This window comes from Lunatimonas sp. (genome assembly GCF_020832325.1).
In the GTDB taxonomy this organism is placed as follows: Bacteria; Bacteroidota; Bacteroidia; order Cytophagales; family Cyclobacteriaceae; genus Lunatimonas.
This window is the reverse complement of sequence record NZ_JAFIEU010000029.1, coordinates 57,672-115,342: the sequence shown is the minus strand read 5'-3', so window position 1 is coordinate 115,342 and position 57,671 is coordinate 57,672. Positions and strand designations below refer to the sequence as shown.

General features: G+C 48.7%; 43 protein-coding genes (2 of these 43 cut by a window edge). 31 read left to right on the top strand and 12 right to left on the bottom strand.

Annotated elements, in window-relative coordinates; all coding sequences use genetic code 11:
- Both JJU34_RS11325 and JJU34_RS11320 read right to left on the bottom strand, forming a co-directional pair.
- Positions 1 to 429: the beginning of a type II toxin-antitoxin system HipA family toxin gene (locus tag JJU34_RS11325; RefSeq protein WP_228692474.1), read on the bottom strand. Its footprint begins 798 nt before the window's first position; 429 of the gene's 1,227 nt are visible here — the first part of the coding sequence; its start codon is at positions 427 to 429; its stop codon lies off the left edge, out of view.
- Positions 426 to 734, bottom strand: coding sequence for a helix-turn-helix transcriptional regulator (locus tag JJU34_RS11320; RefSeq protein WP_228692473.1), 309 nt, complete (start codon positions 732 to 734; stop codon positions 426 to 428). The genes JJU34_RS11325 and JJU34_RS11320 overlap by 4 nt, the downstream gene beginning before the upstream one ends.
- 153 nt (positions 735 to 887) lie before the next feature.
- Here JJU34_RS11320 and JJU34_RS11315 point away from each other — a divergent pair, with 153 nt between their 5' ends.
- From JJU34_RS11315 to JJU34_RS11225, 19 genes are all read left to right on the top strand, one after another.
- On the top strand, positions 888 to 1,106 hold the full coding sequence (locus JJU34_RS11315) for a DUF418 domain-containing protein (protein WP_228692472.1): 219 nt from the start codon (positions 888 to 890) through the stop codon (positions 1,104 to 1,106).
- Between the two features lie 312 nt (positions 1,107 to 1,418).
- Entirely contained in the window at positions 1,419 to 4,490 is a 3,072-nt protein-coding gene (locus JJU34_RS11310; RefSeq protein WP_228692471.1) for a TonB-dependent receptor, read from the top strand.
- Positions 4,491 to 4,507: 17 nt separating this feature from the next.
- Positions 4,508 to 6,013, top strand: coding sequence for a RagB/SusD family nutrient uptake outer membrane protein (locus tag JJU34_RS11305; protein ID WP_228692470.1), 1,506 nt, complete (start codon positions 4,508 to 4,510; stop codon positions 6,011 to 6,013).
- Positions 6,014 to 6,232: 219 nt separating this feature from the next.
- Positions 6,233 to 9,328, top strand: a complete 3,096-nt coding sequence (locus JJU34_RS11300; RefSeq protein ID WP_228692469.1) for a TonB-dependent receptor — start codon at positions 6,233 to 6,235, stop codon at positions 9,326 to 9,328.
- A 27-nt stretch (positions 9,329 to 9,355) separates the two neighbouring features.
- Positions 9,356 to 10,861 (top strand): RagB/SusD family nutrient uptake outer membrane protein, encoded by a 1,506-nt coding sequence (locus JJU34_RS11295; protein ID WP_228692468.1) that lies wholly within the window; start codon positions 9,356 to 9,358, stop codon positions 10,859 to 10,861.
- 231 nt (positions 10,862 to 11,092) lie between these two features.
- Entirely contained in the window at positions 11,093 to 13,747 is a 2,655-nt protein-coding gene (locus tag JJU34_RS11290) for a c-type cytochrome (RefSeq protein ID WP_228692467.1), read from the top strand.
- Between the two features lie 186 nt (positions 13,748 to 13,933).
- Positions 13,934 to 14,659 carry a DUF1080 domain-containing protein gene (locus JJU34_RS11285; RefSeq protein WP_228692494.1) on the top strand — a complete coding sequence of 242 codons (726 nt, stop codon included), beginning with the start codon at positions 13,934 to 13,936 and terminating at the stop codon, positions 14,657 to 14,659.
- A gap of 236 nt (positions 14,660 to 14,895) precedes the next feature.
- Positions 14,896 to 15,978, top strand: a complete 1,083-nt coding sequence (locus tag JJU34_RS11280) for an aldose 1-epimerase family protein (protein WP_228692466.1) — start codon at positions 14,896 to 14,898, stop codon at positions 15,976 to 15,978.
- A 30-nt stretch (positions 15,979 to 16,008) separates the two neighbouring features.
- The gene (locus JJU34_RS11275; protein WP_228692465.1) at positions 16,009 to 17,214 is read left to right on the top strand and encodes a hypothetical protein; all 1,206 of its coding nucleotides are present in this window, start codon (positions 16,009 to 16,011) and stop codon (positions 17,212 to 17,214) included.
- A 118-nt stretch (positions 17,215 to 17,332) separates the two neighbouring features.
- Positions 17,333 to 18,364, top strand: coding sequence for a TIM barrel protein (locus JJU34_RS11270; RefSeq protein ID WP_228692464.1), 1,032 nt, complete (start codon positions 17,333 to 17,335; stop codon positions 18,362 to 18,364).
- Between the two features lie 48 nt (positions 18,365 to 18,412).
- The gene (locus JJU34_RS11265) at positions 18,413 to 19,576 is read left to right on the top strand and encodes a Gfo/Idh/MocA family oxidoreductase (protein WP_228692463.1); all 1,164 of its coding nucleotides are present in this window, start codon (positions 18,413 to 18,415) and stop codon (positions 19,574 to 19,576) included.
- A 573-nt stretch (positions 19,577 to 20,149) separates the two neighbouring features.
- Positions 20,150 to 21,046 (top strand): EboA domain-containing protein, encoded by an 897-nt coding sequence (locus tag JJU34_RS11260; protein ID WP_228692462.1) that lies wholly within the window; start codon positions 20,150 to 20,152, stop codon positions 21,044 to 21,046.
- An 87-nt stretch (positions 21,047 to 21,133) separates the two neighbouring features.
- Positions 21,134 to 22,045, top strand: a complete 912-nt coding sequence (locus tag JJU34_RS11255; protein WP_228692461.1) for a TatD family hydrolase — start codon at positions 21,134 to 21,136, stop codon at positions 22,043 to 22,045.
- Positions 22,046 to 22,051: 6 nt separating this feature from the next.
- Complete coding sequence (gene eboC / locus JJU34_RS11250; protein ID WP_228692460.1) at positions 22,052 to 22,954, top strand: UbiA-like protein EboC; 903 nt, start codon at positions 22,052 to 22,054, stop codon at positions 22,952 to 22,954.
- A 69-nt stretch (positions 22,955 to 23,023) separates the two neighbouring features.
- Complete coding sequence (locus JJU34_RS11245) at positions 23,024 to 24,178, top strand: 3-dehydroquinate synthase (protein WP_228692459.1); 1,155 nt, start codon at positions 23,024 to 23,026, stop codon at positions 24,176 to 24,178.
- A gap of 35 nt (positions 24,179 to 24,213) precedes the next feature.
- The gene (gene eboE / locus JJU34_RS11240; protein WP_228692458.1) at positions 24,214 to 25,425 is read left to right on the top strand and encodes a metabolite traffic protein EboE; all 1,212 of its coding nucleotides are present in this window, start codon (positions 24,214 to 24,216) and stop codon (positions 25,423 to 25,425) included.
- The gene (locus JJU34_RS11235; protein WP_228692457.1) at positions 25,422 to 26,798 is read left to right on the top strand and encodes a nucleotide pyrophosphatase/phosphodiesterase family protein; all 1,377 of its coding nucleotides are present in this window, start codon (positions 25,422 to 25,424) and stop codon (positions 26,796 to 26,798) included. Before eboE ends, JJU34_RS11235 begins: the two co-directional genes overlap by 4 nt.
- Before the next feature lie 246 nt (positions 26,799 to 27,044).
- Positions 27,045 to 27,431, top strand: coding sequence for a transmembrane 220 family protein (locus JJU34_RS11230; RefSeq protein ID WP_228692456.1), 387 nt, complete (start codon positions 27,045 to 27,047; stop codon positions 27,429 to 27,431).
- Positions 27,428 to 28,426: an adenosine kinase gene (locus JJU34_RS11225; protein WP_228692455.1), complete on the top strand. Its 999-nt coding sequence runs from the start codon at positions 27,428 to 27,430 to the stop codon at positions 28,424 to 28,426. The genes JJU34_RS11230 and JJU34_RS11225 overlap by 4 nt, the downstream gene beginning before the upstream one ends.
- Before the next feature lie 50 nt (positions 28,427 to 28,476).
- On the opposite strand, the gene JJU34_RS11220 is transcribed toward JJU34_RS11225, so the two are convergent.
- The 7 genes from JJU34_RS11220 to JJU34_RS21715 all read right to left on the bottom strand — a co-directional run bounded on the left by JJU34_RS11220 (position 28,477) and on the right by JJU34_RS21715 (position 34,097).
- Complete coding sequence (locus tag JJU34_RS11220) at positions 28,477 to 28,953, bottom strand: hypothetical protein (protein ID WP_228692454.1); 477 nt, start codon at positions 28,951 to 28,953, stop codon at positions 28,477 to 28,479.
- Positions 28,938 to 29,627: a tRNA (5-methylaminomethyl-2-thiouridine)(34)-methyltransferase MnmD gene (gene mnmD / locus JJU34_RS11215; protein ID WP_228692453.1), complete on the bottom strand. Its 690-nt coding sequence runs from the start codon at positions 29,625 to 29,627 to the stop codon at positions 28,938 to 28,940. The genes JJU34_RS11220 and mnmD overlap by 16 nt, the downstream gene beginning before the upstream one ends.
- Position 29,628: 1 nt before the next feature.
- Positions 29,629 to 30,114 carry a 2-C-methyl-D-erythritol 2,4-cyclodiphosphate synthase gene (ispF, locus tag JJU34_RS11210; protein ID WP_228692452.1) on the bottom strand — a complete coding sequence of 162 codons (486 nt, stop codon included), beginning with the start codon at positions 30,112 to 30,114 and terminating at the stop codon, positions 29,629 to 29,631.
- A gap of 33 nt (positions 30,115 to 30,147) precedes the next feature.
- Entirely contained in the window at positions 30,148 to 31,428 is a 1,281-nt protein-coding gene (locus tag JJU34_RS11205; protein WP_228692451.1) for a pitrilysin family protein, read from the bottom strand.
- A gap of 49 nt (positions 31,429 to 31,477) precedes the next feature.
- On the bottom strand, positions 31,478 to 31,675 hold the full coding sequence (locus JJU34_RS11200) for a heavy metal transport/detoxification protein (RefSeq protein ID WP_228692450.1): 198 nt from the start codon (positions 31,673 to 31,675) through the stop codon (positions 31,478 to 31,480).
- 13 nt (positions 31,676 to 31,688) lie between these two features.
- Entirely contained in the window at positions 31,689 to 33,887 is a 2,199-nt protein-coding gene (locus JJU34_RS11195; protein ID WP_228692449.1) for a heavy metal translocating P-type ATPase, read from the bottom strand.
- A gap of 75 nt (positions 33,888 to 33,962) precedes the next feature.
- Positions 33,963 to 34,097 carry a hypothetical protein gene (locus JJU34_RS21715; protein ID WP_301005361.1) on the bottom strand — a complete coding sequence of 45 codons (135 nt, stop codon included), beginning with the start codon at positions 34,095 to 34,097 and terminating at the stop codon, positions 33,963 to 33,965.
- Positions 34,098 to 34,126: 29 nt separating this feature from the next.
- Between JJU34_RS21715 and bshC the strand changes: the two genes are divergently transcribed.
- The 3 genes from bshC to JJU34_RS11180 are packed head-to-tail and all read left to right on the top strand — an operon-like array spanning position 34,127 to position 36,775.
- Positions 34,127 to 35,692, top strand: a complete 1,566-nt coding sequence (bshC, locus tag JJU34_RS11190; RefSeq protein ID WP_228692448.1) for a bacillithiol biosynthesis cysteine-adding enzyme BshC — start codon at positions 34,127 to 34,129, stop codon at positions 35,690 to 35,692.
- Positions 35,685 to 36,266 carry a 5-formyltetrahydrofolate cyclo-ligase gene (locus tag JJU34_RS11185; RefSeq protein WP_228692447.1) on the top strand — a complete coding sequence of 194 codons (582 nt, stop codon included), beginning with the start codon at positions 35,685 to 35,687 and terminating at the stop codon, positions 36,264 to 36,266. Before bshC ends, JJU34_RS11185 begins: the two co-directional genes overlap by 8 nt.
- A gap of 23 nt (positions 36,267 to 36,289) precedes the next feature.
- A complete protein-coding gene (locus JJU34_RS11180) occupies positions 36,290 to 36,775 on the top strand; it encodes a hypothetical protein (protein ID WP_228692446.1) in 486 nt (161 codons plus the stop codon).
- Positions 36,776 to 36,843: 68 nt separating this feature from the next.
- Here the strand turns inward: JJU34_RS11180 and JJU34_RS11175 are convergent, their stop codons facing one another.
- Positions 36,844 to 37,992, bottom strand: coding sequence for a PQQ-dependent sugar dehydrogenase (locus JJU34_RS11175; RefSeq protein WP_228692445.1), 1,149 nt, complete (start codon positions 37,990 to 37,992; stop codon positions 36,844 to 36,846).
- 484 nt (positions 37,993 to 38,476) lie between these two features.
- Here JJU34_RS11175 and JJU34_RS11170 point away from each other — a divergent pair, with 484 nt between their 5' ends.
- The 5 genes from JJU34_RS11170 (at position 38,477) to JJU34_RS11150 (ending at position 45,721) form a co-directional block, all read left to right on the top strand.
- A complete protein-coding gene (locus JJU34_RS11170) occupies positions 38,477 to 38,905 on the top strand; it encodes a hypothetical protein (protein WP_228692444.1) in 429 nt (142 codons plus the stop codon).
- Positions 38,906 to 38,927: 22 nt separating this feature from the next.
- Positions 38,928 to 40,430: an LruC domain-containing protein gene (locus JJU34_RS11165; RefSeq protein ID WP_228692443.1), complete on the top strand. Its 1,503-nt coding sequence runs from the start codon at positions 38,928 to 38,930 to the stop codon at positions 40,428 to 40,430.
- A 339-nt stretch (positions 40,431 to 40,769) separates the two neighbouring features.
- Positions 40,770 to 42,293 carry a gliding motility-associated C-terminal domain-containing protein gene (locus JJU34_RS21825; RefSeq protein WP_228692442.1) on the top strand — a complete coding sequence of 508 codons (1,524 nt, stop codon included), beginning with the start codon at positions 40,770 to 40,772 and terminating at the stop codon, positions 42,291 to 42,293.
- Between the two features lie 81 nt (positions 42,294 to 42,374).
- The gene (locus tag JJU34_RS11155) at positions 42,375 to 43,355 is read left to right on the top strand and encodes a type IX secretion system membrane protein PorP/SprF (protein WP_228692441.1); all 981 of its coding nucleotides are present in this window, start codon (positions 42,375 to 42,377) and stop codon (positions 43,353 to 43,355) included.
- Between the two features lie 2 nt (positions 43,356 to 43,357).
- Positions 43,358 to 45,721: an OmpA family protein gene (locus tag JJU34_RS11150; RefSeq protein ID WP_228692440.1), complete on the top strand. Its 2,364-nt coding sequence runs from the start codon at positions 43,358 to 43,360 to the stop codon at positions 45,719 to 45,721.
- A gap of 177 nt (positions 45,722 to 45,898) precedes the next feature.
- Here the strand turns inward: JJU34_RS11150 and JJU34_RS11145 are convergent, their stop codons facing one another.
- Positions 45,899 to 47,170, bottom strand: a complete 1,272-nt coding sequence (locus tag JJU34_RS11145; RefSeq protein ID WP_228692439.1) for a peptidoglycan DD-metalloendopeptidase family protein — start codon at positions 47,168 to 47,170, stop codon at positions 45,899 to 45,901.
- 183 nt (positions 47,171 to 47,353) lie between these two features.
- Between JJU34_RS11145 and aspS the strand changes: the two genes are divergently transcribed.
- Entirely contained in the window at positions 47,354 to 49,111 is a 1,758-nt protein-coding gene (gene aspS / locus JJU34_RS11140; RefSeq protein ID WP_228692438.1) for an aspartate--tRNA ligase, read from the top strand.
- A gap of 79 nt (positions 49,112 to 49,190) precedes the next feature.
- Here the strand turns inward: aspS and JJU34_RS11135 are convergent, their stop codons facing one another.
- A complete protein-coding gene (locus JJU34_RS11135; RefSeq protein ID WP_228692437.1) occupies positions 49,191 to 49,883 on the bottom strand; it encodes a lysoplasmalogenase in 693 nt (230 codons plus the stop codon).
- A 370-nt stretch (positions 49,884 to 50,253) separates the two neighbouring features.
- Between JJU34_RS11135 and JJU34_RS11130 the strand changes: the two genes are divergently transcribed.
- From JJU34_RS11130 to JJU34_RS11120, 3 genes are all read left to right on the top strand, one after another.
- On the top strand, positions 50,254 to 53,487 hold the full coding sequence (locus JJU34_RS11130; RefSeq protein WP_228692436.1) for a TonB-dependent receptor: 3,234 nt from the start codon (positions 50,254 to 50,256) through the stop codon (positions 53,485 to 53,487).
- A 314-nt stretch (positions 53,488 to 53,801) separates the two neighbouring features.
- On the top strand, positions 53,802 to 54,896 hold the full coding sequence (locus JJU34_RS11125; RefSeq protein ID WP_228692435.1) for an efflux RND transporter periplasmic adaptor subunit: 1,095 nt from the start codon (positions 53,802 to 53,804) through the stop codon (positions 54,894 to 54,896).
- 6 nt (positions 54,897 to 54,902) lie between these two features.
- On the top strand, positions 54,903 to 57,671 hold the 5' portion of the coding sequence (locus tag JJU34_RS11120) for an efflux RND transporter permease subunit (RefSeq protein ID WP_228692434.1). It continues 294 nt past the right edge of the window; the window shows 2,769 of its 3,063 coding nt (coding positions 1-2,769); it begins with the start codon at positions 54,903 to 54,905; its stop codon lies beyond the right edge, outside the window.

Sequence of the window (57,671 nt, the reverse complement as noted above, 5' to 3'; positions counted from 1 at the left end):
AACTTCTTCAGTTTGATTGGCCAAAAGATCCAGATCAATGATATGAGCATCTACCGGTTCACTTTGATCCGGTTCATATACCAACGCTCCCAATCCCCAGAGACCTACATAGGTGAGGCGGTCCAAACTGGAAACAGCTGACGGATGGATACCATTCGCTCGTAGTTTTCGATCAAACAAAAGCCGTCCCCATCCGTCCGGTAAAGAATCCGCAAAAACACCAGCCAAACCCTCAAACGGACGAAGTGGCAATTCTATGACACCGCGTTGCCGCGGTAATTTTAGGGGTGAAATTTCAATTGCCTTTTGCAGAAATTCTTCAGAAAACTCAAAGTATATCCGATGGTCACGAATTGCCAACCGTCCAACAGACTGTATTCCAGATCCAAAATCCAAACCGACCTTTACCGATGAAATTCCGATCTTCATTTTTTACTTCCTCTCTTTCGTGGTTTTTCAGAGTTCTTTGCTAAGACCTCTTCTATGGAATTGAAATTAGTTTTCGAGGCCTTTAAAGCAGTCAGCATATCTTCCAATCCTCCAAGTACCCACATCAATTTAAGGAAGGATTCGAGTGAAATGCTTCCCTTTTGCTCAAACTTCCGAAGCGTGGCAACGGGTACCCCCGAACGGTCAGCCAAGCCTTCTTGAGTTAAATTCTGTGCCAATCGTTTTTCTCGCACGATGGTAGTCAGGATTTGCTGGGCTCTTGCGGGAGAAACAAGTGATATCATGATGGTAATAAAGGTAATATTTATTAAAAGTTAATACAATAATAGTAATTAAATTTGATATTTGTAACGCTCCTCCTAAGACTGAGTTTCTGCCGCCAAAGCAGCGTTCCAATCTAACTATTCAAAATCGTTCTAGTAAGCTTTGCAGGGAGGATGGCATTGACCAACTACCTCATGCAGAAAATTGTAGGTATTTTTCTATTTATCTTTTTAGGGCTCGGCCTTTTCGGTACCCTAGCACCCTCTCGGTTGCTTTTGTTGGGGGTAGTGGTTTTTGGGTTGCAGGTATATGCCTCAAGGGGATACCTAAAAGTATACAAGCAGGGTCCCATGGAGAGTCTATGGAGTAAATTGATCTACCATCACGTCTAGGTTTATTCACAAGTGCCGTGATGATTACCAAGAACCTTTTTTTCTCCTAGTTGACTATCGGCACCTTTGAAAGAAGGATGGGGTATTCCTTCTATGGTCGGGCACCCATTTTTCTACCATCGTCGGATTTGGTTAACTAAAGCTAGAAAAAGTGTTGTTTTTACAGTTTAGTTTTCTTTTGCACTAATTTAAAACAATAGAAAATTTTAAGAAAGCAGGACAGTGCAGGATAGTTCTTTTTTTTAAATTCAGTTATTTTAATATGTTTTGTCAATCAATACAATATCCAAATCAACTCAAACTTTAAGTCGTATGAAAAAAATTTATGATCGATGGATCAGGGGGAAGCTTAGTGTTTTTCTCTGCGCTTTAATGATGATACCGGGATTTCTCCATGCACAGCAGGGCGGAGTTATTTCCGGTAAGGTGGTATCCGCGGAGGATTCCGAGCCCTTGCCTGGGGTGTCTATTTTGGTGAAGGGTACCAACCGGGGTACGGTTACTGACATGGAAGGAGATTTCTCTATTCAGGCAAGTTCTGGTGAAGTGTTGACCGTAAGCTTTATCGGATTTCAAACCACCGAAATCCCGGTGACCACCCAGACGAGGTATCAAATCTCTCTAAACGCTTCTTTGGGAGACTTGGGAGAAGTGGTGGTTGTGGGATACGGATCTCAGCGGAGGGCTGATATTACTTCGGCAGTGTCTGTGATCAACATGGAAAACATCGGCGATGTACCCACCACAAACGTTTCCCGTTTGCTTCAGGGGCAGGCGGCCGGTGTGCAGGTAAGACAGCGTTCCGGCAGGCCCGGTGAGGAAATGGAAATCACTATCCGGGGTCTAGGTTCCCTGGGGGCGGGAAGTCAGCCCCTGTTTGTCGTCGATGGTTTTCCCATCGGCACCTCTCTTGGTCAAAACCTGAACCCCGCCGATATCGAGAGCATTACCGTATTGAAGGATGCCGCCTCTACGGCAATTTATGGTGCGCGAGGTTCCAATGGGGTAATACTCATCACCACCAAATCCGCCAAAGAAGGCAAGGTGGGGATAGACTTTGTAGTAAATCAGGGATTCACGAACGTACCGGACTCACGCAGGACTATCATGATGAATGGCCCCGAGTTTGCCCAATTTAAGAAAGAAAGCTTCCAAGACCGGGTGCGCTATTTTGAAGGAAGGGAACCCTCCTTGGAGGAGATTCCGTTGGAATTCCGTTTTCCGGAGCAGACCCAATACAGCACGGACTGGTTTCAGGAAATCATGAACCAAAACGCCAAATTTCAAAACTACAACGCTACCCTTACAGCAGGTAAAGGCGACATTCGCTCGTTGATCTCGGTAGGCTATGTCAATCAGGAGGGCGCCGTCATCAACACCAATTTTGACCGATTCAACGTGCGTGCAAATATCGATGGCAAGATAAACGATTGGTTGAGTATGGGTTGGAATATAGCCGCCTCGCATTCCCGGGAAAACTATGCCTCTACAGACGGAAGGGATGCGCTAATTGGAAGGGCCCTTTGGGCAGATCCTAGGTATCCGGTTTATAACGAGGATGGGTCTTTTAATTCATACATCGGCGGAACCAACGGTGTCTTTGGAACGGCAAACGTGGTACAGGAGCTGCATGAAATGGAGCGCACACTCAATACCAACAACGTGTTAACAAACGGGTATTTGGAGTTTTCCTTTTTGAAAGACTTTAAATTCCGGACATCTGTGAATGCTACGCTGATCGGAACAGAGCAAAAAGAGTTTCGTCCATCTACCCTTGCAGGTACCGGATTTAATCAACCACCTCCACGGGAGGCGAACCTGTTGCAGCGGGCAGACAATGTGCTGAACATTGCGGCGGATCAGTTGCTTTCTTACAGTAAGGTATTCGGACCGCACCGGGTTGAGGGTCTATTGGGATATTCCGCCCAAGAGGAAACCTTCAAGCGACTCCAAGGAAATGGCAACGAATTCCCCAACGACGTCAACCGCTACCTAAACTCGGCCATTCGTCAGACCTCCAGTTCTGGAGAAAACTCCTGGAGTCTCTTGGCCTATTTCGCCCGCGCCAACTATTCGTTAAACGACAAATACCTGTTTTCCGCATCTATTCGACGGGAAGGTAGTTCACGCTTTGGAGCTAACAACAAATGGGGTAATTTCCCGGCCTTTTCTGCCGGATGGAGGATCTCCGAAGAGGACTTTATGCCTCAGACCAACTGGATTACCGACCTGAAGGTTCGTGCCAGCTACGGTATCACCGGTAACAATGCCATCGGTAACTATTCCAGTTTGTCCAACATGGCGATTTCCAACTATGTATTCGGCGGCAATATTGCCAATGGGCAACGTTTGGCCAATTTTGCCAATGCTAACTTGGGCTGGGAGCAATCCGAGCAAACCGATATTGGAATAGACTTGGCGATGTTTGATAACCGGTTGATCTTTACGGCAGAGTACTACAACCGTCTCACCAATGACATGTTGTTATCGGTAGAGATGCCGATTGTATCTGGATTTGGCTCCTCCCTGGACAATGTGGGTAGTGTGAGAAACCGGGGCGTGGAATTGGCATTGGATTATAGAACGCGGGTAAACCAAGTGAATCTGAGAAGTAACCTGAACTTCACGCTGAACCGAAACAAGGTACTGGAGATTCGTGGGGACAACGATGAAATATGGACCGGAGGATTTTACAGCGTCTACAACGTCTCGAAGGCAGGACGCCCTATGGCCATGTTACACGGATTTAAAATGATGGGTATCTTCAATACCGAGGAGGAAATTTTGGCTTGGCCTGAACAGGACGGAGCCATCCCCGGTACCTATAAGTATTTTGATGCAAACGGAGATGGGGTCATTTCCTATGATCAGCAGGATATGATCGAAATTGGCAATCCACATCCGGACTATGTGATCAACTTGACACTTGGAGGAGACTATAAAAAGTTTGACTTTAATATCTTGTTTACAGGAGCATTTAATTACGATGTGATGCGGAATATCGAAGCCACTACCATGAATATGGACGGGGTATTCAATATCCTGCGTTCAGGAGTCAATCGGTGGCGGTCGCCTGAGAATCCAGGTGATGGAGTTGGTGCTACCACCAATACCTGGAAATGGCAGCGCGAATCCAACTCCCGCTACATCTACGATGCAACGCACGTTTGGCTGAGAAACGTAAGCCTTGGCTATGCAGTACCCAATAATCCAGTGATACCGAATGCGCGTTTGTTTGTAAGTGCGGAAAACCTGTTTCTGTTCACTTCCTATCCTGGGTCCAACCCAGAGGTAAACCAACGCGGAGGCATCAACATCGGTGTAGACGACGAGCGGTATCCAGTTCCGCGTACCTTTACGTTAGGTGCAACTATCAAATTTTAATGCAAACCCCAGTAATCATGAAAAATACAACAGTTTATTCCATAATGGCGGGGATTGTTTTGGCTTGCGCTTCCTGTAGCGACGAGTTTTTGAACAAAGCTGACCCCACGGTCTTGGTGGCCGATAATTTCTATAGCAACGAAAAGGAATTGGAACAGGCAGTAGCCGGTGTTTATGGCATGTTGCGTAACCATTTCAATAACGAGTGGCAGTTCAACGAATACATTTCCGATAATACCACGCTGCACTTCAACGTCGGTAATAGAGGGAATGGGCCTGCGTTGGAAGCCATTGAATTTTGGCAGTACAATGCCGCCACACCAAACGTGGCCACGCTTTATAACAACATCTACAGTGTCATGGTGAACGCCAATACGACCCTGCTTCGGCTTCCAGATGCCAATGCATCGGACGCTGTAAAAAGAAGAGCGGAAGGAGAGATGAAAATGATCCGTGCATACCTGTATTTTCAGTTGGTGCAGCATTTTGGCGATGTGATTATCGTGACCGAACCGGTAAGCACACCCTCGGAGGCCTTTGCCCTAGAGAGGCAACCGGTTGAATCGGTCTATCAGTTGATCTTTTCAGATCTGAACGATGCCATTGCGGCACTTCCGGTTAGCCATCCTTCCAATCAAACCGGTCGGGTAACTAGAGGAGCAGCGCTTTCGCTGCTAGGTAAGGTACACCTTACCCGAAAGGAATATCCGCAGGCAATTGCAGCGCTGAATCAGGTGACTACACTGGGGTACGAATTACTTCCAAACTATGCAGACATCTTTGTACCTGCAAATAAAAACCACAAGGAATCTATTTGGGATATTCAATACCAAGGTGACAACCTGTTTGGAGTACACAGTAGCTTTATCTATACCTTTGCGCCACGGGAATCTGGCGGGGCGGTTATCAATTTTCCCGGTCAGGAAGGTGGAGGATGGAACACCCCAACATTGGATATAATTGCGGCCTATGAACCGAATGATCTGCGAAAAGATGTTTCCTTAAAAGAAGGCTATACCAATCTACAAGGACAATGGGTGCCGGTTCCCTTTATCAACAAGTACAACCATCCCCACACCATTCGAGGTGTCACCAACGACAACTGGCCGGTGATACGGTATGCAGATGTGCTGCTCATGTTGGCGGAAGCGATCAACGAAGCCAGTGGACCTACCGGCGAGGCGTTTGGACACCTAAATGCGATTCGCGAGCGCGCAGGACTGGATCCCTTGAGCGGATTGAGTCAGGCTGCGTTCAGGGAAGCAGTGCTGAAGGAAAGAAGGATTGAACTAGCCTTTGAAAACCACCGTTGGCTGGATCTGAAGCGCACCATGACCACGCCGGAATTGGTGTCGTTCTTGAATGCGTATGGGCTGAGAGAGCGTGCCAATCCAACCACTTCTAGGGGAGGTATTCCCTTTTCCAACGATGATTTTGTATTTGAGGCGTATCAGGTTCTTTTCCCGATACCGGAGGTACAGATGCGGATCAATCCATCTACCCGACAGAATCCGGGTTATTAGAAAATATTTTAAATAGTTTACGTACCCAATTCTGTTTCAGCCAGAGAAGCCTCCAAAAGGAGATTTCTCTGGCTTTTATAATTTTTTCAAGCCAGAGGTTTTTATAAAAGCAGGATAGTACAGGATAGTTTATAGAAATATTCATTTTTAATTAGTAGCAAGTTTAGGAGTTAACTCTTACGCTTTCAATTAATTATTATCCAAAAAAACCAAATTATTATGAAGGTAAATCATTACTTGACGGGGGGCGGTAAAGCGCTGCTCCTGACCTTTGTATCCATGTTGCTCGCTTTGGGCAGCTGGGCACAATCCGCCATCTCGGGCGTAGTTAGGTCCGAGGGCGACAACGAGACCATACCGGGAGTATCCGTGTTGGTCAAAGGCACGACTAGGGGCAGTGTGACTGACCTAGACGGCAGATTTCAAGTCAACGCCTCCCCGGGAGAGGTTTTGACGGTAAGTTACATCGGGTATACCACCAAAGAAGTAACTGTTCAGTCCGGACAGACCAGCTACGACATCTCATTGGCCTCTTCCATGAGCGACCTCTCGGAAGTGGTGGTAGTGGGCTATGGTAGTCAGTTAAAGAAGGAGATTACCGGTGCTGTGCAGAGTGTATCGGGATCTGACCTGTTGGATATGCCGGTTTCACAAATTGGACAGAAGCTGCAAGGACGTCTGGCGGGTGTGCAGATCAACCAGACTACCGGTCGGCCCGGTAGGGGAATGACCATCCGAATTCGTGGGCAGCTTTCCGTTTCCGCGGGTAGTGAGCCTTTGTATGTAGTGGATGGATTTCCCATCACTGGTGACATTGGAGCAATCAACCCAGATGAAATCGAAGACATCACCATCCTGAAGGATGCTGCCTCTACGTCACTGTACGGATCTCGGGCAGCCAATGGGGTAGTCCTCATTACCACTAAGCGTGGCAAAGCAGGACAGACCAATGTGTCCCTGAACTATTACACCGGTCTCCAACAAGTGCCTCATTACAACCGATTGGAAATGATGGATGCCGTGGAATTCGCCCAGTTTAAGAAGGAATTCTTCGAAGATGCAGGCAGACCCGTACCGGCGATGTTTCAAAACCCATCCCAGTATGAAGGGCAAACCCAAGATTGGTACGATGCCTTGCTTCAAACTGCACCCATTTCAAACTATAACCTGACCATTACCTCCAACACCGACCGCGTAAATACCTCGGTGGTGGCAGGCTTCTTTGATCAAAAAGGGGTTGTGTTGAATACGGATTATAAGCGGTATTCCCTTCGATTAAATTCGGAATACAAAGTATCCGACAAGGTTCGGGTAGGCTTTAACCTGGCTCCTATGTACGTAAAAGACAATACCCCGCGAACAGACGGTGATCGAGGTACGGGTATCCTTTTCAACGCATTACATACCTGGCCCAACATGCCTATCTACGACGAAAACGGGGAATTGACTTACTATAACCGATTCCCAGCAGAGACCGGTAATATTTTTGCCTATCCGAATTACGTACGAGCTACACAGGAGATTACCAACGAGACCACCTTGACCAACGTATTGGCCAACGGTATGGTGCAGTATACCCCCATGAAGGGTTTGGTGATCAAATCCACCATCAATGCAGAGCTGAGAAATCAGGATTATTTCTGGTTCAACCCTTCCACCGCTACGGCAGGTATGAACGTGCCTATCCCGACGGTGGCCATGTCGATCCGTGAGGGTCTTCAGGACTTCTCTTGGCTGAACGAAAACTTGGTAACCTATTCCAAGAGTTTTAACGATCATAACTTCGAGCTATTAGGTGGTTATACCAACCAACATTTCCGTAGAGAAACTACGAGGGTGCAGGCCGATACCTACGCGGAAGATAGACTGCCCACCGTACAAGGCGCCATCAATATCAACCGAGGAGGTACTAACAATACCGTAAATGAATGGGCGTTGACATCTGTGCTTTCCCGATTGAACTACAACTACCAAGGAAAATACCTGTTTACGGCGGCTGTAAGGGCTGACGGATCTTCCAGATTCGGAACAGAAAACCGTTGGGGTGTATTTCCTTCCGTTTCTGCAGGTTGGGTCATGTCGGATGAAGGATTCTTAAACACCAGCGATAAGGTATCCTTTATGAAGGTTCGAGGTAGCTACGGTGTCACTGGTAATAACAACATCGGTAACTACACACACTACGCGCTGATCAACAATACCGTTAACCACGTCTTTAACAATAACGTGGCCCCCGGTGCTGCTGTGAGTTCCTTGGCAAACCCTTTCCTAGGCTGGGAGACCACCCATCAGGTAGACCTTGGATTGGATTTGGGATTGTTTGATGACAGGATTACCTTGATGTACGACTACTTCAACAAATCAACCACTAACCTGTTGTACGCTGTTCAGATTCCACAGGAGTCCGGTTTTGGTAGCTTCAACGATAACATCGGAGAACTTAGATTCTGGGGTCATGAAATTGCTTTAAACACGCGGAATACCGAAGGTAGGCTGAAGTGGACCACCAATGCGAACATCTCCTTTGTGAGAAATCGTGTAGAGGCACTTGCTGACGGGATCGACCGCATCTACGGTACCTTCCACATTACCCAAGTAGGACAACCCTTCGGTATGTTCTATGGCTTGGTGAAAGAGGGATTTTACATGAACGAAGAGGATCTAGCCAACTCTCCCCAAGTACCGGGTCGATCTACGGTAGGTTCCATCAAATTTAAGGATGTCAACGGTGACGGCATCATCACTTACGGGGGTAGTAACGACGACCGTCAGATCATAGGTAACCCATTTCCTAAATTCACCTACGGCATCGTGAATAACTTCCAGTTCGGCAAGTGGGATGCAAGTATCGTGGGATCTGGTTCATATGGAAATCAGCTTTGGATGAGACACCTTTACAGTACAGCTAACTTAGACGGGGTGTTTAACATGGTTCGAAGGGCTGCGGATCGTTTTCGTTCGCCTGAAAACCCAGGTGCAGGGATATTCGGTACCACCGTGGGTGGCGGTAACGTAACGGGAGTAGAGCGGGATTGGCATAGTAGCCATTTCGTATACGACGCTTCTTTCTTTAGCATCAAAAACCTGACAGTAGGATACAACTTAGGAGCTATCCAAAAATTTGTAAGCTCCGCGAGGATTTATGCTTCCGTGCAGAACCTGTACGTATTCACGAATTACTGGGGAGGTTCCAATCCAGAGGTAAGTATGCAGGGAAATGGCCAGGGTGACGGTGGTAACCTCTCCCAGGGGGTTGACCTTTCTGCCTATCCAGTTCCACGTACCATCACAATAGGAGCTAATTTGAACTTTTAATGTGGTACTACCTAAATTGAAACAATCATGAAAAAGATATCAATATTATTTGCACTAGTTGCAGTTATCCTTTCCAGTTGCGAGGATTTCCTGACCGTGGTGCCCGAGACTAACCTAAGTACGGCTACCTTCTTTCAGAGTGAAGCGGACTTTCAGCAAGCTGTGAATGCGGCTTATGCCCCCATGAGGTCCATCGTGAATGATCGGGCTTGGATGCTCTCTGAGATGCGTTCTGACAACACCATGTATGCCAGGAATATCATGTTCGGTGCTACCGAACAGCAGGAGGACATTTCCGATCATGCTATACCCGATGCACAAGGCATCAATGCCAATACGCACGTGCTGAACCATTGGCGCTTGGATTATCAAATCATTGCCAGGACCAATCAGATCCTGACAACGATTGACGACGTGGATTTCAATGCAAACTCCAAAGCCAATATCAAGGGGCAAGCTCTGTTTTTGCGGGCAATCGCCTACTACGATTTGGCTAGGTATTTTGGCAGTGTCCCCATTCACTTGGCGCCTGTTATGACGCGTGAAGAGGCTGGCCGTCCGCTGTCTCCGGAAGCCGACGTGTACGCTCAAATCATCAGCGATGTGCAGGCAGCCATACCCTTGCTTCCCAATCGTTCGCAGCAGGAGCTTGGCAGGGTGACTTCCGGTGCCGCCAGAATGTTGTTGGCAGATGTGTTTATCCGTCAGCAGCGCTGGGGTGAAGCAGAAACACTGCTGAAAGAAATCGTTAGTAGCGGTCAATACCAGTTGATCCCTGATTACGAGGATGTCTTTAGCGAGAGTACTGGAAACAAGAACAACATCGAGTCCATCTTTGAAGTACAGTTCTTGGAAGGCCCTCAGGGCTTGAACGGCAACTTCGTGTACCAGTTTATGCCAAGACCTATCCTTCCTGCTGAAATCGCGCCGTTGACTGGAACGTCGAATCCACAAAACTTGGATGGACAAGGGAACAACGTGCCAACTCCGGATATCATTGCAGCCTATGAGGCGGGTGACGAGCGAAAAGATGCATCTATCGGCTTTGTGACACTCAGTGGAAGTTTGAGGGCAAATAAATCATTCCCTTACATCAAAAAATACACCAAGCCCCACGCGCTGCATAACAACCACGGAATAAATTGGCCCATTTATCGCTATGCAGAGACGTTGTTGTTCCTCGCAGAAGCATTAAACGAGCAGGGAAAGACCACGGAGGCTGCCGAGTATTTGGACATGGTGAGAAATCGGGCCGGTTTGGGTAACACCACAGCGGCTTCACAGGGAGCCATGAGGGATGCCATCATGCAGGAAAGAAGGGTAGAGCTGGCCTTTGAAAACAAGCGTTGGCATGACCTGACCCGTACGGATACTTATAGGCAGGTAATCACGGATTTTGCCAACAGGGCAAAAGCCGATCCTGAAACCTATTACTATCCAGCGGGAAATACCTTCCGAAGCCACGCTTTTGGAAATATTACCAAGTTCTACACGCTGCCTGCGGCTGAATCGGAGATTACTCCGCACTTCTAATCCGATTCTTCGGAGATACAGGTAGTATTTCAAACCTTGAGCACCGGAATGGCAGCATCTAAACTGCCCTCCGGTGCTTACTTGGTTTCTTTTGGCAACAGGCCAAAATTTATAAATGGCACACTCATCCCACCATCGGTTTTTGTTTGCCGATAATATGCGATAACTTTCACTCTCGTTCCAAACTGCATGATAGAACTATACACGAGTAACAACAATAACAAATAACCAATGAATTATAAACAAGCATTTAAGCACTTTCCGTTGCTGCTACTTTCCGCCCTGCTAGTTGCCTGCGGTGGTCAGCAAGAAACGCGGGAACCCAACCCCAAGGTGGATAAGTTGAAATTTCCATCGGGGTTTGAAGTGGAGCACCTGTATAGTCCCGGCGAAAACGACCAAGGGTCTTGGGTGGGCATGACCTTTGACGATAAAGGAAGAATGATCACTTCCGATCAGTATGGCGCCATTTATAGACTGGAGGTTCCGGCCATCGGATCCGATTCCCTTACCCCCAAAGTGGAGAAGTTGAAGATCGGTCCAAACGGGGACGAGAAGTTGGGAATGGGCTTTGCCCAGGCTGTTACGTATGCGTTCAACAGCTTGTACGTGATGGTGAACCACAACCCCAACGATCAATTTGACAAAGCTACCGGGCTGTATCGCTTGAAAGATACCAATGGGGACGATCAGTTTGACGAAGTCATTGAAGTCCGGACCTTCACAGGAGGACAGGGAGAGCACGGACCGCATAGCATTGTGATTTCTCCCGATGGCAAATCCCTCTACATTGTAGTAGGAAACCACATCGATGTCCCCGAGATGGATCACTACCGTATTCCCCGCGTGTGGGAAGACGATAATCTCCTTCCAGAGATCAAAGATCCCCGAGGACACGCCAATAATCGAGGTGCACCCGGTGGATGGATTGCCAAGATCGATCCGGAAGGAAAACACTGGGAACTTATCAGCGTAGGTTTCCGAAATGAATTTGACATTGCTTTCAACGAAGTAGGAGACATCTTCACCTACGATTCCGATATGGAATGGGACTTTGGTATGCCTTGGTACCGACCCACCCGCATCAATCACGTGACTAGCGGCAGTGAATTTGGCTGGAGAACCGGCAACCAGAAATGGTCTCCTGATTATACAGACAACCTTCCTGCTATCCTGAATATCGGTCAGGGATCTCCTACCAATGTGGTTTCCGGGGCCAATTCCAAGTTTCCGGAAAAGTACCGCAGATCCATCTTTGCCTTTGATTGGAGCTTTGGGATTATTTATGCCATGCAGATGATTCCGGAGGGAGGAACCTATACGGTAAAAGCAGAAGAGTTTATCTCCGGGTCTCCCCTACCGCTTACGGATGGTATATTTGGTCCGGACGGAGCGTTTTATTTTGCAACGGGCGGACGTAGGCTGGAATCAGATCTTTACCGAGTCTATTACACGGGGGATCTAAGCAAGGAGCAAAAGCAAGTGCTGAAAGTGGAAGACCTTCCTGAGGAGCACAAAATCCGTCGAAAGCTAGAGGAATTTCATGTGGGAGGACCCAAGGCCGGCGCTATCGAGGCAGCTTGGCCGCATCTGAGCCATGCAGATCGCTTTGTGCAATATGCGGCACGGATCGCTGTGGAACATCAACCAGTAAGCCAATGGCAAGCAAAGGCTTTGGCCGAGGAGAACCCAAGGGCCTTGGCGCAGGCAATTATTGCACTGGCAAGGCACGGAAGCAAGTCCCAGTTAAACGGGATGCTGGAAGCACTGATGCGACCTGATTTCGGATCATTGAAAGAGGAGGATCAGATGAATTTAAGTCGTGCATTTGAAGTCGTATTGTTTCGTCACGGAATTCCAACTGGTGCCTTACGCAATCAAGTGATTACCTATTTGGATGATCACTTCCCCGGATCTACCAACCGGCTAAACCGGGTAATGGGCAAGGTACTGGTGAAGCTCGAGGCGCCGTCTGCCGTGCCGAAGTTACTGGCGCTATTGGAGACTGCCGAGGACGATCCCAATTATCAAAAGACCTTTACCGCCTCCTCGGATCTGATCATGAGGAACCCTCAGTATGGGCTGGACATCGCCGGCATGTTGGCTGCGGTACCCCCTGCACAACAAACCTATTATGCCACTATTCTGGGCGGTGCCAAAGCAGGTTGGAACGACCAGAATTACGAGAAGTATTTTACATGGATCGACAATGCCTTCCAGTACAAAGGAGGCCGAAGCTATGTAGGGTTTATAGATCGAGCCAGAAAAATGGCATTGGCTACAGTTCCCAAGGACAAGTTTGATCACTACAACAAAATGTCCGGTGCAGAAAGGTTGACAGGTACCGGAAACGACCTCCAAGTGGCAGCCGTGCAGCCTGAAGGCCCCGGACGTCGATGGACGGTTGAGGAAGCGGAACCATTGATGGAGCAGTTGGCAGGCAGAGATTTTGAAAAAGGCCATGCCATGTATCAGGCCACGCTCTGCCAATCCTGCCATGCGATGCGCGGCGAAGGCGGCGCAGTGGGTCCCGACCTGACGCAGTTGGGAACGCGCTTTTCGCCAAGGGATATCCTAGACGCAACCATCAACCCCAGCGCGGAAATATCCGATCAATACGAGGCGACTGTATTCGTGATGAACGACGAATCCACCGTGGTGGGCAGGTTGATTACGGAAGAAAACGGTGTCTACCACGTTTCTCAAAATCCATTTGCACCCAACGATCTCAGGGAAATACCCAAGAGCCAGGTGAAATCCACGAAGGTTTCAGAGGTTTCCGTCATGCTCCCCGGTCTGATCAACAGGCTGAACGAAGAGGAATTGAAGGACCTGATGGCCTACCTTATTTCCGGAGGTAATCCGGAGCACGAGGTATTCCAATAAACAACGATCGATCAGGTAAGTCTGCTTTTCGGAGTCTGGAGGGGGTATATGTTACCACCCTCGGTTCCGGAAAGTAGCCTTCCTGATTTTTTTGATTATTCCATGGCCTGTTCCTTCAATAGAGGATTGGCTCTTACCAAAACACCCAGTACCATGACAAAAAACATCTTACCTCTGTTGGCCTGTATGGCCCTTATAGTATTCAGTTGTAACGGGCAGCGTGCCGCGCAGTCCGGCAGCAAAGATAGATTTAAATCCATCTTTGACGGCAAGACCCTTTCCGGTTGGGAAGGAGATGCGACCTATTGGCGCGTTGAAAATGGGAGCATCGTCGGCGAGCTGACGGAAGATACCCCGCTAAAAGCAAATACCTTTTTGATCTGGGAAGGTGGGCAGCCTGCTGATTTTGAATTGAAGGGAGAATTCCGGATCTCCGAGCGGGGAAACTCCGGTATTCAATATCGAAGCGATAGGGTAGCGGATGTCCCCTTCGCGTTGAGAGGTTACCAAGCGGACATCGATGGTAGAAATGCCTACACCGGACAAAACTACGAAGAGCGTAAGCGTACCACACTGGCCTACCGTGGTCAAAAAACCAAGATCAATCCCCAGCCAGGTGGAGGAAATCCCCGCGATTATGTAGAACGGAACGCATGGAAGGGGCTCGAAGTAATCGAGGAGTTGGGTGACCGCGACGCGCTGAAGGAGAAGATCAAAGCAGAAGACTGGAATACCTTTCATTTGGTCATCAAAGGAAACCGTCTGCAGCACTACATCAACGGCGTGCTTATGAGTGACGTGACCGACGAGGATCCTGCTAACCGGGCAGACTCCGGGTATTTGGGCATTCAGGTGCATGTAGGCCCACCGATGAAGGTAGAGTTAAAAAATTTGTACCTGAAAGAGCTTTAGTCCATCAATAGCACCTGTCCCTGGGTAGCGGAATTTTGTGTTGGAATTTCCAAATTTATTAGACCGCCATTGTACCGTCAGGGACTCGTTTGTCAGAGAAATAATAGATTATTTGGCAGGTAGCACCAGATTTTAATTGTACAGGCTAACCACTTCCAGACTGCGTTTGAAGTACCCGACACAGCAGGATAGTGGTTAGCTTTTGATTGCGTATATTGGGAGTGGAAAAAAGTAACATGGACAACAATACAGAGGAGTTAAAGCACAGGATGCGCGGAAAGGTTGGAAACCGCTGTCAGGTGGGCGGAATAGAGCTTGCTGTTTTGGACAATGGTCCTGCAAGGGGCAGCCGGATTGCTTGGATAGATACTGGTGCCGGTCTCCGCTACAAAGTGCTTTTGGACAGGGGAATGGATATTGCTGAGGCATTTTACCAGCAGCATTCCTTGGCTTGGATGAGCCATTCGGGTCCGGTCAATCCCCAGCCCATGTCGGATCGGGGGATAGATTGGTTGCGCACCTTTGGTGGTGGTCTGATGACTACCTGTGGGTTGAGCCATGCCGGGGGGCCGGAAGAAGATACGTTCGGAAGCAGGGGACTTCATGGCCGGATCAGCAATACCCCAGCCGAGCTAATTCAGGTAGACCAACCTGACCCCCTGATAGGAAAAATGGACTTCTGTCTTGTGGGAGAGATCTTTGAAAGCCAAGTGTTTGGCCCCCACCTGCTGCTTCGCCGAAAAATCAGCGGAGCCTTGGGGAATCCCACCCTACGTGTGGAGGACGAAGTAGTCAACCGGGGAAATACACAGGCGCCTCACATGCTGTTGTACCACCTGAACTTGGGGTGGCCGCTGCTCGATGAAGGGGCAGAGATCGTGTGGTCGGGAAACTGGCACTCACGGGATCAAGATCCCAATAACCGAATCTTTAACTTGTTCAATAATTTCAAAGCCTGCCCAGCACCGCGGGCAGACCATGCGGGCAGCGGGGAGGACGTGGCCTTTATAGACGTGGCAGCGGACGACGCCGGGCGCTGTTTCACCGGGGTATATAACCCTCGTTTGGGCTTTGCGCTACAGATCGCATTTGAGAAAAAGCAGTTGCCCTGGCTGATCAATTGGCAGCATTGGGGTACCAATGAATACGTAATGGCCTTGGAGCCTGGGACCAACCCGCCCATAGGTCAGGCCAAAGCCCGGGAGGAGGGAACATTGATTTTCTTGGAGCCCGGAGAGTCACGCAGCTACCGATTGGATTTTGAAGTCCTGCATGAACCCACTGCCATCGAAACATTAACGAAGTGGAATTCTATCTAAAATAACTAACAATAAATCGATTTACTACCTATGAGTTTGGCAAAAAAAGCATTAGAAGAAGGCCAGGGTATTTTGAGACTGGCTCCTAACTGGGTTCCCCGTTCATTTTGCGTACCCGGAAGAAGGATCAAGCTGCATCCAGATGATTATTACATCTTGGGCGGCGAGCGCGGTGGCATTGACGAGCGTTGGTTTTCATCCACCACCCCCGCCGAAAACGGTCCGCTGACAGGCAAAGACGAAGGCTTGAGCAAAGTGGTAGTGGGTCCTGACGGCAAAGAGGAATTGATTCTGTTGAAGGATGTAATCGACGAGCTTCAAGGAGCCATCATTGGAGATCGTATCTGGAACGAGTACAAAAGCTGGCCCATGTACTCCAAGTTTTTTGACAACATGGGGCCTCTTCCCCACCACATACACCACAACGACGAGCATGCCGCCAAAGTAGGCCAAAAAGGCAAGCCCGAGGCCTATTACTTCCCGCCTCAGTTGAACAACCACGGGGGAGATTTCCCCTACACCTTCTTTGGCATTGCGCCAGGTACCACCAAAGAGCAGATCAAAGAATGCTTGATGAATTTTACAAAGGGCGATAATAAGATCACCAACTATTCCCAAGCCTTCAGGCTGCAGCCGGGAACCGGATGGGATGTGCCTCCGGGGATGCTTCACGCACCGGGCAGCTTGTGTACCTACGAGCCGCAGAAGGCTTCTGACGTGTTTGCCATGTACCAGTCGCTGGTAAACGAGGCGATTATACCCGAAGAACTGCTTTGGAAGGGTACGCCCAAAGACCGAATCGGTGACTACGATCAATTGATGGAGGTGATCGATTGGGAACTGAACGTTAACCCCAACCTGCTTGAGACGCGCTTTATGGAGCCTATTCCGGTGAAGCCGTTGGAGGAAATGGAAGCAGCTGGATACATTGACAAGTGGATTTGTTACCGTTCGGCTGATTTTTCCGCGAAGGAATTAACCGTCCTACCCGGACAGACGGTCGTTATCAAAGACAGCGCTGCCTATGGCTTTATCATGATGCAAGGGCATGGTACCATCGGTGTATGGGATATCGAAACCCCTGCGTTGATCCGTTACGGGCAGCTTACCCACGACGAGTATTTCGTGACGGAAAACGCCGCCATGGAAGGGGTGAAGATCACCAATCTCTCCAAGACAGACCCTATCGTGATGCTCAAGCATTTCGGGCCGAACAATCCGGATCTGAAATTGTAAACATCGACTGGAGAAAGGCGTTAAAATATGCGTATATTCTAGGATAAATGCATTATTTTTATCCGCCTTACTTCTACTAGTACATTAATCAGTTAGTTAATCTAAAACCATTTTAATTATGTCCCAAAATAATTTTCCAAAGTTACATAATGCTACTTGGCCTGGGATTGTAGGTAAAGGGCCTGATTCCGAGCCGGTAATTTCACTGGACGAGATGCTTCAATTCACCGCCAATGCAGAGGTAGACGGTGTCAAGTTTGACGGTGTGGATGTGGGGTTGTTTGAACCCCATGTAAACTTGGAAGGCGGAGATGACGAGGCCAAGAGGCTGGCAGACAAAGTCTCGGCTTTAGGCCTAAAGATTGGCAGTGTGGTAGCACCCATCTGGGGTGGCCCCATACTAGGCTCCGACGAAGATAGAGGTATTTACCTCGATATGGTGGAGAAGTCCTGCAAATTTGCCCAAAAGCTGAAAGACCTTGGAGTAAGAGAATACGGCATCGTGCGCGTGGACACTGCCAGCAGCCCAGAGCAATGGGCGAAGGATCCAAAAGGAAGTCAGAAAGTCATTGTAGAGACGCTAAAAGAAGCTGCCAATATCGCCGGCAACTACGGGGAGAGGCTGGCGGCCGAAGGCGAAATCTGCTGGGGCGGTATGCACTCTTGGAAAACCATGCTGGAGACGCTGGAATCGGTAAACAGCCCGAATCTGGGCTTTCAGGCCGATATGGCCCATACCCTGCTCTATACCATGGGATACAACTATCCCGAGCATAGAATCCTTCCCGAAGGCTATGACTGGAAGGATCGAGGCGTATTGAAGGCTGCGCTGAAAGAAATGACTGCAGCGCTGCGGCCATGGACGATTGATTTTCACGTAGCTCAAAATGACGGCACCGTGTTCGGTTCAGGATCTCACGACAAGACCGGCAGACACTGTCTGGCGACAGACCCCAATGGGAAGCTGGTTGTAGCAGAAGATGCAGCGTTCTGGCTGAGGGATGAAAGCGGTGAGCTGACCAAAGCGTTTAAGCATATCTGCTGGGATGGCTGTATGTTCCCCAACGCCGTCATGGGCAAGCAACAGACTTGGAACGATATCCTAGCGGCACTTATCCAAGTGCGAAACGCCCACGGCTGGAGTGAATAGATTCCGCAGTTTCTTTGATGTAGTTTTAACGTTAAATGTGAAATAACCATGAGTGAAAAGAAGCCAATACGAATTGCCATGATCGGTACGGGTTTGATGGGAAGAATCCATACCAACGGATATAAAAGACTGGGAGACTTCTTTCCCGAATACGAATACCGTCCGGTGTTGCAGGTAGCCTGTTCACGTAGGGAGGAAAAAATTAAGGCCTTTGCCGAGCAGTGGGGCTATGCCTCCTACGAAACAGACTGGAGAAAAGTAATCGAGCGCGACGATGTAGACGCCGTGGATATCTGTACGCCCAACGACACCCACGCCGAGATTTCCATCGCCGCCGCCAAGGCCGGTAAAATGATCCTTTGCGAAAAACCCCTGGCACGTACGCTGGCGGAAGCCAAAGAAATGGTGGAGGTGATCGAAAAGGCAGGAGTGAAAAATACCGTTTGGTACAACTACCGACGGATCCCCGCGGTGACCCTTGCCAAGCAGGTGGTGGAATCCGGTAAATTGGGAAAAATATTCCACTACAGGGCCAATTTCCTACAGGATTGGACCATTAGCCCGGATTTGCCTCAGGGCGGTGATGCGCTGTGGAGGTTGGATGTGGACGCAGCTGGATCCGGAGTTACCGGTGACCTGTTGGCACACTGTGTGGATACAGCGATGTGGCTAAACGGTGGTATCAAGGACGTTTCCGCAGTGACGGAGACCTTTATCAAGGAGCGGGTGCACCAAGGTAGCGGAGAGAAGAAGAAAGTTGGTATTGACGATGCCTGTCTATTCCACTGCCACTTTGATAACGGTTCCCTGGGCTTGTTTGAGGCTACCCGGTATGCACGTGGACACAAGGCGCTATATACCTTCGAAATCAACGGAGAGCACGCGTCTATCCGTTGGGACCTGCACGACATGAACCGGCTGGAATACTTTGATCATAGTGATGATTCGATCGTAAGAGGTTGGAGATCCATCCACGTGACGGACGGCGATCAGCCTTATATGAACCGATGGTGGATACCCGGTACCAGCGTGGGGTATGAGCATTCCTTTATCCATCAGGTGGCGGACTTCTTCAAGAGCTTGGAGACCGGCGAGCCCTGTCACCCTACCTTCCGCGACGCCTACGAGACACAGAAGGTATGTCAGGCTGTGCTCGACTCTGCGGCCTCCCGTAGCTGGAAAGATACCGGCGTGGATTGGGTGGAAAAGTAAAGATTGAATGAAGCCGATAGGATCGGTTTGATTTAATAGCTATAGGCCCGGGGCAATGTTCCGGGCTTTTTTGTTGGATGGTGATTGTGATAGCGTTCAATCGGTCAATTGTAGGTATAGGGGTTTAGCCCTGACATCTTTATGGATGTGAATTTGGGACGGACCGGCTCAATTTTTGGAGAGGGATTTTTTTCGTTCCTGGAAATCCGGGCGATGGTTATGTGTTTATATCCGACTGGCAGGGCAGATAAGATGTATCGGCTACGCCGCTCATTGTTGACGGGGTCTATTTATTTCTACTAAGATTACAGGGCTACGCCCCTGGAGATTTATTGGTGAGATACGTTTTGAACAAACCGGATTGATCCATTAAAGTCATGATTGCAGGACGAGTCACTCGCGATCATCCGATGACTTACTTCCCTGAAACAGCCTTGCTCCCATCCACCGTTAATCCCTTACCTTTTGCATCCGGTTTTTGTCCTGCCCACTCGTCAAAAACCGCAGCCTTTTCGCCTTCCTCCGTCAAAATAATGCTAACTTTACAGAGTTGTAGCTGTTACACCTCTAGCCATGAATACCCCATTGGACCACTCCCGGATAACCACCTATTTACTGGAAAACCTGCAGCAGCAGACCCCCTCCGGGGCCACGGAATGGCTGCAGGCCCAAGCCGTAAAGATCGCAGGAGCAGATAAGGCCTCCCCGCTCTTTATTGCCTTCGGCCAAGCCTCCAGGTATTTTCCCAAAGAGGCATTTGCCCTCACCACCGAAGCCGTGGCAAGTGCCAAAAAACTACGGAAAGATTGGAGACCGGAAACCTGGGATCAGCTCAAGGCGGCACGGGCTTTTCTGGTTTTGCACCTGAATGCATCCGATGCCGACTGGTGGATGGCACAGCTTAGCCGCCTCTTTGAGACGGGCGATATGTACGAGTTGGAGGCACTCTATGCCGCCCTTTGCATCCTGCCCCACCAAGGCAGGCTGGCACAGCGGGCTTCCGAAGGCCTGCGCTCCAATATCAGTACGGTATTCGACGCCGTGGCGCTGAACAATCCCTTTCCTTCCGAGCAGCTCAACGAAATGGCCTGGAATCAACTGGTGCTGAAAGCCATCTTCCTGCAACGCCCCCTGTGCCAAATCATCGGCTCCGATAGCCGCAACAATGCCAACCTGGCCGATACGCTGCTCGACGCCGTGCGGGAACGGTGGTCGGCAAACCGTAGCGTGATGCCGGAACTCTGGCGCTACGTGGGGCCGTTTATAGACGACAGCAACTTCTACCTTATTGAAAAGCTCTTTGATCAGGGAAGCACACTGGAACTGCAGGCCGGCATGCTGGCCCTGGCAGTGAGCAACTATCCTCCTGCACAGGAGTTGATGGGCAGGCATCCGGAAATACGCCGTCAAATCGAATCAGGGGAGGTAACCTGGGACAGCGTGGGCAGACAATACGTTCCCTTTTCCTAAGGGCCTGTACTTAGGAGCCGGTCCAAAAGGCAGAAGCCTTGAAAAACAACCCGAAAATAGTTAGGTTAGCATAAATATTCCTACGCGATGATGTACTTAGATCCACATATCCATATGGTCTCCCGGACCACCAACGACTACAAAGCGATGAAAAAAGCGGGCATTGTGGCCGTGATCGAACCCGCATTCTGGCTGGGGCAGCCCCGCACGACGGTGGGCAGTTTTCAGGATTATTTCAGTACCCTGGTGGGCTGGGAGCGCTTTCGGGCCAAGCAATTTGGCATCAAGCACTACTGCACCATCGGCCTGAACAGCAAGGAAGCCAACAACGTGGCTCTGGCCGAGGAGGTCATGGAGTTGCTGCCACTCTATGCGGGGAAGGAAGGCGTGGTAGCCATCGGTGAGATCGGCTACGACGATCAGACTGAGGCGGAAGACCGATTCTTCCGGGCCCAACTGGAGCTGGCCAAGGAAATGAACCTGCCGGTGATGATTCATACCCCCCACCGGGACAAACGAAAGGGCACCCTGCGCAGCATGGCCGTATGCGAGGAGCATGGAATGGATCCTACGATGGTGGTGGTGGACCACAACAACGAAGAAACGGTAAGAGACGTGCTGGACAGGGGCTATTGGGCCGGATTCACCATCTACCCACACTCCAAGATGGACAGCACCCGCATGGCGGTGGTGGTGGAGCAGTATGGTCCGGATCGGATCATCGTGGACAGTTCGGCCGATTGGGGAGTAAGTGATCCCCTTGCCGTACCCAGAACCGCCCAGATCATGCGAGACCGGGGCATATCCGAAGCACATATTCGGATGACCTGTTACCAAAATGCGCTCGATATCTACGGCAAAAGCGGACAGATAAAAGAAAGCGACTGGCTAAGCCGGGCGCCCATCAATCAGACCGAACTCCACGACGGCAACTCCGTCTTGCGCGGTCAGACCCCTCTGGTGGAGGATGAAGCCTCGGTAAAATCTAACGGCAACTAAGCCCGGATGGGAAACCTATTAGCGCACATACGCCTCACGAGGCCCGCCAATATCGTTACCGCCATAGCGGACATATGGGCGGGTTTTGCTATTTCAGGGGTAGTCGCCGCACTGATTAGCGGCGACCTCTCGGTGTACCTCGGAGACATGGTTTGGCTCACGATAGCCACCATTGGCCTCTATGGTGGAGGGGTTGCTTTTAACGACGTGTTTGATGCAGAGCTGGATCGGGTGGAGCGGCCCGAGCGGCCAATTCCTTCGGGGCAGATCAGCGTGTGGAGTGCGGGATTAATGGCAGCAGGCCTCCTGCTACTGGGTATCATAGCTGCGTTGCAGGTCGGTGTCTGGAGTGGTGAGATTGCGGTATTTATAGCGGTATTTGCCGTAATCTATGATGCTTGGGGCAAGCACCAACAGATCTTCGGCCCTATCAATATGGGGCTATGCCGTGGGGCCAATCTGCTCCTTGGCGTGAGTCTGATTCCCGAGTCCATTGGTCCCCATTGGTACCTGGCATTGATTCCCATTGCCTACATTTCGGCGATCACGATGATCAGTCGGGGGGAGGTGCACGGCAAAAACCGAAGCGCGCTCTTGGGAGGATTATGGATTTATTTTGCCATATTTGCCGCGCTATTAGCTATTTCCGTGAAGCAACAGGGATATGGCTTCTGGCAGGTAGTTCCCTTTATCGGCCTATTTGCATACCTCATTCTGCCCCCGTTGTGGAAGGCGATAGCCACGCAGGAGCCCAAACATATCGGCAAGGCGGTAAAGGCCGGGGTCCTTTCCTTGATCGTGATGAATGCCTGCTTTGCCGCGGCATTTGCCGGTTGGTGGGTTGCCTTGATCATTTTGGCGCTACTGCCTTTATCAAGGTGGCTTGCAAAAAGGTTTGCTGTAACCTAATGGGCTTGGAAGGGGTTAACTATATTGGAGGCGGCAGCCATATGAACATTGATAAACAAGGATAATCAGATGAACAAAGTTATTGAGCAAACATTTAGCGTACCCTTTCGGTATCCGGTTTGTTTTACATCGCGCCTATTTGACCCCAAGAATACCCTTCTGGCTGACCTGCTGAAGGGTGATAAAATCCCCAAAGCCTTTTTTGTGATCGATCAGGGTGTTAGTGACGCCCATCCGACCTTGATCAGCGATATACTAAAATATGCCCAGTCACACAGTGGCGTATTCACGCTAGCGGCCGATCCGTTGGTAGTACCCGGCGGGGAGCAGTGCAAAAACGACCAAAAGTCCTTTCAACAGGTATTGGATGCCTCCAATGACTTTGGCATAGACCGGCATTCGTATATCATTGCCATCGGAGGAGGTGCCTTGCTGGACATGGTAGGCTTTGCGGCTGCCATTGCCCACAGGGGGATTCGGCATATCCGCATACCTACCACGGTGCTTTCCCAAAACGATTCCGGTGTAGGGGTCAAAAACGGCATCAATGCCTACGGCAAAAAGAATTTTCTGGGCACCTTTGCCCCACCTGCCGCCGTAATCAATGACTTGGCATTCTTGGAAACACTGGATGACCGGGATTGGCGATCCGGGATATCCGAGGCGATTAAGGTTGCCTTGATCAAAGATGCTGATTTCTTTCAATGGATTGTGGAGAATGCTCCTGCATTGGCCGAGCGGGACATGGACGCGATGGCCTACCTGATCGTTCGTTGTGCAGAGATGCACATGGAGCATATCGCTGGGAGGGACCCCTTTGAAACCGGTTCATCCAGGCCCTTGGACTTCGGCCACTGGGCGGCCCATAAGCTGGAACACTTGACGGACTACCGCGTTCGACATGGCGAGGCCGTGGCGATCGGCATCGCGTTGGACTCCACCTATTCTTACCTGAAAGGGTTGTTGACGGCCGACGAGCTGGATCAGATTATCCAAGTAATCCGCGACCTGGGCTTCGATCTGTATGTGCCTGAACTTTCGGGAGAGGTATTGCTACAGGGGCTGCAGGAGTTTAGAGAGCACTTGGGAGGCAGGCTTACCATCATGTTGCTGGAAAAGATCGGACGTGGGGTAGAGGTGCATGCAATGGACACCGAGCTTATCCAAGAGGCTGCCGCCAGGCTAAAGGCGTCACAGATGGAGGGACAAAATGTCTCCTCGTAAAGAACTTTCCATTTTCCCTAAGTAACCCAATTTATATGCACGTAAAGCAGCATCATCTCACTTATTGTTCCAACATCCACCCGGGTGAAAGCTGGGCGGCTACCAAGGCAAATTTGGAGAAGTACCTGCCAGAAATAAAGTCCAAGGTGTCAGGTTCCGAGCCCCTTGCCATAGGCCTGCGCCTGTCCAACGAGGCGAGCTTGGATATCTTGAAGGATGACCAATTGCCTGCCTTCAAGCGTTGGCTGGACGAAAACGGCTTCTATATCTTTACGTTCAACGGCTTTCCGTATGGCGGATTCCACCGACAGGTGGTAAAGGACGAGGTGCACACGCCGGATTGGACCACAGCGGACAGAAAGGCTTACACGCTTCGTCTATTCGACATCCTTTCGGTGTTGTTGGCCGAAGGGATGGATGGTGGTATTTCCACCTCTCCCCTGTCTTATAAATACTGGCATCCAAAGCCTTCCGATCTGGATTTTGCCATGCAGCGCAGCACCGAGCAGGTGGTGGAAGTGGCCGTTAGACTTTTTGAAATCTATCAGCAGCAAGGCAAGCTGCTGCACCTGGACATTGAACCAGAGCCGGATGGATTGATTGAGAACAGCGAGGAGCTTATATCGTTTTTCAGCAATTGGCTGCTACCGCTAGGAGTGCCTGTGTTTAAGGAAAAATTTGGTCTAACGGATGAGCAAGCCGAAAAGGCTCTAAAGGAGCATATCCGCGTGTGTTACGATATCTGCCATTTTGCCGTAGGCTTCGAACATCACCAAGAGGTGTTTGACGCCTTGGATCGAGAAGGCATCAAGATCGGAAAGATACAGATCAGTGCGGCGTTGAAGGTACCGATTCCCGTAGAAATCAGTGAGCGTAAAAAGGTAGAGAAAGCCCTGCATCCGTTTGTAGAATCCACGTACCTGCATCAGGTGGTGGGGAAAAGGGAGAACGGTTCGCTGAAGTCTTTTCGTGACCTTCCCGACGCCCTTGTTACCCTAGCGGAGACGAAGCTCACCGAATGGCGTATCCACTTCCACGTGCCGATTTTTTTGGATACCTATGGGAGGTTGGCCTCTACGCAGGGAGATATCACCGAGGTGCTTAAGTTGGTGAACGAACGCCCGCTTACCAACCACCTGGAAATTGAAACCTATACTTGGGAGGTTCTTCCCGAGGATATCCATTTGAGTCTAGGAGAGTCCATATCCCGGGAGTTGCTTTGGACATTGGAGAAACTGCAATCATGAAGAAATCTGTAATCATTGATATCGTAGCCCTGTCATCCAGGGTGATCGGAGAGTATACGCCCTTTTTGGCCCAATGGGCAAAGGATGCCCACCATGCCCGTATCCGACCGGTGCTGCCTGCCGTGACCTGCTCTGCACAGAGCGTTTACCTCACGGGCAAGTGGCCCGAGGACAACGGCGTCGTGGGCAATGGCTGGTACTTCAGAGACGAATGTGAAGTGAAGTTCTGGCGCCAATCCAACCGCTTGGTGCAGTCCCCTAAAATCTGGGAGGAACTCAAACAGAAAAACTCGGAATTTACCTGTGCGAATATGTTCTGGTGGTACAATATGTACAGTAGCGTGGACTATGCGGTAACTCCTCGGCCCTTGTACCCGTCCGACGGGCGCAAGTTGCCTGATGTGCACTCCCAGCCCATGGATCTGAGGGATCGGCTTCAGCAGGAGTTGGGTCAGTTCCCTTTGTTTTCTTTTTGGGGCCCAAATGCCAATATCGAATCTACCCAGTGGATCGCCAAGGCATCCATGAAGGTGGATGAATGGTTTGACCCAACCCTTACCTTGATTTATCTGCCCCACCTGGATTATGGCTTGCAGAAGCATGGGATCGATTTTGACAAGATCGGCAAGGATTTGCGAGAGGTAGACGAGGTGGTTCGCGAACTGGTGACCTACTACGAGGCAAAAGGGGCCGATGTGCTGCTGTTGTCCGAATATGGCATCACCACAGTGAATCGCCCAGTGCACATCAACCGCATGCTTCGCAAAGAGGGGTATATCGAAGTCAAAAACGAGCTTGGGCTGGAAACACTGGATGCAGGTACCTGTAGGGCTTTTGCGGTAGCTGACCATCAGCTGGCCCACCTTTACGTTCCTAATCCAGAAGACAGACCCAAGGTGAAAGCTCTGGTGGAGGCTATGCCGGGTGTGGAGCGGGTATTGGATGAGACCGGTAAAGGGGATGAACACATCGGCCACGAGCGTGCCGGAGACCTGATAGCCGTAGCGGACAAAGACTCCTGGTTTACCTATTACTACTGGCTGGACGATACCAAGGCACCGGATTATGCGCGTACGGTAGACATACACCGCAAGCCAGGGTATGATCCCGTAGAGATGTTTGCCAATCCCGAAATCCCCTTGCTGAAAGCCAAAATTGGCTGGAAGCTCATTCAGAAGAAGTTGGGTTTTAGGTACCTGATGGATGTGATTCCGCTGACGGCCGAGCTGGTAAAGGGCTCCCATGGCCGCATTCCAGAGGACAGTCTTGATTGGCCGGTATTGATAGGGAAGCGAACCGGTTGTATTCCTTCTAAGACGGTGGCCCCAACCGATGTTTATGGCGTTATCAAGGCCTATGTGGAAGGAAAGTAGGTTGTTGCAGGACATTGAAGGGGTTTCGCTGTACAATATGTCGAATTCTGGGAGATGATGGTTTTTTCGGTGGTGTTTTTTGCCTAAATTCACCAATATTTATTCAAATTCAGCTAGTTAAGCTATTTAGTGTAGTAAGGGTCTGGCAGGTTTGTTCGTTCATAATTAGCAGTATAGACAGGTTAACACCTGCCCGACGGTTTTAAACCCTCGCGCAGGTTGACTGAAAAAATCAATTATAAACAGATGACACAAGGATGGAAAATATTCTTCGGTATTTGGACCGGGTTGTTTTTACTGTTCGCCTATTGGCAATTTAACGATCCAGATCCAGAGTGGTGGGTGCCCGCGTATTTGATCGGGGCGTTGATTTCGGGATTGGCGGCATCTGGCCGGTTTCACCTTCGGATACTGGTGATCACCACGCTGCTATACCTTACGGTATCCTTGTTTTTTTGGCCTCAGGATATCTTTGGGTGGGTCTCGCAAGAATGGGAACAGAAGAATCTGGCCATGAAGACCGATGCGATGGAAATCAATCGGGAGTTTTTCGGTCTGCTTACGTTGGCACTCATCACCGGCTTAGCTTATTGGGTCGGTAGAGGGCAACTTATCAAAAAACAACAACTATGATTAAAAAATACGATGTGACCGGCATTGGCAATGCCCTAGTAGATATAGAGTTTACCGTTTCGGATGAATTTTTAACCAAGTTCGGCGTGGAAAAGGGCTTGATGACGCTGGTGGACGAGGAGCGGCAAACCATGCTGATGCAAGAAATAAACCGAAAGACCGCCAAAATGCAATGCGGCGGTTCAGCGGCCAATACGGTGATTGCGTTGAGTCAGTTTGGTGGCAATTCCTATTACTGCTGCCGGGTCGGTGATGACGAGCTGGGTAGGTTCTTTTTGGATGACCTAAAAGAATCCGGTGTTCATCACAGTTTGGATGCCGAAAAGCAGGAAGCGGGGATTACCGGCAAGTGTTTGGTGATGGTCACAGAAGATGCGGAGCGGACGATGAATACGTTTTTGGGTATCACCCAGGATTTTTCCACCCGCGACATCAACGAGTATGCGCTGAAGGATTCCAAGTACGTGTATATCGAGGGGTACTTGGTCACGTCAGACAACGGAAAGGAGGCCATGCGTTACGCAAAAAAGGTGGCTGAAGACAACGGGTCGAAGGTCGCCCTCACGTTTTCCGATCCCGCTATGGTGAAGTATTTTTCCGGTGCGTTTGATGAGGTAATCGGGGCGAGTGTGGACCTGCTCTTTGCCAATGAGGAAGAAGCCATGCTGTATACCAAAAAGAGTAACTTGCAGGAAGCACGCGAAGAACTGAAAAAAGCAGCCAAGCATTTTGTGATTACCCAGGGGAAAAACGGGGCGATGATTTACGACGGGGAAACGTTTATAGATATAGAACCCTATGCCACCAAGGCCGTGGACAGCAACGGTGCCGGGGATATGTTTGCGGGAGCATTTTTGTATGGCATCACCAATGGGCACTCCTATGCGTCCAGTGGAAAGCTGGCCAGCATGGCTTCTTCCAAAGTAGTAAGCCAGTTTGGTCCCCGGCTAAAATGGCACGAGGCCAAAGAGATTTTGGGGAGATTGCTGCCCTAGAGCGGAACATCAATAAAGAATAGCTCGAAATTATCGTTCATACGAGATCCTTAATTCCCGTCATATACATTGGTCACATGTTTGATGACCAGTCGTGTGGCTGCTAGTGTGTCGCTGTCCGTGGGTGCATAATCCAGTTCCAACGTAGCTACTTTCAAGTCCAGTGCATCGTAAATGATCAGTTGAAAGACGGTGCTGTCCAATGGCGTGACGCTGTAGTGGTTGCCCTCAAGGAGGCCGATGGAGAGTTCTCCCGGTAATTCTTTTGGAAATCGTAATTTGAGGTAGTATTTGTCTTCGTATAAAAAATGGTCGAATAATTCCGGATGTAGCCAGGTAGTAGCCGGATCTTTGATGGCATCTGAGGATGAAGTGGTTAATTCATCAGGATTCTCTGCGGAATAAGAGGGAATGCTGTGTATTTCGGGCTCATTGATGGCAGCGTCGTTTTTCGATGTTGGGCTGCAAGAAACAAGCAGCACTACATAGACAAGCCAATAGCCTAGAAAGATCAGCCGGGCTTCCATGCGCGGGTCATTTCTTTTTTACCTGGAGGTCCAGGCACCTGATCCAATACCAAGCCTAGCGCCTGTAGGTCTCGTTTCAGTTGGGCGGCAGCACAGTAGGTGACGAATACCCCATTTGGGTTCATGGCATCCACGATGTCCCGGAGCATGTCTATGTGCCAGAGTTCGGGTTGTTTCTTTGGAGAAAAAGCATCAAAAAAGACCACGTCAATCGGGTAGAGTGTTGCCTCCTGCAGGGTGGTTTTGTCTTTTTTGATGTTGAAAAACTCCGTCATTGGCTTGCCAAGGTCCCATTCCATCGCGTGCAGCCGGTTAAAGTAGGCATTGTAGTGGATGGTGAAGGATTCATCTACGGTGGTGTAATTCAGGGCTGAATAGATTTCTTTTTCGAGTGGGAAGGGCTCGATGGTATGGTAAGCTACCGGCACTTGGCTCTGTTCTGCCCAAATGAGGCTCAGCCAAGCATTCAGGCCGGTACCAAAACCAACCTCAAAGACGCGGATGGGAAATTTCCCACGGTTTCGAGCAAACCAAGCCTCTAGTCCGTAGAGGATGAAAACGTGCACGGATTCCCTGTAGGCACCGTGCGAACTGTGGTAGCTTTCGTTGATTTCGGGCAGGTAGATGGAGTGCGAACCATCTTCGGTGGTGATGATTTTCGTTTCCCGTGCCATGTTATCCTTTTTGATTGATCAGTACTACACAATAGGCCGATACTCCCTCTTCCCGCCCTACGAATCCAAGCTTTTCGGTGGTGGTGGCTTTGATGGAAAGTTGCCCCTCGGAAATGCCCATTACCTCGGCAAGGCAGGTCTTCATTTCCGGAATATGGGGATTGATTTTAGGCACTTGCAGGCAAATCGTGGAATCGACATTGCCGATTACAAACCCGGCCTCATCGAGCAAGTGGATGACATCTTTGAGTAAAATTTTACTATCGATGCCCTTGTATTTAGGATCTTTGTCAGAAAAATGGTACCCGATGTCCCGAAGGTTCGCTGCGCCTAGGAGGGCATCGCAGATGACGTGTACCAGTACATCGGCGTCAGAATGTCCCACGGCTCCTTTGGTGTGAGGAATGTGTATTCCGCCCAGCCAAAAGGCCTGACCCTCCTGTAGTTGGTGCACGTCGTATCCGAATCCTACTCTGAATGCATTCATGGGTGTGGTTTTAGGTAAAGTACATCGATTTCTTCAGGCAACAGCCCCTGTTCCGGGTTGTACCAAACTGCCTCCTTGAGTAGCTTGCTTATAATAGAGCACCGAAGCATTTTCAGGCACAAGTATTTTGTTGGCCCAGGCGATGATTTCGGAGCTCTTGGTTTTGAGTTTTTGGGCATATTCCGCTTCATAGAGCTTTGGACTGCCTAAATGCGCGTAATACGCCAATTTCATCGCCCGGTTAAGTAAGTGTACCGCTTCGTATGAGCGCATGGCCTCGCTTTGGTTTTTGACCTTTTGCAAGATCTTGGGTGAAATGGTCGACGCCTTGAAGCTTTCCAATTCCCTGTCCAAAAGTGCTTCAGCTTGCTCGGCGGTAAAGCCTTTCTCCATCCTTGCGCTTACGATCAGCAAGCTGGGATCTACGCTGCCCAACACGTACGCCCGGCAATTGGCAAAGACCTCGGTGTTTTTCACCAAACGCTGTTCCAAAATAGCGGATCGGCCAAAGCCCAATACATCGGTAACTAGGTCCGCTTCCAGGTATCCGGCCTCCAATCGCCCTGGCATATGATACGCCTTATACAAGGAGTCGGTAGGTACTTCGGCAAAGACTGTCTTTGTACGTCGCTGGGTTTGGGGCGGTTCGCTGACTGGGCGCAACATACGCGCTTTGCCGGCGGGAATGGTACCAAACCATTTTTCGGATAAGCGTTCTACCTGTCCGCGTTTTACGTTGCCGGCCACCACCAAGATGGCATTGTCGGGTCGATAATAGGTTTCGTAGAAGTTCCGTATATCGGCTTCGGTGAAATTTTCGATATCGGCCACCTCCAAGCCGATGGTAGGCCATCGGTAGGGGTGCCGGGTAAATGCCAAGGCCCTCAGGTGGTGCATCGCATCTCCGTAGGGTTGGTTTAGGTAGCGTTGTTTGAATTCCTCGATGACCACGTTGCGCTGGGCTTCTATCACCCGCTCTTGTAGCGTCAGTGCCAGCATCCTGTCCGATTCCAGCCAAAAGGCCGTTTCGATGTTGATGGCGGGCAGGCTAATGTAGTAGTTGGTGATGTCTGTGGAGGTGAAGGCATTGCATTCACCGCCTACCCGTTCTATGGCTGTGTCGAAGGAAGGGACGTTTTCCGAGCCACCAAACATCAGGTGCTCAAAGTAATGAGCCAATCCGGTCTTACCTGGCACTTCGTTTCGCGAGCCCACCTTGTAGAGTAGGTTCAGGACGGCCATTTCGGTGTTCGGGTCCTCGTGCACATATACCTGTAGCCCGTTGCCCAGTACAAATTTTTGGTAGTCCATCATAGTTTGGAAAGCAAAATTAGCGATTTTTTCCGCTTTCCCAGCCGGTAGCCTAAATAGATTCTCCCTGGTATCCGGCCCGCTGCAGAGCTGCTTTTACCGCATCTTCCTCCAGGTCCCCTGCTACTTCCAGGATTCGGTCGGGATGACTCAGGTCTACGTTCCACTGGTTTGGAGCAATCTTGTCCATTTCGGGGGTGATGCTGGCCACACAGGCGCCACACTTCACATTTGTTTTAAGCTTGATCATGATGGAATTGTTTTTAGTTTGCAAATTTTAACCTCAGGCTGTTGCTGACAACGGAAACAGAGCTCAGTGCCATCGCGGCTCCGGCGATCATCGGGTTCAAGAGGAAGCCGAAGGCAGGAAACAGCACCCCTGCGGCAACCGGTATGCCGATGATGTTGTATATAAAGGCCCAAAAAAGATTTTGGTGGATGGTTTGGACCGTACGCTTTGAGAGCTTGAGCAATCGAGGAATCTCCAACAGGTTGGAATGCATCAGCGTGACCTTGGCGACGTCCATAGCGATGTCTGTTCCCTTGCCCATAGCGATGCTGAGGTCGGCGAGGACAAGTGCCTCGCTGTCGTTGATTCCGTCTCCCGCCATGGCAACCCGTTTGCCTTCGTTTTTGAGTTGTAGGATGTAGGCAGCCTTATCGCTGGGCAGGGCCTGACTACGTACTTGGGTGATGCCTACTTGTCTGGCGATGTGAGTAGCCGTTTTTTCGTTATCGCCGGTGAGCATGTGCACCTCAATACCCATCTGCATCAGTTCCCTTATGGCTTCCTTGGAATTTTCTTTGATAGGATCTGCAATCCCTACTACCGCCAAGACTTCGGAAGAATTCGCAAAGTAGATCACGATCATTCCTTGCTCCAAGAGAGTTTGTGCTTGTTCCTTTAGCTCCTTTGAAAGTCCGCAGCCTAGGCTGATCAGCCAGTGGATGCTGCCCACAACGTACGTTTTTCCATCCACTTCGCCCCTGATGCCCTTTCCGGTTGCCGACTGGAAAGCGGAAACTTTCGGACGGTTGGCTGATTCTTTGGAGAAATAGGCTGTAAGGGCCGTGGCCAGTGGGTGTTCGCTACGGGATTCCAAAGCAGCTAAGACCTGACCCAGTTGGGCACTTTGCGCTGGGTGTTGCCAGTGCACCTCCCGCACCTCAGGTTTGCCGGCAGTAATGGTGCCCGTTTTATCCAAAACCAAGGTGTCAATTTTTTTGCCCAGTTCCAGGCTTTCGGCGTCCTTTACCAGTATCCCCATGGAGGCAGCCTTTCCGATCCCTACCATGATGGCGGTGGGCGTGGCTAGGCCTAAGGCACAGGGGCAGGCGATCACCAAGACCGTGATCATAGATAGCATGCCCATCAGATAGGCACCGGTCAACATCCAGACCACAAAGGTGAGCAAGGAGATGGCGAGGACGGTAGGCACAAAGATGGCCGTCACTTTGTCTACCGTTCGCTGTATGGGTGCTTTGGAGCTTTGCGCGGCTTTTACCCGCTGTATAATGCCGGCTAGTAGGGTGTGTGCCGCGCTCTCTGTTACGCGGACCTCCATGCGGCCGGCTTGGTTCATCGTACCGGCAAATACCTTTTCACCCGACACTTTGCGTACAGGAATGGGTTCCCCGGTAAGCATGCTTTCGTCCACGAAGGAATCACCCTCGGTTACCGTTCCGTCTAAGGGTACTTTTTGTCCCGGTTTGACGAGAATTAAATCACCCTTTCTGACTTCTTCTACCGCCTTTTCGGTTTCTTGGTTTCCTTCCAGTACCCACACTCGGTCGGGCTGAAGGCTCATGAGCTTTCTCAGCGCTTCCCCGGTGCCTGCCTTGGCGCCAGACTCCAGGGTTCTACCTAACAATATGAAAAACACAATCACCGCGGCTGTCTCAAAATACACGTGTGGCTCCAAACCCCGGCTGAGCAAGACCTGTGGAAAAAGGGTGTTAAAGGTACTGTAAAGGTAGGCTATGCCCGTACTTAGCGCTACGAGCGAGTCCATATTTGCCTTGCCCATCCGTGTTTGGTTGGCTGCATTGATAAAAAAACTTCTTCCAAAGTAGAAAAGAACGGGTGTGGTGAGTAGCCAGGATAGTTCGTTCCCATAGGGCATGTGCATCCAAAACATGCCGATCATAAAAACCGGAAAGGCGAGCAGCCCGGCCGCCAGGGTGTTGCGTTTAAGTTGCTGAAAGGCCCTCTTTTGGATTCCCTCTAGGTCCTTTTGTTCCTGTTCTTCGATCAGCAGATCGTATCCAATGGATTTTATCAACTGCCGCAATTCAGTTAGATTGGCGGGGCGATCCGGGTCCAAGGCAATTACTGCCGAATGGCTGGCATAATTTACCCGTGCAGCAGACACGCCGGGTGCCTGCGCAAGCATGGATTCCACACTGCCCGCACAGGCCGCACAGCTCATTCCAGTGACAGGCAGTTCGATTTCTTGGGTCATAAGGGTCGAGGGACTGATTAGATTACAAAGGTAACGCATGTAACGCAGGGACTTTCATAGAATTTTTGAAAGAGTTTATACCCGCACATTGCCATTCAAGAAATTCCCTCCAGGCATTTGCGGTGCATTTCGCCCCATACCCAAAAAAATGATAACTTTACCGATGATGAACAGATGAACTATACCGCTCACTTTAGAGTTTTCATCCATATTCAAAAAGTTTAACCGCAAACCGTTTCATGAAGCAATCTGCCGTCGATCCCGCGTGTACTTCTTTGTTTTCGCCCCTGTTTCTGGATTATTTAGATCAAAAGGAAGCCTTGGCACCTTTTTATTCCTTTTTCCCTACGCTTGCAAATTTTGGCCAAGCGGTCCGTGATAGGGAGTTTTCAGCAGGCAATCGGGAGGTTTTGGCGGACGAGCTGACCCGTCAGTATCAAGGCATAGCCGAGCGGGGGGCTGTGGATGGGCAGATCGCACTATTGCGGCAGGATCGTACGTTTACCGTTACCACAGGCCATCAACTCAATCTGATGACCGGGCCCTTGTATTTTATCTATAAGATCGTCTCTACCATCAATCTGGCCAAAAAGCTGAAGGATGAATATCCGCAATACGAGTTTATTCCCGTCTACTGGATGGCCTCTGAGGATCATGATTTTGCGGAGATCAACCATTTTGTCTTTGAGGGAAAAAAGTACACATGGGAAAGCAATCAAGCAGGTCCGGTTGGAGCGTTTCAGATCGACCCGGCATTGAAGGCGCTGATTGGGGACATGCGCTTTTTACCCGATTTCTTTCGGCAGGCCTATCTAGAGTCTGCTACTTTGGCGGAAGCCGTACGGAAATATGTTCACCATTTGTTTGGGGCAGAGGGCCTGCTGGTCCTGGATGCGAACAGTGCGCCGTTAAAGCGACTCTTTGCGTCGGTAATCGAAGATGACTTGCTCACCCAGCGAGCCAATGAGCTGGTCAAGCACCAAAACGAGCGGTTGGAATCGTTGGGCTACAAGACCCAGATTTATCCTAGGGAAATCAACTTCTTCTATATGAAGGAAGGGCTGAGGGATCGGATCATCCGTTCCGGCAGCCACTTCGAGGTAGTCGGTACGGAGATATCCTGGACTAAAGAGGAACTTTTGGGGGAGCTGAACAGCTATCCCGAGCGTTTTAGTCCGAACGTGGTCATGCGTCCATTATACCAAGAGGTGATTCTCCCAAATATCGCCTACTTGGGTGGTCCGGCGGAAGTTGCTTATTGGTTTCAGCTGAAGGGAGTATTTGATCACTATCGGGTGGATTATCCCGCCGTGATGCCGCGAAACTTCGGGGTAATCGTGCCAAAGGTAGCGTCCCGCAAGATCAAGGCATTGGGATTGTCCAAGGAAGATTTGTTTAAATCCTTTGATGAGCTACGGATTGCCTATACCATTACTCATGCCGATGGAGACGTGCTATTGGGTTCAGAGCAAGGGGAGCTGGAGGAATTATTTGGGCGTTTGCAGGGCCGTTTGTCGGCTGCGGATCCCACCTTGGGGCCGGCGGTTTTGGCGGCGAAGGAGCGCGGACTTAGGATCCTTCTTCAGCTTTCGGTAAAGTTTCGAAAAGTGGAGGAGCGAAAGCAGCAGGAGTCCATTCGTAGGTTGCGTGAAATCAAGGAAGCATTGTTTCCCGGAGGTGCGCCACAGGAGCGAAGGGAGAATTTCCTGAATTTTTATCTGGGGAATGAGGCGGTCATTTCGGAATTTCTATCCACCTTTGATCCCTTGGATTTTCGTGTTGTGGTGATGGAGTTGGATGATTGAGGATAAAGACAGCATACGGAGACGATACAAACAGAAGCGGGCAGATTTAGGCCCCGAACAGCGGTCTGTGCTCAGCGCACAGTTGACCGAACAAGCCATGGCGTTTCTTGCCGCGAGGGATCAGGTGCGGCATGTGCACCTTTTTTTACCCATTGCCCGACTACACGAGGTAGACACGTCCTTATTGGTCGCTCGACTCTTTCAATGTGGCCGAACCCTTTATACCTCGGTGACCGATTTTTCAGCGAAAGAAATGCAAACAGTGGCGTTGTTACCCGGTATCGCATGGGAGGAAGATGAGATGGGTATTCCGGTTCCTGCTGCTTTGCAGTGGGTAGAGCAGGAAGATAAAATTGATCTGGTATTGTTGCCGCTTTTGGCATTTGATTTGGAGGGTGTTCGGGTCGGCTATGGCATGGGCTATTACGACCAATTTTTGTCACGATTGCCGGCCGGAGTGTGGAAGGTAGGGCTGTCGTATTTTCCGCCGGAGGAACGCTTGCCGAGGGAGAACCACGATGTGCCCATGGATGCATGTATTTTACCGAATGAAATTTTATATTTTAATAGATAGATTACCTAACTAAAAACTGTTTTATGAAGCAAAGAATCCTATTGATCGTGTTTGGGTTGTTGGTATTGACGCTGACTACCGAGGTGAAGGCACAGTCTTATGCGACAGGCATTGGGTTGCGGTCTGGTGTGAGTAATGGGTTGACGGTGAAGCATTTCATCGAGACCGATCTGGCCATAGAAGGAATTTTGCATTCCCGTTGGAGAGGGTTGGTGATTACCGGATTGATCGAAAAGCACAAGGACATCTCCGAGGTACGTGGATTGAGGTGGTTTTATGGAGGCGGTGCACACATAGGGTCGTGGAACGGCAACCGAAACCCGCCATGGGCGGATTCATCCTTTAGTGGAGCCACGGTATTTGGGTTGGATGGCATCATTGGGTTGGATTATATTTTTACCGGTGCGCCTATTAATCTGTCCTTGGATTACAAGCCGGCATTTAACATAACCAATAACGCTGGCTTTTGGGGCGACGAGGTGGCACTTTCCATACGTTTTGCTTTTTGACGCAAACGGCAAAAAAAAAGCCGGAGGGAATTGAAAGATCCCTCCGGCTTTTTTTGTTTACCGTATTTTTAGCCTTGAGGCACTAGCTTGATAAGCAGGCCTGTTGCTTCGGTGACCGCATAGATGTAACCGTCCGGGCTTTGAGCCACATGGCGTACGCGTCCGATATCTTGGAGCATTCTTTCTTCGCCTACATACTGGGTGCCTTGCAGTTCAACTCGGTTGATGTGTTGCTTTGCCAGAGCACCTACCAGCAGATTGCCTTTCCAGGAGGGGTATTTGTCGGATGTAACCAATACGGCACCACAGGGAGCAATGGAAGGTCTCCAGAAATGGATCGGTTGTTCCATACCGGATTTAACCGTGTCTTCGGTAATGATGCTGTCGTCGTAGTCAATGCCGTAGGTTATTTCCGGCCAGCCGTAGTTTTTGCCTTTTTGGATGAGATTTATCTCGTCTCCGCCTTTGGGGCCGTGTTCGATACCCCAAATCCGGTTGGTAGCCGCATCGTAAACCAGGCCCTGAGGGTTTCTGTTACCATACGTCCAGATAGAGGGGATTGCGTCGGTCTCGTTTACAAACGGATTGTCAGACGGGATGCGTCCATCGTCGTGGATTCGGTGAATCTTGCCATGGGAGTTTTTCAGTGTTTGCGCGTTTTCGGGATTGGCTCCACGCTCTCCGTTGCTAAAAAACAGGTAGTTATCCTTGTCAAAGATAATTCGGCTGCCAAAGTGCCTTCCACCTTCCACCGCAGGTGTGGTGATGATCAAGTCTTCCTGTTCTACCAGGCGGTTGCCGTCCAGTTTCGCACGCATGATGGCAGTAGCTCCGCCGCCTTCTACCGGCTTGGCATAGGCGATGTAGATCCATCCGTTTTGGGCATAATCTGGGTGGATTTGGATGTCTAATAACCCTGCTTGGTTTACGGCATGAACAGCTGGTACGCCTTCCAGTTTTTGGCCTGTATAGGCATCGTTTTCAAAAACGAGAATCTCTCCCTTGCGCTCCGTAACCAACATTCTGCCGTCAGGCAGCCAGGTCATTCCCCAGGGATTTTCCAGTTCGGTGTATAACGTGTCTACTTTGATCAGGTGTTGTTCAGTGGCAACAGCATGGGGGTCAATTTCCACCATGGCCTCCTGGGTTTTTTCTTCGCAGGAAGCGAAGACCACGAGTATAGGCAGAATTAAATGCAATGAGTGATGTATTTTCATATATTTTAAATGGTTTTAACTCCCAAAGATAGTCAAATTCAGACGAAATGAGGTGATTTTCAGCATTCCTTTTTTAAGTACCGTCGGTGGCAATCGAAATTGAGCTATCAGTTTGAGGCTAGATGGTTAACTTATAGGCGTTTTTTTAAATACGTATTTATGTTTCTTAACCTAATAAAATTGCTAAATAAAACATAATAATCTGTAATATAGATATAGTCAGAATAAAATGTTGATTTGTATTAAAAAGAGGGTAATTTACACGCGTGTAAGCACCTTTAATAAGGTGGGCAAGATGCGTTTGGGCCGTGGTGTTTGGCAGGTGTATTTGAAGATTAGGGACGTATGTACTGTCAAACAGTTTTAACCTAGATCTCAATCGGTTCACCTCCAAAAATTGCGTGTTTATCGAATATTCCCCGATAGCCTTGGTATTGTTGCGATATTTGAGGTATCAAAATGAGACAGCTAAAAAACAAAAACCATGAATAAGGCAATTATCTATCGTTGGGGAGGATTTTTAATGGCAGCCGCGGTGCTGACGTTCACCTCCTGCATGCCGGACCCTATCGAGGAAGGTCCCAGGGACATTGTGGACGCCCCGCTATCTGGGTTGGTGGCCAGTGATTTGTTTGAATGGTCGACTTACAAGGACGTTGAGATTTCTGTGAAGGGTTTGCCGCTTCCTACTCGTATAGAGCGGAGGCTAACCTTACTGACTGGTGGGGGCGATGTATTTTATGCTGGACTTCAGTCAATGTCTGAGGATTTCAAGATGTCCTTTTCCTTGCCTAACCACGTCAACACCCTAAAGATGACCTATGGCGACATTGAAAAAGAGGTTACCATTGAGTCTGGCAAGGTGGTATTGGATTACCTCGTGGCTTTGGACAACGCAGATTTAGACGAGTAAAACCTTTTAAACCCCACGAATCATGAAAAAGATCACATATATCATTTTGGGTTTGGTTTTTGGCCTTCAATCGGCTTATGGACAGAATACCCTTGAAAACAATGCAGAGGCTGGAAACCGCGATATTTATGCCGCTCAGTGTTGGGCATTCGGTTCAGTCACTGTAAGCAATACGGCAAGTACACTGATATCGGGTAGTTTCAGCTTTCGAACAAATCAAGTGACGAGCGACCTAAATACGTCTACTTGGATCAAGACCCCTTGGATTCAGCCCCTGTCGGGTAATATAACATTCAATGCGAGGTTGGATGGTACTCAGGGAGGGAATCGTTCTATTTTGATTCAGTACATTCCTTACGACGAAAGCAGTGCAAACGGCGAGGGTACGGAAGTGTTATTTCATCAATATGATTTCCCCAATCCTATCACCAATCAAACAGTAGGAAGAGAAATTAGCGCTGCTATTCCTTCGGCTATCGTAGGAAAGCCTCATAAGATTTTTATCAGCTTTGTAGGAACCGGTGGAACTGCTCGTGTCGGGCTGGATGACCTAGTTATTCCTGGCACCTATTTTTCCGACCCATCGAATGGTTGTACTGTGGAGAGCGCCGTAAAGGATACCGATGGTGATGGCGTAGCAGATGCGGAAGACGCGTATCCAGAAGATCCCTATCGTGCATTTGATAACCCGTTTCCTGCCAAGGGCTTTAGCACCTTAATGTTTGAGGATTTATGGCCTGCCTTGGGAGATTACGATTTCAACGATTTGGTAGTAGATTATCGGATTAATCGAGTGACGGACGCCAAAGGAGAAATTGTGGAGGTCATAGCTGAATTAAAAACGAGGGCTGCCGGTGCGGGTTATAGAAATGGTTTTGGAATCGAATTTACCGGGGTTGCCCCGTCTAAGGTCATTAGCGTAGAAGGGACGAAAATCAAAGGAGGCTCTATCCACCAATTTGAATCAAACGGGCTCGAATCAAACACTAGGTTTGTTACAGTGATTGCCTTTGACGACGTACACAACGTGTTGCCTCATCTTGGACAAGGTACTACCGGGGTAAATACCACTCCTGGAGGGCCGTTTCAGGAAGTAACTCTTCAGCGCGTGGTAATCACCTTTAAAAAGGACGGAGTAGCAGGTCCTGGAGGGGCTGCTAAGTTGACTGATATCACACATGCAACTTTCAATCCTTTTCTAATTGCCAACCAAAGGAGAGGCTATGAGATCCATTTGCCCTTCAAGCCGGCGACAAATTTGGCAGACCAAAGTTTGTTTGGAACAATCGATGACAATGCGATGGTAGGCGCCAGGGCTCGAAGCAATTATCGAAGCAAAAATGGGAACCTGCCCTGGGCATTGGATATCGCCGAAAACATCCCCTACCTTCAGGAAGGTAATAATTTCACAAGGGGATATTTGAAATTCACAGAATGGGTGAAATCAGGAGGCACCATGTATGAAGATTGGTATCTGGATAAGCCGGGATACCGTAATGGAGAGACACTTTTAAATATAAAGTGATAATAAACACGCAACAGTAGGAGAGCAGACGATCTCCTATTGTTGCTGTTTTATTCGGATTTAGTGTATGCGTAGGATCACTGGCCCTGTTTACAGGTGACCGACAAGCTTGACGAGAAAGAAAGGCGTGGTTAGACATTTATCACCCATTTTTCCGAGAAAATGAAAACCAAGGAAACAACATATCGAGATACTTGCAGGAGCCGCGTTGCATTTATAAAGATTTTCAAATCCGGCTTTTCAGGAAACCTTCGTTTTTTTCTTTTCATAGGTGGCGTATTATTTTCCTCTGTTCTCTTTGGCCAAGTAGTTGTCGATGCGAACCAAAACCATGTTCCAGTGCGGGGGATAAACTTAGATGTGGCTGGTAGGGAAGTGATCCAACGTTCCCCTACAGGAAATGAGAATCCAATGCCAGACGATGTTCCCGTGATAATAAGGTCCTTGGTGCTGGATGAAGGAAAGCATATTTTTGCCACCACCAAAAAGCCGAATGTAGTCAATCCTAATCCGTTATTAGGTTCTGATGAGATCGGCAGGGGAAGTGTCCAGGTAGTTACACCCAATCAGATTTTTAGTCATCAAGATCCTACTTTCTTGGACGTGTTGGCATCGGCGGTGTCGATCCCTGATTTACGGAGTTATTGGGACATCAACTCTCAGCCTTCGATTCCAAGAGGGGAGCACTTTGTTGATCTGATGTATAATAACCAAGTGGTTACTTCTGGATATCTATTGTATTCCGAAAGACATGGAAACTCAGCCACAGATTTTATTGCGCTAAATCGGCGGGGCGAGCCGATTTCAGGGGCAAAAGTGGTTCAGGTAAGGGGTTGGCAATGGAATACTGGAGTCAGACATAAAACGAATGTACCAGAGCAGACTCAATGGTTGGTGCTATTTTCTCCATCCCTTTTTGAGTCTACTGAACCAATACATGGCATACGAGTGATGGCAACAGATGAACCGGATGGAAAGATGGTATTTTTTGTGAATGCAATTTCCGCGATGCCGGACTTAGTGGAGCAGGTTGATAGCGAAATTGGAGGATATAGCTTGATAAATATCTTTGAAAACGATGAGCTCAATGGACTTCCTTTGAATCCAATCGACGTAGTAATGACAGTTTTGAAGCCATTTGATGACGAAGGCATAGTTCTTAATGCAGATGGCACCGTTGATGTCCTCCCCAATACACCGCCCGGCATCTATAGCGCTCTATATGAGATCAGGACTGGCGAGGAGGAGGTCTCCACGGCTGAAGTTACCGTTGAGGTGGTTGCGTTTGTTACAATTGCAGAAGATGACCTGGCAAAGGTAGACGTGATCGGGGATGGGAACGCCATATTAAATGTCCTAGACAATGACCTGTTAAACGGTTTGCCGGTTAATGCAGATGAGGTTAGGATCGGTGTTGTCGAAGATTTATCTGGGGGAGTATTGACGTTGAACCTAGATGGCACGTTGGACGTGTCAGTCGAAGCTGTTCCAGGGACCTATCAGCTAATTTATGAACTATGTGATAGGGAGCGGCCTTCGAATTGTTCCCGAGCAACCGTCCAAGTTGTGATCAATCAAGCCGATGAAGGTCAGGTAATTAGTTTGTTTATTCCCAATGTGATCACACCGGGTAAATTGGATGGAAAGAATGATCGCTTTGTCATCAGAGGCATCGAGGAGTTTCAAAGTAGTAGAATTACGATTTTCAATAGAAATGGCGACCATGTTTTTGAACGGGAAAACTACCTGAACGATTGGTCAGCAGAAGGCCTAAACGGTGGTCCATATTATTACGTGCTTTGGACATTGAATACCGAGGGGAATGAGGAAGTATTTAAAGGATGGGTACATGTGATTAAGTAGCCGGTAATCAATGTATATATCCCCATTTTCGTAGGATAATGGATTTGGAGTAGGCAAGGGTTTGGTAAGTGAGTAAGGGTGATGGGAGGAATTTTGAAAATAGTTAAGGTAGCGTTGATCCTAGGGGTGTGTTGTTTTCTTGGGATGAAGGGAAGTGACGCCCAGCAACTTCCTCAATTTAGCCAGTACATGTTTAATGGCTTACACATTAACCCGGCTTATGCAGGTTATAAAGGGGAGCATTACCTACAGTCTACCTATCGAAGTCAGTGGGTGGACTTTCCCGGTGCACCAAAAACCTTTACAGCCACTGGAGATTTCAGTGCCAATGAAGGGCGTATGGGCTTTGGGGCTTCCTTTATGACCGACCAGTTTGGCCCCGCAAAAACGAACGCTTTCATGGGGTCCTATGCATACCGGATCCAAACGGGTGAGGATTCTTACTTGGGATTGGGTGCCAGTGCAGGGGCGATCGAGTATGCGATAGATGGAACGTTCTTTAACCCGGGGGATCTCGATGATCCGGATGTGCCACAAGGGGTATTGAACGCCTTTACTCCAAACCTAAATACTGGTGTGTTTTTTCATACATCCCGTTTTTACGCAGGTGTGAGTGCTTTTAATCTGGTGGGAAGAAAGACACTGGAGGATGAAGGTCTAGCATTGGCTTACCACAATCTCCATTACTATGTTACTATGGGAGGCCTTTTTCCGCTTTCGGATAAGGTACAGTTCAAGCCCTCTTTTCTGGTCCGCCATTCTGATACCGGTCCTACCAACTTGGATTTAAATGGCATGGTATTGTTCGTTGAGCGGATTTGGGTGGGTGCATCCTATCGTACCAATGTGAAGGTAAATACCGGTTTGCCAGAAAATCTATCTTCCCGAAATGCACTTTCGTTTATCTTGGAACTTTTTGCGATGGATAATCTGAGATTGGGCTATGCCTATGACTTGCAAAACAATGTTCTCAGCGGGTTGCGGAATAATTCCCACGAATTGTCCGTAGGCTATTATATCACTCCGAGGAAGGTTAATATGATAAACCCCAGATGGTTCTAAGTATGAAACAGATTTTTGCGTGTTTATTTATTCTGGCAGGACTTTCCTTGTTTTCTGCCCCACTAATCGCTCAAAATGCGGCTTTGCGATATGCAGATACTCGCTTGAAGGAGGGTAAAATCAAGGAAGCAGCACTGGGATATGAAGATGCTTTTTCACGAAAGCCCTCTTACAGGGCAGCTATTGGTGCTGCGGAGGCGTATTTACTCTTAAGGGACTACCCCAAAACTCATTTATATCGAAAGAACGCGTTAAAATTTACCGATGCCACTCGTGAGGATGCCGTGCAATATATAGCGTCTGTGAATCTACTAGGTGATACGGATGCAGTCTTTAAAGCATTGGACTCATTGGCTAATTCCGTTGAAGTTTCTATTGAAAACCTACATTTGGATTCGTTGAGAAATTGGTATGGTAATGCGTTGAACGCGGAGTTTGTGCCCGTGAAGGAAATAAATACACCTAGTACAGAATATGGAATCGTCAGGGATGCCCAAGGTAATACTTATTTTTCGTCCGATCGGGGAGATGTTGGGACCTTGCCTACCAAAAAGCAGGTCCGATTTGATCGTTCTAGCGTTTACTACAAAAGAGACGTGGATTTCACTGGAAGGAATTTTCTCGGCATATACCGCTTAAGTTCCTCTGGGACTGAGTTGAAAAAGCTTGATATTCCGGTCCCAAACCATATCCATGCTTCGGACCCCACCTTTTTACCTGAGCAATCTTTGATATTTTATTCGGTAACTCGCCGGGTGAAGTCTCGGGGAGATTACACCGTCTATCCCGAGATATATTATAGTAAACTGGATGAAGAGGGTAAGTTAACAGACTATGTCTCTTTGCCCTTCAATAATGCGCTGGAATACGGCCTGATTACCCCCTACGTGGATGCAGCTGCCAAACGCCTGTATTTTGCCTCGGATATGCCGGGAGGTCAAGGGGGCTACGACCTCTACTACGTCACCTACGATGAAAATTTGAAGTTTAGCGATCCGATCAATCTGGGCCCTTCGATCAATACCCCGGGCCACGAACGTGACCCTTACGTGGACGGCAGTCAGTTTTATTTCTCTTCCAATGGCCATCCGGGGTTAGGAGGACAGGATTTATTTGTGTCTGACCTACGGAATGGCATTTTTCAAGGAGTAAGAAACCTAGGTATCCCGATCAATTCGCCCCAAGATGACCTGAAGATTTTCAAAGGGGAAAATGCCTCTATCTACGTGGCTTCGAACCGAAATCAGGGCTTGGACGACGTCTATCGCCTACAGGAATTGTTTAAAAAGCTACAGGCAGTAGTCTTAGGTTGCGATGGGGAACCGGTTCAGGGCGAATTAAATGTAGTGATAGCAGATACACGGTCAAAGGTGAATCAGTCGGTGGAAGTAGCTGGAGACGGCACCTTTACCGCGCAGTTGGGACCGGATGCAGACTTTGAGGTTTCGATCCGAAAGCCCGGTTACTTTGCGCTACAGGGGGAAGCTCTCAGTAGCAAAGGCGTGCAGGGTGAAGGGATGCGTAAATCCTATCGTCTGATCAGAATCCCTTACCAAGCTCCGGTGTATACAGATTTGATTTATTACAATTTGGATCAATCGGTCATTCGAAAGGACGCCGAACCTATTCTTACCAAGGTGGCTGAACTGCTTAAATCCTATTCCTTTATCGATATTTCTGTGGATTCCCATACGGATGCACGGGCATCTGACGAATACAATCAGGCATTAAGTGAAAGAAGGGCCAACGCCGTTCGTGATTTCCTTAGTCAATATGGCATAGCTCGGTCCAGAGTGAAGGCAAACTGGTATGGAAAAACCCAGCTGGTCAACGATTGCGGAGATGGGGTGCCCTGTCCAGAACAAGATCACCAGTTAAACAGAAGAAGTGAACTGGTGTTGTATGCCTTTCCAGAGCTGGACAAAGCGTACGATATCCCCTTGGAACTGGCTGGAGTTGACCTGTGCGAGCCTGCCAACCTTCAGATCCCCATGGAAATGCCCGTGATTTATTTTGACTTTGATCGTGCAGACCTCAGTGCGGCAGACAAGCAATCTTTGGAAAGAGTGGTTTTGATGCTTCGGCACATGGTAGGGCGGCGACTTCAAATCACCGGGCATACCGATTCCCGAGGGTCTGATGCGTACAATCAATCGCTTTCGGAAAAACGAGCAGTGGTAGTAAAGAGTTATTTGGAAAAACGCGGTGTTGCCAGTGAGCGCATGGTTTACGACTTTTTTGGTAAGCTTAGACCTGTAAATAATTGCGAGACCGTGGAATGTAACGAGGCGATGAACCGGATTAACCGACGCACAGAGTTGTCACTACCGGAGTTGAACAAAGACTGGACCAAGGGGCAACGGTAGGGAACCTAGGAGTCTATCGGAATGAATCGGATTCCATAGGCTTATGCGATCTTGCCGGAGTACATAAATTTTATCAACCGACTATGCCTACGTGGATGCAATCAAAAAAGGAGGCTGTCTCAATTGTGTTAGACAGCCTCCCTTTTTTGATTCTGGCCTTCGTTAATACCATGTTTTTTAGTTATCGTTGAATGTCAACAGTGTTGCTGGTTCTTCATAGGGAATGGCAGCAAGGGTTTGGATGATGTTGCGTTTGGTGTCTTCAAAGGCCAATTTATTTTCTTCTAAAATGGGCTCAGCGGGTGGAATTTTTTCCTGCAACCAGTCTACTTGCTTGCCATGTTTCCAAAATCTAAAACAAAGGTGGGGTCCAGTTGCCAACCCGGTGCTTCCCACGAAACCGATTACCTGTCCTTGCCGTACTCTCGTGCCGGCTTTAATGCCAGATCCAAATTTGGACATGTGCAGGTATTGGGTGGTGTAGGTGGCGTTATGCTTGATTTTTACATAATTGCCGTTTCCACTACTGTAGCCGGCTTCTACTACGGTGCCATCGCCTACTGAGCGAATTTCGGTGCCGGTGGGTGCGGCATAGTCTGTACCCAAGTGCGGCTTGTAGCGTTTCTGTACCGGATGAAATCGGTTAAGATTGTACCGGGAACTGATTCGGGTGAATTTTAACGGATCCCGTAAAAAGGCTTTTTTCAGGCTCTCTCCCTGTTGATCAAAATACGACATTTCTCCATTCTGCACGAATGGAATCGCATGGTAGGGTTCACCCAAGTGTTCAAAGTAAGCCGCTTCAATGTCCTCTATGCCAACGACATTTCCTTCTATCCGTTTCTCGTTAAAAATTACTTTAAATTTGTCGCCCTTTTGCAAGCGCTGAAAGTCAACCACCCATCCGTATAAGTCAGCAAATTGATCGATCAGGTCTGGTGTGAGGCCCAGTTCCACCATATTTACATAGAGAGACCTACTGATAGTGCCACCAATTTCCCGCCGGGTGATTTCTACCGGCTTACTCTCTTTGTACACGTTGGCGTCGTCCAGCTTGAAAACCACAAATTCTGTGGGGTTGGGCTCGTAGATGAAATATTGTGCGAGAAGGGTGTCTTTAGGGGTAAGAACGGTAAATTTCTTATTAAAGGCGATCCGCCTTACGTCAAAGATATCCTTTGATTTTTTGGCGATTTCATCGATTACCTGATAGGAAACGTTGAAAGGACTCAGGATGGTGGAGAGCGTCTGATTGCGTTCTACAGTGCCCTCGATGATCTCAAAATTATCCACATTGATCCCAAAAAGGAGCTTTTCCTCTACTTCGATGATTTCCTCTGGAAGTTCATGTGCCGTATAGTCTTCGTCAGATGCGGAGTGATAGTGGTAAAAAGCAAAAGCAGAAGCAAGCAACAAAAAAGATCCTAGGGCTATCCAAATATGTTTCATGCGTGGGGTAGGGGTTTGATGGCGATAAACGAACTACAAAAGAAGGCTTTTTTTCGGTAAAAGTGCAACTATTTTGGATTAATTTTATAATCGGATAGGAATAAACTTTGTATTTCGGTGTAGTAAACTCCATGCTGAATTGTTATCTTTGGCGATTCATTTTGATCAAAACGCCCAATTGACATGTTAAGGACACATACTTGCGGAGAATTACGTATTTCGGATATCAACAAAGAAGTCGTTTTAGCCGGCTGGGTTCAGCGGGTAAGAAACAAAGGCGGGCTTATTTGGGTAGATCTCCGGGACCGATACGGCCTTACGCAGCTCATTTTTGAAGAGGGTGGAGGTTCTTTGGCGTTATTGGAGAAAGCAGCCTCTCTAGGGAGAGAATTTGTGGTTCAGGCCAAAGGCACGGTCATAGAGCGGACTGCCAAAAATGACCGGATCCCAACAGGTGACATTGAAGTTAGGCCTCATGAACTGAACGTGCTGAATCCGGCGAAAGTGCCCCCCTTTATCATTGAGGACGAGACAGACGGTGGTGAGGATCTGCGGATGAAGTACCGCTATTTGGATCTGCGGAGAAACGTGATACGTGAGAAACTTCAGCTTCGGCACCGCATGATGCAAGAAACCCGTAAATACATGGACGGGGAACGTTTCATCGAGGTGGAGACGCCGGTTTTGATCAAATCCACTCCGGAAGGAGCGAGGGACTTTGTGGTTCCAAGCAGGATAAACCCCGGGGAATTTTATGCGTTGCCCCAGTCTCCACAGACCTTTAAGCAGCTACTGATGGTCAGCGGTTTCGACAGGTATTTTCAAATTGTCAAGTGTTTTCGGGACGAGGACTTGCGTGCCGACCGGCAGCCGGAGTTTACGCAAATAGACTGCGAAATGGCCTTTGTGGAGCAAGAGGATATCCTGCAAACGTTTGAAGGATTGATTAAGCATCTTTTTTCCACCGTAAAAGGAGTGGATTTAGGCGAAGTAGCGCGAATGAGCTATGCCGATGCGATGAAATATTACGGCAACGACAAACCCGACCTTCGGTTTGGTATGCGGTTTTCGGAGCTGAATGATTTGGCGAAAGGAAAGGGCTTTTCCATTTTTGACCAGGCAGAACTGGTGGTGGGCTTTTGTGCAACAGGCGCCGGAGAGTATACCAGGAAGCAAGTGGATGCACTTACCGATTGGGTAAGACGCCCACAGATCGGTGCGAAGGGTTTGGTGTACGTAAAATGTAATTCTGACGGCACTTTTAAGTCTTCCGTGGATAAATTTTATGGACAGGATGACTTGAAGGCTTGGGCCGACCGCATGGGCGCTGAGCCCGGCGATCTGCTGCTCATTCTTTCCGGAGATGCATCTGCCACCCGAAAGCAGCTTTCGGAGTTGCGTCTCAAAATGGGAGAAGACCTTGGTCTTCGGGACCGAGGCGTGTTCAAACCCCTTTGGGTGTTAGATTTTCCTTTGTTGGAGTGGGATGAGGAGACACAGCGCTTCCATGCAATGCACCATCCCTTTACTTCTCCAAAGAAGGAGGACTTTGCCTTATTGGATTCAGATCCGGGATCGGTGCGTGCCAATGCGTATGATTTGGTGATTAACGGTGTCGAGATCGGCGGCGGGTCTATTCGTATTCACGATCGAGGGGTGCAACAGACGATGTTTAGGCACCTCGGTTTCACAGAAGATGAGGCCAAAGCGCAATTTGGCTTTTTGATGGAAGCTTTTGAATACGGAGCTCCTCCGCACGGAGGAATCGCTTTTGGTTTCGACAGGCTTTGTGCGATTTTTGGTGGCAGCGATTCCATACGTGATTACATAGCGTTCCCGAAAAATAACTCCGGACGAGACGTTATGATTGATTCGCCTAGCCCCATTGCCGCGGCACAGTTGGAGGAGCTTAATATTGCACTTGCGCTGAAAAAGTCCTAAAGCAGGGATTGCCCGAAGTTTTGATAGGACAGCTAAAAAGATAGCAATACGCGAAATAAACCCTGGGGTGACTCGGGGTTTATTTTTTTACGGCGACCAAGTGGCTGCGAATCCCCATCACGATGAGCAGTTGGGCCATCATGTAGGTGCCCATGATGAGTACACCGGCATCTTCGATAGGTTGGAAGAAGCGGTTAAGAGCCAGGATGGAATCTGATATCAAGAAGAGAATGGCGCCTAGGAATACCTGCCAAAAGCTTGCCGCATTGGTTCTCCCAAACCGTTCCCTTGCCATCGTAACCATCATGACGATGACCATGATGTAGATCACCACAGGAACCTGAAGATCCTGAAGGTTTTTGCGTATGAGAAAATACACAAAGGCAGCGGAGATGTAAATGGGTAGGTTGAAGAAAAACGTACGCACAAAATTCACCGCCATGGGGTTGAATCCTTGGTTTTGGGTGAGTTTAAAGGCGATGATGAAGCAGACATGGGTCATCAGAAATGCACCTAAGCCATAGAGGAATAGGTTTGGGAAAAGCAGCAACGTGTCCCCGGCAATGGAAAAGAGCAGTCCGGCAGCCACGCTTTTTCGTAGGATACTGCCTTTTATGCTGCGGGTACTGGTCAGAAAATAGAGGAGGAGCCCGGTGACGATAAGCGGTTTGCTGATATACCGAAGCTGTGTTTCGCCCTGCGTCAGGAAAGCCATGTCAGCAATGGCTGCCAATAGGAATAAATAAAGCCAAACGATTCCTTTACGGTACATGAAGGCAGATTAGTTGGTGGAGTTTAAAGATAGAGATAAAAAAATACTTGCTCGAATTATCCAGCAACATTCTATTTAGAAAAGACAAGAAACCAACCATAGATCCTATTGCTCTCTGGGGTCATCTTCTTTTTTTGATAGTTTTTTTAATAAAATCCAATGAATAGTTTGTTTTTTGGCTCTGGTTAGCGGCTTAAAATATTTCCTTTGTCGATTTGTTTTACCTGAATGTTAACTACTTTTGTGTCGTGGTCCGTAAACTTAACAATTTCAAAAAGAGTTTGCGCACGGTAACCCCTACCTTTGCACTGCCCAAAAAACCTTATTCCAAGCTGGAAGTTATCTATTCTCGATTATAACTCTAAACAAAATGAGGCAAAATTTACTGAAAAATTTATTTTCGTTGTTGCTGTTGGTGTTTTCAACCAATATGCTGATGGCGCAGGGTGTGACTACCTCCGGTATTTCCGGTAGAGTAGTAGATACCGACGGAGAGACCTTACCAGGAGCCAATGTACTAGCGGTCCATACACCGTCAGGCACCAGGTATGGGGCAGTTACCAATTTGGACGGTCGCTTTCAAATTCCCAACGTACGTGTGGGAGGCCCATACACCTTAACAGTTTCCTTTATAGGTTTTGAGCCAAACATTAGGGAGGGAATCAACCTGGCCTTGGGACAGACCCTGAATTTAAACATCAGCATGGTTTCTGATGCAGCGGATTTGGACGAGTTTGTAGTCAGCGCTGGTAGAGGAGAGATTATCGATGGTACCAGGACTGGGGCTGAAACTTCTATCACGAACCAGCAAATACAGTCTATGCCTACCATCAGCCGGGGATTTAACGACTTTACCCGTATGACGCCTCAGGCGGACATCAAGGGAGACGGGATCTCAATCGGTGGCATGAACAACCGATTCAATCAGGTTACCATTGACGGGGCCGTGAGCAACGACGTGTTTGGCTTGGCGGCATCGGGCACTAACGGCGGTCAGACGGGTACTTCGCCCATCTCACTGGACGCTATTGAAACCTTTCAGGTGCAAATTGCGCCCTACGATGTCACCTTAGGAGGTTTTGCCGGAGGAGGCGTTTCTGCGGTAACTCGGTCAGGAACCAACGAATTTTCAGGTTCGGTGTACCATTATTTCCGAAATCAGAACCTGGCAGGTTTAACCCCCACCGATGATCCCAATCAGGAAAGAACCCGATTCAATAGTTTTTCCGATAGGCAGACTGGTTTTCGTATTGGAGGTCCAATCATCAAGGACAAGCTTTTCTTCTTCCTAAACGGGGAAATTACGGACAATACGACACCTCTAGGCTTCTTGCCTGGATCACCCGATTCAGAGATTACTGCAGAAGAGGCAATCCGGGTGGCCAATGTATTGAGAAACCAGTACGGCTATGAGCCGGGCTCCTGGGAGGATCAATCATCCACTTCTACTTCCGAAAAGTTGTTTGTACGCTTCGATTACAACATCAACGATCGCAATAAATTAACGCTTCGTCACAGCTACAACAAGGGTGAAGCGGTACAGTTAAGCAGGGGACAGCGTTCCTTGACCTTTTCGAATGGTGCGATCCTTCGATCCAGCCCCACGCATTCCTCCGTATTGGAACTCAGCAGCCGTATTTCCAATGATATCTCCAACAAGCTGTTGATCGGATACACCAACATCCGGGAGCCCCGAACTGCTCCGGGAGCGCCTTTCCCCCGAGGTACCATCAACATCGGGTCGGCCAGGTCTATCAACTTCGGAACAGAAGCGTTTTCTACTGTGAACCAGCTAAACCAGGATGTGTTTACATTAACAGATAATTTGGAATTATACAAAGGCAAGCACACCATTACGATTGGTACGCACAATGAATTTTACCAGATTTACAATGCGTTTATAGGCGAGAATTACGGAACTTATCAGTTTGCAAACTTGGACTTTTTTGAGCAAGGGATGGCCAGCCGTTTTTCCTATCAGTATTCCATCACGGACAACCCGCGTGAGGGCGCTGAGTTTGGAGCCATGCAGCTAGGTGCCTATGCGCAGGATCAGATTCAGGTAAATGATAACCTTTCCGTCACGGCAGGTGTAAGGTTGGACGTTCCGATTTATCTGGACAACCCCCGGACCAACGCTAATTTCAACAATAGTATTTTGGCTACGCAATACAATGTGCAAAATGACCAATTGCCCAAGCCAGCCTTTATGTTTAGCCCCAGAGTTGGATTCAATTACAATGTCAATGGTGAAGGCCAAACGCAGCTTCGAGGAGGTACAGGTGTGTTTACCAGTAGGTTCCCCTTCGTATGGATGAGTGGAGCGTTTACCCAGAGCGGTGTATTACTCAACATTCATCAGAGAGGCCAAAACAACGCAGATCCGCCAACAATTACCTTCAATCCGGATCCTTTCAGCCAAACTCCCAACCCAAGTGGTCAGGGACCGGGTGGACGTATGACCGTGGTGGAGCGAAACTTTAAGCTGCCACAGATTTGGAGAACCAACTTCGGGATCGATCAAAAGCTACCTTGGTGGGGACTAATCGCCACAGTGGACCTGATGTACTCCAAAAACCTACATTCATTCCAGTTTACCCAAATCAATCAGATTGCGTCCACGGGTAACTTGATCGGTAGTGGTGATAATCGTGCCATTTGGCCAAATCCAAATAATGACAAGAAAATCCTGACAAACTACGACGAGGTAATTTACATCAGCAATACCAATGCTGGAAATGCCATGTCAGGAACCTTCCAGTTACAGAAGCCCTTTGAGAACGGGTTTTACGGTTCGATCGCTTACACGTATACTAGCTCAAAAGACCTGTTCCCTGGTACCTCTTCTCAGAACCACAGTAACTGGAGACCGCTTCCTACAGTCAATGGTATCAATCAGGCCGAGGTAGCCAATTCGCCCTTCAACACGGGCAGCAGGGTAGTAGGCTCTGTCTCGTATCGTAAGGAGTATTTGAACAACTTCGCCACCACGGTGTCCTTATTCTACAGCGGTCAATCTGGGGCTTTGTTCTCCTATGTGTACAACGGAGACCTAAACCGTGAGGACGTTTCCGGTGGCCAAAACAACGATTTGATATATATACCTAATAACGCCTTGGATCAAAATGAGATCCGGTTTTTAGAGGGATACAGTCGAGGTGGTCAGGTTATTTCTGCCGCTCAACAGGCGCAAGAGTTTGAAGATTTCATCAACTCGCAGAAATACCTGCGTGAACGTAGAGGGCAGTATGCCGAACGAAATGGATCCAGGAGTCCATTCACCCATCAATTTGACGTGAAAATCATCCAGGATATTTTCACAAACATCGGCGGAAAACAAAATATCCTTCAGATCACGTTTGATGTATTCAATGTGGGAAACATGATCAACAAGGACTGGGGCCGTCAGTATGCTTGGGGATCTAGCTTCTTTGACAATTCATTCCAAACATTGAGGTTGACCAACCAGGCCAACCTGCAGACCGAGCAACCGGTTTTCAGCTTCGATCCGGTAAGAAACAACAGCCCATGGACCATTTCAGATGCAGCCATTGGGGGTTCACGTTGGGTTGGACAGTTGGGTGTACGGTACATCTTCAACTAATCAGACTCAGCTAAAGTATTCAAAAAGGACTGCCTTACGGGGTGGTCCTTTTTTGATTTCTTACGTGTAGATCAGAGCAAATTAGCCACTGGCAATCGGAAATGACCACCCGTATTTATTTCGTAAAAAATCCCAAAAAATTGGTTTAAATTTGACCCAACTCACTCCCAATCCTTGGTAATTATTACCATCAATGGATCATTCAGAACGCTGGTAAAATTTTCTACTGACCAGTCGCAAGGATTATTGTAAAGTTTACACCTTGTGTGCGAAATCTGATTAAATTGCTTTGCTTAAATCATTGACTAACCATAATGAAGAAACAAACTAAGCTTGTTGTTATCACAATCACTGTGTTGGTGATTGGGATCGCATTTTTTTATCCGCGTATGGATACATTTTTTACTAAATCCGGTGCCTCGGACTCAGCGGCTCCGGCAGTGTCCCAGCAGGGTTCAGGGGGAGGTCAAGGGCTTCCTGTAAACGTGATTGAAGCAAGGTACGAGACACTCGAAAACAGTCTGAACGTTACCGGAAGTTTGATTCCGAATGAGATGGTAAACCTTCGACCGGAGATTGCTGGCCTGGTTACTAGAATTGATTTTCGGGAGGGTGAGTTTGTGAAAAAGGGTACGCCTCTTTTATATCTGCGGGACGATGAATTGCGTGCGCAGTACGATCGCCTGAACTATACCAAGAAGCTATTTGAAAGCCAAGAGAATCGCCAAAAGCAACTCTTGGAGCGGGAGGCCATTTCCCAGGAGGAATACGATATCGCACTCAATCAATTCAACACCAATCTAGCCGATCTTAGACTCATCGAAGCGCAGCTGGACAAGACGGTGATCGTAGCGCCTTTTGATGGGGTACTTGGTCTGAGAGAAGTCTCGGAGGGTGGTGTCATCAGCTCGGCGGATGTTATATCTACGATCGTAAATATAGATCCAATTAAACTAGAGTTCTCAATTCCCGAGCGATATGCCAATGACATCAAAGTGGGGGCTCCAGTCTTCTTTCGTTCTAATGTAACCGCTCAAGAGGCGGAAGGCAAAGTATATGCCATCGAGCCCAACATTGACGTAAATACACGGACACTTAAAATCAGGGCGGAAAGTCCCAATAAAGACCGGAGGTTTCTTCCTGGTATGTTTGCCCGTGTTCGATTGGTATTAAATGTAGAAGATAATGCGATTTTGGTCCCTTCTGAGTCGGTCATTCCGGAATTATCTGGGTATAAAGTAATTGTAGCCAAAGATGGAAAGGCGGAGTCTAGGGTAGTGACCATCGGTAAGCGTACCGAAAATATGGTTCAACTTCTGAGTGGTGTCAAGCCTGGAGAGCAGGTGTTGACCACCGGCATATTGCAAGCAAGAGAGGGTATGCCTCTCCAAGTCACACAAATCAACTGATAGCCCATGTCCAGTTTATCCACCATTAGTATCCGGAGACCGGTGCTGTCGATCGTGATGAGCCTCACCATCATGATTTTCGGCATCATTGGCATTTCCTTTTTGGGAGTAAGAGAGTATCCTAGCGTGGACCCACCGATCATCAGTGTGCGGACATCCTATGTGGGTGCCAACGCAGATGTTATTCTGGCACAGATCACCGAACCGTTGGAAGAGGCCATCAACGGGATATCCGGTATTAAGTCACTTACTTCCATCAGTAATGATGGAGTATCCAACATCACCGTCGAGTTTGAAGTAGGTGGAGATATGGAGGCTGCGGCCAACGATGTGCGGGACAAGGTGTCCCGTGCGCAGCGAAATCTGCCGCCAGATGTAGACCCTCCGGTAATTTCTAAACAGGATGCAGATTCCCAACCTGTGATCATGATGACCGTGGGCAGCAGTCAGCGAAGTTTGTTGGAGCTTTCAGATATCGCCCAAAATATCTTCAAAGAGCGTATACAAACCATCGAGGGGGTAAGCGAGATCCGCATTTGGGGAGAAAAGCAATATGCGATGCGGCTGCGGATGGATCCACTACTAATGGCATCCTATGGCGTCACTCCGCTTGATGTCCTGACCAAGGTGCAAAGTGAAAACGTGGAGCTTCCTTCTGGAAGGATAGAGGGTGATGCTATCGAGCTTTCCGTACGGACCAAAAGTAGACTTAGTACGCCAGATGAATTCAACCGGCTGATCATTCGGGAAGAATCAAACCGGGTCGTCCTGTTTCAGGATGTGGGACGTGCCGAACTGGCACCTCTCAATGAGCGAACCGTGTTAAAAAAAGACGGTGTCCCCATGGTGGGAGTAGCTGTTTATCCGCTTCCCGGATCAAACAGTATTGATATTGTAGATCAGTTCTATGAGCGTGTAGAATTTATCAAAAAAGACCTTCCCGGTGATATCGAGTTGAGTATTGGATTCGATACAACTAAGTTTATCCGTCAATCCATCAGTGAAGTGCAAGAAACCATCATTGCGGCTTTTTTCCTGGTTGTGCTTGTGATCTTTTTGTTTCTCCGCGATTGGCGTACCACCTTCATCCCGGTGTTGACCATCCCCATTAGTTTGGTCGGGGTGTTTTTTATCATGTATCTGATGGGCTTTTCCATCAACGTACTAACGTTATTAGGAATTGTGCTATCCATCGGCTTGGTGGTCGATGATGCCATTGTGGTATTGGAGAATATCTACACAAAGATAGAAAAAGGGGAGGACCCCAAAAAAGCAGCGGAACTGGGTGCAGAAGAGATATTTTTTGCCGTTATCGCTACTACCGTGGCTTTGGCAGCGGTATTCTTGCCGGTTATTTTCCTGACGGGTACTACCGGTCGGCTGTTCCGGGAATTTGGAGTGGTGGTAGCTGGGGCGGTGATCATATCCTCCTTTGTGGCACTTACCATGACGCCCATGCTAAGCTCCAAACTGTTAAAGAAGCGCGAAAAGCAGAGTTGGCTGTACTTGAAGACAGAGCCATTCTTTGTCTGGATTAACGAAAAATACGAGCACGTTCTGGTCCGCTTTATGAAAGTGCGTTGGCTTTCCCTAGTGATTTTTGGGGGCATGGTGTATGGGATTTATTTCCTGTTTGGTCAGATTCCTACGGAACTGGCGCCTATTGAAGACCGAGGACAGATACGGGTGAATCTTACCGGGCCGGAAGGGGCTACCTTCGCCTACATGGACCGGGTAATTGACGAAATGACTACTGAGTTGGCCGATGTAATTCCCGATGAAGACCGCAAGGGCTTGATGGGTATCACATCGCCTGGATTTGGCAGTGCGTCTTCTAATTCTGGATTTATCCGCATTACGCTTCAGGATGCCGTCGACAGACAGCGAACGCAGCAGGAAATATTCAACGACGTCAATAATTACCTAAAGGGTAAGACCTCAGCAAGGTCCTTTGCAGTACAAGAGCCCTCTATTGGTGACCGTAGGGCAGGTCTTCCGGTCCAATACGTGATTCAAGCGCAAACCATCGAAAAATTAAAAGATATCATTCCCTCCTTCCTCGACCGAGCCAATCAGAGCGAGGTGTTTAACTATGCCGACGTCAACCTAAAATTTACCAAGCCGGAAATAGAGGTGGAGATAGACCGGGAAAAGGCAAGAAATATTGGGGTATCGGTGCAGGAAATCGCACGGACCCTTCAGCTTTCTTATTCCGGACAGCGGTTTGATTACTTTATCATGAACGGTAAGCAGTATCAGGTAATCGGGGAGATGCAGTTGGAAGATAGAAACGAGCCGATCAATCTTCGGATGCTCTATGTTCGTGCTGAAAATGGGCAATTGATTCAGATGGACAATCTAGTCAGCATCACAGAACGCAGCACACCGCCTTCCCTGTACCGTTTTAACCGGTTTGTCAGCGCCACCGTTTCTGCTGGTTTATCGGAAGGATATACCGTTGGTCAGGGGCTGGACGAGATGGATCGGATAGCCGCCGATGTGTTGGACGAAACGTACAGCACGGACGTAGCCGGTCTGTCCAAAGAGTATCGAGACAGCTCCAACAGCTTGATCTTTGCCTTTGTCTTCGCATTGATACTCATTTACCTCGTGTTGTCGGCACAGTTTGAGAGTTTTATGGATCCTCTCACGATTATGTTTACCGTGCCATTGGCCATATTCGGGGCCTTGTTCTCGCTTTGGCTCTTTGATTTCACGTTGAATGTGTTCAGTCAGATTGGGATTATTATGCTGATAGGTTTGGTTACCAAAAAC

Bases quoted from the DNA above. Each gene is read 5' to 3' on its own strand.
- eboC (WP_228692460.1), top strand. From the start codon at position 22,052: ATGGGAAACCTATTAGCGCACATACGCCTCACGAGGCCCGCCAATATC.
- JJU34_RS11265 (WP_228692463.1), top strand. From the start codon at position 18,413: ATGAGTGAAAAGAAGCCAATACGAATTGCCATGATCGGTACGGGTTTG.
- JJU34_RS11275 (WP_228692465.1), top strand. From the start codon at position 16,009: ATGAGTTTGGCAAAAAAAGCATTAGAAGAAGGCCAGGGTATTTTGAGA.
- JJU34_RS11130 (WP_228692436.1), top strand. From the start codon at position 50,254: ATGAGGCAAAATTTACTGAAAAATTTATTTTCGTTGTTGCTGTTGGTG.
- JJU34_RS11290 (WP_228692467.1), top strand. From the start codon at position 11,093: ATGAATTATAAACAAGCATTTAAGCACTTTCCGTTGCTGCTACTTTCC.
- JJU34_RS11225 (WP_228692455.1), top strand. From the start codon at position 27,428: ATGATTAAAAAATACGATGTGACCGGCATTGGCAATGCCCTAGTAGAT.
- JJU34_RS11315 (WP_228692472.1), top strand. From the start codon at position 888: ATGGCATTGACCAACTACCTCATGCAGAAAATTGTAGGTATTTTTCTA.
- JJU34_RS11260 (WP_228692462.1), top strand. From the start codon at position 20,150: ATGAATACCCCATTGGACCACTCCCGGATAACCACCTATTTACTGGAA.
- JJU34_RS11235 (WP_228692457.1), top strand. From the start codon at position 25,422: ATGAAGAAATCTGTAATCATTGATATCGTAGCCCTGTCATCCAGGGTG.
- JJU34_RS11320 (WP_228692473.1), bottom strand. From the start codon at position 734: ATGATATCACTTGTTTCTCCCGCAAGAGCCCAGCAAATCCTGACTACC.
- JJU34_RS11135 (WP_228692437.1), bottom strand. From the start codon at position 49,883: ATGTACCGTAAAGGAATCGTTTGGCTTTATTTATTCCTATTGGCAGCC.
- JJU34_RS11175 (WP_228692445.1), bottom strand. From the start codon at position 37,992: ATGAAAATACATCACTCATTGCATTTAATTCTGCCTATACTCGTGGTC.
- JJU34_RS11200 (WP_228692450.1), bottom strand. From the start codon at position 31,675: ATGATCAAGCTTAAAACAAATGTGAAGTGTGGCGCCTGTGTGGCCAGC.
- JJU34_RS11180 (WP_228692446.1), top strand. From the start codon at position 36,290: ATGAAGCAAAGAATCCTATTGATCGTGTTTGGGTTGTTGGTATTGACG.
- JJU34_RS11245 (WP_228692459.1), top strand. From the start codon at position 23,024: ATGAACAAAGTTATTGAGCAAACATTTAGCGTACCCTTTCGGTATCCG.
- JJU34_RS11205 (WP_228692451.1), bottom strand. From the start codon at position 31,428: ATGATGGACTACCAAAAATTTGTACTGGGCAACGGGCTACAGGTATAT.
- JJU34_RS11255 (WP_228692461.1), top strand. From the start codon at position 21,134: ATGATGTACTTAGATCCACATATCCATATGGTCTCCCGGACCACCAAC.
- JJU34_RS11270 (WP_228692464.1), top strand. From the start codon at position 17,333: ATGTCCCAAAATAATTTTCCAAAGTTACATAATGCTACTTGGCCTGGG.
- eboE (WP_228692458.1), top strand. From the start codon at position 24,214: ATGCACGTAAAGCAGCATCATCTCACTTATTGTTCCAACATCCACCCG.
- JJU34_RS11230 (WP_228692456.1), top strand. From the start codon at position 27,045: ATGACACAAGGATGGAAAATATTCTTCGGTATTTGGACCGGGTTGTTT.
- JJU34_RS11295 (WP_228692468.1), top strand. From the start codon at position 9,356: ATGAAAAAGATATCAATATTATTTGCACTAGTTGCAGTTATCCTTTCC.
- JJU34_RS11310 (WP_228692471.1), top strand. From the start codon at position 1,419: ATGAAAAAAATTTATGATCGATGGATCAGGGGGAAGCTTAGTGTTTTT.
- JJU34_RS11170 (WP_228692444.1), top strand. From the start codon at position 38,477: ATGAATAAGGCAATTATCTATCGTTGGGGAGGATTTTTAATGGCAGCC.
- JJU34_RS11195 (WP_228692449.1), bottom strand. From the start codon at position 33,887: ATGACCCAAGAAATCGAACTGCCTGTCACTGGAATGAGCTGTGCGGCC.
- JJU34_RS11285 (WP_228692494.1), top strand. From the start codon at position 13,934: ATGGCCCTTATAGTATTCAGTTGTAACGGGCAGCGTGCCGCGCAGTCC.
- bshC (WP_228692448.1), top strand. From the start codon at position 34,127: ATGAAGCAATCTGCCGTCGATCCCGCGTGTACTTCTTTGTTTTCGCCC.
- JJU34_RS11150 (WP_228692440.1), top strand. From the start codon at position 43,358: ATGAAACAGATTTTTGCGTGTTTATTTATTCTGGCAGGACTTTCCTTG.
- JJU34_RS11305 (WP_228692470.1), top strand. From the start codon at position 4,508: ATGAAAAATACAACAGTTTATTCCATAATGGCGGGGATTGTTTTGGCT.
- JJU34_RS11155 (WP_228692441.1), top strand. From the start codon at position 42,375: ATGGGAGGAATTTTGAAAATAGTTAAGGTAGCGTTGATCCTAGGGGTG.
- JJU34_RS11220 (WP_228692454.1), bottom strand. From the start codon at position 28,953: ATGGAAGCCCGGCTGATCTTTCTAGGCTATTGGCTTGTCTATGTAGTG.
- JJU34_RS21715 (WP_301005361.1), bottom strand. From the start codon at position 34,097: ATGGATGAAAACTCTAAAGTGAGCGGTATAGTTCATCTGTTCATCATC.
- JJU34_RS11185 (WP_228692447.1), top strand. From the start codon at position 35,685: ATGATTGAGGATAAAGACAGCATACGGAGACGATACAAACAGAAGCGG.
- JJU34_RS11280 (WP_228692466.1), top strand. From the start codon at position 14,896: ATGGACAACAATACAGAGGAGTTAAAGCACAGGATGCGCGGAAAGGTT.
- ispF (WP_228692452.1), bottom strand. From the start codon at position 30,114: ATGAATGCATTCAGAGTAGGATTCGGATACGACGTGCACCAACTACAG.
- JJU34_RS11145 (WP_228692439.1), bottom strand. From the start codon at position 47,170: ATGAAACATATTTGGATAGCCCTAGGATCTTTTTTGTTGCTTGCTTCT.
- mnmD (WP_228692453.1), bottom strand. From the start codon at position 29,627: ATGGCACGGGAAACGAAAATCATCACCACCGAAGATGGTTCGCACTCC.
- JJU34_RS11165 (WP_228692443.1), top strand. From the start codon at position 38,928: ATGAAAAAGATCACATATATCATTTTGGGTTTGGTTTTTGGCCTTCAA.
- JJU34_RS11300 (WP_228692469.1), top strand. From the start codon at position 6,233: ATGAAGGTAAATCATTACTTGACGGGGGGCGGTAAAGCGCTGCTCCTG.
- JJU34_RS11125 (WP_228692435.1), top strand. From the start codon at position 53,802: ATGAAGAAACAAACTAAGCTTGTTGTTATCACAATCACTGTGTTGGTG.
- aspS (WP_228692438.1), top strand. From the start codon at position 47,354: ATGTTAAGGACACATACTTGCGGAGAATTACGTATTTCGGATATCAAC.